Source organism: Mesorhizobium sp. WSM4841, from assembly GCF_055811515.1.
The window spans coordinates 115343-172205 of record NZ_JBVVQC010000006.1; the positions used below are offsets into that span (position 1 = coordinate 115343).

General features: G+C 61.1%; 51 protein-coding genes and 2 pseudogenes (2 of these 53 cut by a window edge). 29 read left to right on the forward strand and 24 right to left on the reverse strand.

Translation table 11 applies throughout. The features are described 5' to 3' along the window. Together AC0L14_RS09510 and AC0L14_RS09515 are read left to right on the forward strand one after the other, a co-directional pair. On the forward strand, positions 1-440 hold the 3' portion of the coding sequence (locus AC0L14_RS09510; RefSeq protein WP_473749278.1) for a PIG-L deacetylase family protein. 385 nt of this gene lie to the left of the window's left edge; 440 of the gene's 825 nt are visible here — the last part of the coding sequence; its start codon lies off the left edge, out of view; it ends in the stop codon at positions 438-440. Between the two features lies 1 nt (position 441). Further along, positions 442-2724: an FG-GAP repeat domain-containing protein gene (locus AC0L14_RS09515; protein ID WP_473749279.1), complete on the forward strand. Its 2283-nt coding sequence runs from the start codon at positions 442-444 to the stop codon at positions 2722-2724. A 207-nt stretch (positions 2725-2931) separates the two neighbouring features. Here the strand turns inward: AC0L14_RS09515 and AC0L14_RS09520 are convergent, their stop codons facing one another. Beyond that, entirely contained in the window at positions 2932-4272 is a 1341-nt protein-coding gene (locus tag AC0L14_RS09520) for a nucleotide sugar dehydrogenase (RefSeq protein WP_473749281.1), read from the reverse strand. Positions 4273-4597: 325 nt separating this feature from the next. Between AC0L14_RS09520 and AC0L14_RS09525 the strand changes: the two genes are divergently transcribed. Beyond that, on the forward strand, positions 4598-5560 hold the full coding sequence (locus AC0L14_RS09525) for an NAD-dependent epimerase/dehydratase family protein (RefSeq protein WP_027153593.1): 963 nt from the start codon (positions 4598-4600) through the stop codon (positions 5558-5560). A gap of 23 nt (positions 5561-5583) precedes the next feature. Next, positions 5584-6873, forward strand: coding sequence for a glycosyltransferase family 4 protein (locus AC0L14_RS09530; protein WP_473749282.1), 1290 nt, complete (start codon positions 5584-5586; stop codon positions 6871-6873). Between the two features lie 799 nt (positions 6874-7672). Here AC0L14_RS09530 and AC0L14_RS09535 read toward each other — a convergent pair. Both AC0L14_RS09535 and AC0L14_RS09540 read right to left on the reverse strand, forming a co-directional pair. Then, positions 7673-8728: an acyltransferase family protein gene (locus tag AC0L14_RS09535; protein WP_123149520.1), complete on the reverse strand. Its 1056-nt coding sequence runs from the start codon at positions 8726-8728 to the stop codon at positions 7673-7675. A gap of 160 nt (positions 8729-8888) precedes the next feature. After that, positions 8889-9371 (reverse strand): annotated as a pseudogene (locus AC0L14_RS09540) (IS630 family transposase); the annotation flags it as partial. Positions 9372-9507: 136 nt separating this feature from the next. Between AC0L14_RS09540 and AC0L14_RS09545 the strand changes: the two are divergent. Beyond that, positions 9508-10137 (forward strand): GntR family transcriptional regulator, encoded by a 630-nt coding sequence (locus AC0L14_RS09545; protein ID WP_473637438.1) that lies wholly within the window; start codon positions 9508-9510, stop codon positions 10135-10137. Beyond that, on the forward strand, positions 10134-10583 hold the full coding sequence (locus tag AC0L14_RS09550; protein ID WP_473749283.1) for an OsmC family protein: 450 nt from the start codon (positions 10134-10136) through the stop codon (positions 10581-10583). Before AC0L14_RS09545 ends, AC0L14_RS09550 begins: the two co-directional genes overlap by 4 nt. Positions 10584-11078: 495 nt before the next feature. Here the strand turns inward: AC0L14_RS09550 and AC0L14_RS09555 are convergent, their stop codons facing one another. The 7 genes from AC0L14_RS09555 to AC0L14_RS09585 all read right to left on the reverse strand — a co-directional run bounded on the left by AC0L14_RS09555 (position 11079) and on the right by AC0L14_RS09585 (position 19971). Then, complete coding sequence (locus tag AC0L14_RS09555; RefSeq protein ID WP_473749285.1) at positions 11079-13031, reverse strand: adenylate/guanylate cyclase domain-containing protein; 1953 nt, start codon at positions 13029-13031, stop codon at positions 11079-11081. A gap of 10 nt (positions 13032-13041) precedes the next feature. Next, positions 13042-13485 carry a dienelactone hydrolase family protein gene (locus tag AC0L14_RS09560; protein ID WP_473749286.1) on the reverse strand — a complete coding sequence of 148 codons (444 nt, stop codon included), beginning with the start codon at positions 13483-13485 and terminating at the stop codon, positions 13042-13044. A gap of 539 nt (positions 13486-14024) precedes the next feature. Next, complete coding sequence (locus tag AC0L14_RS09565) at positions 14025-15524, reverse strand: ABC transporter substrate-binding protein (RefSeq protein WP_473749288.1); 1500 nt, start codon at positions 15522-15524, stop codon at positions 14025-14027. A gap of 48 nt (positions 15525-15572) precedes the next feature. Beyond that, the gene (locus AC0L14_RS09570; RefSeq protein WP_473749289.1) at positions 15573-17249 is read right to left on the reverse strand and encodes a dipeptide ABC transporter ATP-binding protein; all 1677 of its coding nucleotides are present in this window, start codon (positions 17247-17249) and stop codon (positions 15573-15575) included. Continuing rightward, positions 17246-18094, reverse strand: a complete 849-nt coding sequence (locus AC0L14_RS09575) for an ABC transporter permease (protein WP_473749291.1) — start codon at positions 18092-18094, stop codon at positions 17246-17248. The genes AC0L14_RS09570 and AC0L14_RS09575 overlap by 4 nt, the downstream gene beginning before the upstream one ends. After that, entirely contained in the window at positions 18091-19029 is a 939-nt protein-coding gene (locus tag AC0L14_RS09580) for an ABC transporter permease (RefSeq protein ID WP_473485099.1), read from the reverse strand. Before AC0L14_RS09580 ends, AC0L14_RS09575 begins: the two co-directional genes overlap by 4 nt. 51 nt (positions 19030-19080) lie before the next feature. Further along, positions 19081-19971 carry a proline iminopeptidase-family hydrolase gene (locus AC0L14_RS09585; RefSeq protein WP_473749292.1) on the reverse strand — a complete coding sequence of 297 codons (891 nt, stop codon included), beginning with the start codon at positions 19969-19971 and terminating at the stop codon, positions 19081-19083. Positions 19972-20083: 112 nt separating this feature from the next. On the opposite strand from AC0L14_RS09585, the gene AC0L14_RS09590 reads away from it, so the two are divergent. From AC0L14_RS09590 to AC0L14_RS09600, 3 genes are all read left to right on the forward strand, one after another. Beyond that, complete coding sequence (locus tag AC0L14_RS09590; protein ID WP_292213823.1) at positions 20084-20845, forward strand: LuxR family transcriptional regulator; 762 nt, start codon at positions 20084-20086, stop codon at positions 20843-20845. Between the two features lie 311 nt (positions 20846-21156). Next, complete coding sequence (locus AC0L14_RS09595; protein WP_473485102.1) at positions 21157-24309, forward strand: ATP-binding protein; 3153 nt, start codon at positions 21157-21159, stop codon at positions 24307-24309. 287 nt (positions 24310-24596) lie between these two features. Continuing rightward, on the forward strand, positions 24597-26441 hold the full coding sequence (locus AC0L14_RS09600) for a peroxidase family protein (RefSeq protein ID WP_473749293.1): 1845 nt from the start codon (positions 24597-24599) through the stop codon (positions 26439-26441). A 415-nt stretch (positions 26442-26856) separates the two neighbouring features. On the opposite strand, the gene AC0L14_RS09605 is transcribed toward AC0L14_RS09600, so the two are convergent. Beyond that, positions 26857-27024 (reverse strand): hypothetical protein, encoded by a 168-nt coding sequence (locus AC0L14_RS09605; protein WP_473485106.1) that lies wholly within the window; start codon positions 27022-27024, stop codon positions 26857-26859. A gap of 899 nt (positions 27025-27923) precedes the next feature. Here AC0L14_RS09605 and AC0L14_RS09610 point away from each other — a divergent pair. Both AC0L14_RS09610 and AC0L14_RS09615 read left to right on the forward strand, forming a co-directional pair. Continuing rightward, the gene (locus tag AC0L14_RS09610; protein ID WP_473485108.1) at positions 27924-28673 is read left to right on the forward strand and encodes a DUF4336 domain-containing protein; all 750 of its coding nucleotides are present in this window, start codon (positions 27924-27926) and stop codon (positions 28671-28673) included. 337 nt (positions 28674-29010) lie between these two features. Then, positions 29011-30729 (forward strand): adenylate/guanylate cyclase domain-containing protein, encoded by a 1719-nt coding sequence (locus tag AC0L14_RS09615; RefSeq protein ID WP_473749294.1) that lies wholly within the window; start codon positions 29011-29013, stop codon positions 30727-30729. A 176-nt stretch (positions 30730-30905) separates the two neighbouring features. Here AC0L14_RS09615 and AC0L14_RS09620 read toward each other — a convergent pair whose 3' ends face one another. Then, positions 30906-31103: a hypothetical protein gene (locus AC0L14_RS09620; protein WP_123149525.1), complete on the reverse strand. Its 198-nt coding sequence runs from the start codon at positions 31101-31103 to the stop codon at positions 30906-30908. Positions 31104-31153: 50 nt separating this feature from the next. Next, positions 31154-31363 (reverse strand): DUF2934 domain-containing protein, encoded by a 210-nt coding sequence (locus AC0L14_RS09625; RefSeq protein WP_473529992.1) that lies wholly within the window; start codon positions 31361-31363, stop codon positions 31154-31156. Between the two features lie 147 nt (positions 31364-31510). Between AC0L14_RS09625 and AC0L14_RS09630 the strand changes: the two genes are divergently transcribed. The 3 genes from AC0L14_RS09630 (at position 31511) to AC0L14_RS09640 (ending at position 34281) form a co-directional block, all read left to right on the forward strand. Then, entirely contained in the window at positions 31511-32797 is a 1287-nt protein-coding gene (locus AC0L14_RS09630) for an SDR family oxidoreductase (RefSeq protein WP_473749295.1), read from the forward strand. Next, entirely contained in the window at positions 32797-33270 is a 474-nt protein-coding gene (locus tag AC0L14_RS09635) for a DUF2269 family protein (protein WP_473529990.1), read from the forward strand. Before AC0L14_RS09630 ends, AC0L14_RS09635 begins: the two co-directional genes overlap by 1 nt. 75 nt (positions 33271-33345) lie before the next feature. Next, entirely contained in the window at positions 33346-34281 is a 936-nt protein-coding gene (locus tag AC0L14_RS09640; RefSeq protein ID WP_473749296.1) for an NAD(P)/FAD-dependent oxidoreductase, read from the forward strand. A 73-nt stretch (positions 34282-34354) separates the two neighbouring features. On the opposite strand, the gene AC0L14_RS09645 is transcribed toward AC0L14_RS09640, so the two are convergent. Beyond that, positions 34355-34966, reverse strand: a complete 612-nt coding sequence (locus tag AC0L14_RS09645; RefSeq protein ID WP_473490066.1) for a TetR/AcrR family transcriptional regulator — start codon at positions 34964-34966, stop codon at positions 34355-34357. Between the two features lie 97 nt (positions 34967-35063). Here AC0L14_RS09645 and AC0L14_RS09650 point away from each other — a divergent pair, with 97 nt between their 5' ends. From AC0L14_RS09650 to AC0L14_RS09660, 3 genes are all read left to right on the forward strand, one after another. Then, positions 35064-36491, forward strand: coding sequence for a coniferyl aldehyde dehydrogenase (locus AC0L14_RS09650; RefSeq protein WP_473749297.1), 1428 nt, complete (start codon positions 35064-35066; stop codon positions 36489-36491). Between the two features lie 41 nt (positions 36492-36532). Then, complete coding sequence (locus AC0L14_RS09655) at positions 36533-36994, forward strand: GFA family protein (protein ID WP_473749298.1); 462 nt, start codon at positions 36533-36535, stop codon at positions 36992-36994. Between the two features lie 606 nt (positions 36995-37600). After that, complete coding sequence (locus AC0L14_RS09660) at positions 37601-38242, forward strand: peroxiredoxin-like family protein (protein ID WP_473489123.1); 642 nt, start codon at positions 37601-37603, stop codon at positions 38240-38242. A gap of 296 nt (positions 38243-38538) precedes the next feature. Here the strand turns inward: AC0L14_RS09660 and AC0L14_RS09665 are convergent, their stop codons facing one another. Beyond that, a complete protein-coding gene (locus AC0L14_RS09665; RefSeq protein ID WP_473749374.1) occupies positions 38539-38862 on the reverse strand; it encodes a hypothetical protein in 324 nt (107 codons plus the stop codon). Between the two features lie 168 nt (positions 38863-39030). Here AC0L14_RS09665 and AC0L14_RS09670 point away from each other — a divergent pair, with 168 nt between their 5' ends. The 3 genes from AC0L14_RS09670 to AC0L14_RS09680 all read left to right on the forward strand — a co-directional run bounded on the left by AC0L14_RS09670 (position 39031) and on the right by AC0L14_RS09680 (position 40751). After that, positions 39031-39864 carry an SIR2 family NAD-dependent protein deacylase gene (locus AC0L14_RS09670; RefSeq protein WP_473489126.1) on the forward strand — a complete coding sequence of 278 codons (834 nt, stop codon included), beginning with the start codon at positions 39031-39033 and terminating at the stop codon, positions 39862-39864. A 142-nt stretch (positions 39865-40006) separates the two neighbouring features. After that, the gene (locus AC0L14_RS09675; protein ID WP_473489125.1) at positions 40007-40255 is read left to right on the forward strand and encodes a hypothetical protein; all 249 of its coding nucleotides are present in this window, start codon (positions 40007-40009) and stop codon (positions 40253-40255) included. Between the two features lie 181 nt (positions 40256-40436). Beyond that, positions 40437-40751, forward strand: a complete 315-nt coding sequence (locus AC0L14_RS09680; RefSeq protein WP_473637418.1) for a hypothetical protein — start codon at positions 40437-40439, stop codon at positions 40749-40751. Positions 40752-40771: 20 nt separating this feature from the next. Here AC0L14_RS09680 and AC0L14_RS09685 read toward each other — a convergent pair. Further along, positions 40772-41865, reverse strand: a pseudogene (locus AC0L14_RS09685) (thiamine pyrophosphate-dependent enzyme); the annotation flags it as partial. A gap of 759 nt (positions 41866-42624) precedes the next feature. Between AC0L14_RS09685 and AC0L14_RS09690 the strand changes: the two are divergent. Together AC0L14_RS09690 and AC0L14_RS09695 are read left to right on the forward strand one after the other, a co-directional pair. Beyond that, positions 42625-42870 carry a hypothetical protein gene (locus AC0L14_RS09690; RefSeq protein ID WP_123149534.1) on the forward strand — a complete coding sequence of 82 codons (246 nt, stop codon included), beginning with the start codon at positions 42625-42627 and terminating at the stop codon, positions 42868-42870. A gap of 16 nt (positions 42871-42886) precedes the next feature. Then, positions 42887-43102 (forward strand): hypothetical protein, encoded by a 216-nt coding sequence (locus AC0L14_RS09695; protein WP_123149535.1) that lies wholly within the window; start codon positions 42887-42889, stop codon positions 43100-43102. A gap of 4 nt (positions 43103-43106) precedes the next feature. On the opposite strand, the gene AC0L14_RS09700 is transcribed toward AC0L14_RS09695, so the two are convergent. From AC0L14_RS09700 to AC0L14_RS09710, 3 genes are all read right to left on the reverse strand, one after another. Beyond that, a complete protein-coding gene (locus AC0L14_RS09700) occupies positions 43107-43946 on the reverse strand; it encodes a hypothetical protein (protein ID WP_473749299.1) in 840 nt (279 codons plus the stop codon). Between the two features lie 29 nt (positions 43947-43975). Continuing rightward, on the reverse strand, positions 43976-44698 hold the full coding sequence (locus tag AC0L14_RS09705) for a phosphoribosyltransferase (protein WP_473749301.1): 723 nt from the start codon (positions 44696-44698) through the stop codon (positions 43976-43978). 176 nt (positions 44699-44874) lie between these two features. Continuing rightward, entirely contained in the window at positions 44875-45975 is a 1101-nt protein-coding gene (locus AC0L14_RS09710) for a branched-chain amino acid ABC transporter substrate-binding protein (RefSeq protein ID WP_473749302.1), read from the reverse strand. Positions 45976-46165: 190 nt separating this feature from the next. Here AC0L14_RS09710 and ku (AC0L14_RS09715) point away from each other — a divergent pair, with 190 nt between their 5' ends. Then, positions 46166-46969, forward strand: a complete 804-nt coding sequence (gene ku, locus AC0L14_RS09715) for a non-homologous end joining protein Ku (protein WP_473489117.1) — start codon at positions 46166-46168, stop codon at positions 46967-46969. Positions 46970-47034: 65 nt separating this feature from the next. Then, positions 47035-48033 carry an ATP-dependent DNA ligase gene (locus tag AC0L14_RS09720; protein WP_473529980.1) on the forward strand — a complete coding sequence of 333 codons (999 nt, stop codon included), beginning with the start codon at positions 47035-47037 and terminating at the stop codon, positions 48031-48033. Positions 48034-48066: 33 nt separating this feature from the next. On the opposite strand, the gene ligD is transcribed toward AC0L14_RS09720, so the two are convergent. From ligD to AC0L14_RS09735, 3 genes are all read right to left on the reverse strand, one after another. Further along, positions 48067-50613, reverse strand: coding sequence for a DNA ligase D (gene ligD, locus AC0L14_RS09725; protein ID WP_473749305.1), 2547 nt, complete (start codon positions 50611-50613; stop codon positions 48067-48069). 3 nt (positions 50614-50616) lie between these two features. After that, positions 50617-51486, reverse strand: a complete 870-nt coding sequence (ku, locus tag AC0L14_RS09730) for a non-homologous end joining protein Ku (RefSeq protein ID WP_473529978.1) — start codon at positions 51484-51486, stop codon at positions 50617-50619. 96 nt (positions 51487-51582) lie between these two features. Further along, entirely contained in the window at positions 51583-51798 is a 216-nt protein-coding gene (locus AC0L14_RS09735) for a KTSC domain-containing protein (protein ID WP_473489113.1), read from the reverse strand. Positions 51799-51940: 142 nt separating this feature from the next. On the opposite strand from AC0L14_RS09735, the gene AC0L14_RS09740 reads away from it, so the two are divergent. The 4 genes from AC0L14_RS09740 (at position 51941) to AC0L14_RS09755 (ending at position 55233) form a co-directional block, all read left to right on the forward strand. After that, positions 51941-52573, forward strand: coding sequence for an alpha-ketoglutarate-dependent dioxygenase AlkB (locus AC0L14_RS09740; protein ID WP_473749306.1), 633 nt, complete (start codon positions 51941-51943; stop codon positions 52571-52573). Then, on the forward strand, positions 52570-53007 hold the full coding sequence (locus AC0L14_RS09745) for a GFA family protein (protein ID WP_473637414.1): 438 nt from the start codon (positions 52570-52572) through the stop codon (positions 53005-53007). Before AC0L14_RS09740 ends, AC0L14_RS09745 begins: the two co-directional genes overlap by 4 nt. Positions 53008-53102: 95 nt before the next feature. Continuing rightward, the gene (locus AC0L14_RS09750) at positions 53103-53801 is read left to right on the forward strand and encodes an MgtC/SapB family protein (RefSeq protein ID WP_123149545.1); all 699 of its coding nucleotides are present in this window, start codon (positions 53103-53105) and stop codon (positions 53799-53801) included. Positions 53802-53958: 157 nt separating this feature from the next. Next, the gene (locus AC0L14_RS09755) at positions 53959-55233 is read left to right on the forward strand and encodes a DUF763 domain-containing protein (protein WP_473637412.1); all 1275 of its coding nucleotides are present in this window, start codon (positions 53959-53961) and stop codon (positions 55231-55233) included. 48 nt (positions 55234-55281) lie between these two features. Here AC0L14_RS09755 and AC0L14_RS09760 read toward each other — a convergent pair whose 3' ends face one another. Together AC0L14_RS09760 and AC0L14_RS09765 are read right to left on the reverse strand one after the other, a co-directional pair. Beyond that, positions 55282-55725 (reverse strand): PPC domain-containing DNA-binding protein, encoded by a 444-nt coding sequence (locus AC0L14_RS09760; RefSeq protein WP_123149561.1) that lies wholly within the window; start codon positions 55723-55725, stop codon positions 55282-55284. A gap of 101 nt (positions 55726-55826) precedes the next feature. After that, positions 55827-56798, reverse strand: coding sequence for an SDR family oxidoreductase (locus AC0L14_RS09765; RefSeq protein WP_123149547.1), 972 nt, complete (start codon positions 56796-56798; stop codon positions 55827-55829). 33 nt (positions 56799-56831) lie between these two features. Here AC0L14_RS09765 and AC0L14_RS09770 point away from each other — a divergent pair, with 33 nt between their 5' ends. Next, on the forward strand, positions 56832-56863 hold the start of the coding sequence (locus tag AC0L14_RS09770; protein WP_473749308.1) for a hypothetical protein. 265 nt of this gene lie beyond the right edge of the window; the window shows 32 of its 297 coding nt (coding positions 1-32); it begins with the start codon at positions 56832-56834; its stop codon lies beyond the right edge, outside the window.

The window sequence follows — 56863 nt, forward strand, 5'->3', positions numbered from 1 at the left end:
ACTCATGGCGGCCGCAGAGCGTTTTCGTGAACCATGCAAAGGATCCGACTTCCGATCATGTCGCCGTCAATGCAGCAGTTCGCGCGGCGCTTCGTGCCTATGGTCGCCCTGTCACGGTATTCGAGTATCCAGTCTGGTATTGGTACCATTGGCCATGGACAAGTCTGTGGGGCGATTTGCCGAATATGTGGCGTGTTACTTTGCGGCAAACGATCAAGACGGCGGCAGGGCTGCGGGCGCCGTCCACGCTCAATAGCCTCGCCTATGTTGGCGATGTTATCGGCGTAAAGCGTGAAGCGCTGGCGGCGCATGCGTCGCAGATGCAGCGCCTGGAGAACCAAGATGAATGGCGGACGCTGTCGGACTTGTCGGGGGGAGATTTCGTCGAGCGGTTGCTGGCCGACTACGAAATGTTCACACGCTACGAAATCAACATTTAGCATGTTTGGCCGCCTGATCGCGGTCCTTATGATCGGGTACACCCTCGCAAGTTGCGACGCCGCTCAGGGACAGGGACCTCCCGAAGAAATTCTAGAGTCGGGTCTTGTTTTTGAACGCAAAGAGATCGCCCCCTATTCAGGAGATGTAAAGCTTGTTGGCGATATAGACGGCGATAATCGACTAGATTTCGTTCTTGGCGGCTTCCCCGAGGATGCGATGTCTTGGTGGCGGTGGCCCGATCTGGTCCACACCGTAATCGCGAGGCCCCGCGTCGAGTTCACCACCGACGGCGTGCTTGCCGACATTGATGGGGACGGTGATCCCGACATCGTCACGGCCGATGGGTCCGATGCTGTCAATCTCGTCTGGTTCGAGAACCCGCGGCCGAATGATAACCCGACCCACGGTCCCAGCTGGAAGCGTCGGGAAATCGGTGCAGTCGGCAGCTGGGGCAAAGACATCAAGGCGGCCGATTTCGACGGGGACGGCCTCGTTGATATCGTCGTTCGGGCGCCTGGCGAAGTGATGATTTTCTTCCAAGAAAGCCCCAGCTCCTGGACCCGCGTGGGCTTGTTCTTCTTCAACTTTGGCGAAGAGGGAATGGCAATCGGTGATATTGACGGCGATGCTGATGTCGATCTCGTCCTGCACGGAGTATGGGCGTCGAATCCAGGCGCAGCGGCAGCACGCGATCCAGCATTATGGCGCAGCTACGAGCTTGGTCCGTTCAATCCTGCATTCAAGGCACTCGTCACCGACCTTGACCAGGACGGCCGCGCCGACATTCTGACTTCGAGTTCCGAGCACACTGACGACGTCGCCTGGTTCCAGCCCCTCGCCGGACCGACGGGTCGCTGGATCCGCCATGTCATTCAGCCTTCTGTCGCGGGCGCCCATACGCTGCAGGCAGCCGACATGGACGGAGACGGGGACAACGATGTCGTGGTCGGGCAGATGCATACGACCGAGGAGCGCAAACTCGCGATCCATTACAATATCGACGGGCGAGGAACGCGCTGGGCCCGTCAAGTGATCGACGATGTGGGTCTCCACAACGGCGTCGTCGCCGATGTCGACAAGGACGGCGATTTTGACATCTATGGGGCGAACTGGGTGGGCAACCCGCCTGTCAGAGTGTGGATCAATCGGCTGGATCCGCCTGCATCAGTCCGCCTCGACCGCTGGACCTATCATCGCATCACGAACGGGCACGTCCGCTCCTTTGGGATCGCTTTTTCCGCCATGGATGGTGATGATCTCACAGACATCATCTCGGGTCCGTTCTGGTACCGTCAACCGTCCGAAGCCTGGAACACAGAATGGGAACGGACCCCGCTTGCCGAGGGTGTGGACGCGGTCGCAGCCCTGGATCTCGATGGTGACGGGCGCGGGGAGGTCATAGCACAGCGCGGCGGAGGCAGGGCGCTGCACCTGGTGTGGCTCCGTGCCGAGGACATTGAAGCGCGCCGCTTTGAAGAGCACGGGATCGGAGAGGTTCCCGCCGCCAGTCATGAGCTCGGCTCTCAGGGCCATGCGCTAGCCCAGGTCGTAAAAGGTGGGAAGCCGGAGCTGGCGGTCTCGAGTGGCGGTGGGGTTTTCTATTTTAAGATTCCTGACGATCCAACAGTCGAGCCATGGCCGCGCACCCGCATCTGCGTCGAAGCGTCTGATGAAGGGATCGCATTCGCCGATATCGATGGCGACGGTCTACTTGACCTTGTCGCCACGACCGGCGATGCAAAGACGGCCGCATGGTGGCGCAATCCAGGTGACGGCTCGCCAGACTGGGAGCTTCGGCATGTTGGAAAAGTTCCTGAAATGGTCTATCCCGACCGCGTCGCGGCCGCCGATCTTGATGGCGATGGACGTGCGGACATCGTCGTGACCGAGGAAAATGGCAAAGCCGACAGCGCTAAGGCGTATTGGTGGCACAACCCCGGCGACAGCTCCTCCGACTGGGAGCAACACGAAATCACCTCGCGCGGTTCCCTTAATAGCCTTTCCGTGTCCGATATGACCGGGGACGGCAGGCCGGATCTTATCATGGGCGAGCATCGCGGCGCACTTCGCCTCTCGAGCTGGCATAATCTGGGTGGGGGACGGTTCATCGAGCAGCTGGTCGGCGAAGGAATGGAAAGCCATCTGGGAGCAAGGACGGTCGACCTCGACGGTGACGGGGATCTCGACATCGTGTCGATCGCATGGGACGCATTCGAAGCGATCCATGTCTGGCGGAATGACGCGGTCGGCAAGGATGCTGATGGCGACCAAAAGGCCCGCTGACGGGGAGGGGTGAGCATCGGCCGGCGCCGCATGTACCGTAGCGACCTCGTCCGGCACCACCTGTTTACACGGCTGCGCGGGCGCTCATGCCTCGACGCTCAAGTCCGGGAAAATGCGATGCGCTGAATGAATTCAACCGCTCGACGTGTTAAACCATTCGACGTTGTCGATAGCAGGTTGACCAAACCAGTGCGCAAGTCGGGCCGCTCATGCCTTTACGACGTTGTCGGTGCGTGACTGACTACGCGCACAAGCATTTCTGGTATCGAGCACCAGCTTTGCGTGCTTGGTGATGTTCTGCCAATCAATCGCATCATGATCTGTCGAGATGACAACGGCATCATACGATGCCAAACTGCTAGCGCAGATATCCACAGAGGGGCGACCTGCCAGGGTGGCGTACTCTCTTGTTCCGGGTATCTCCGGTACGTAGGGATCGTGGTAATCAACGACTGCCCCGCGTCGCTCCATGATGTCGATCAGCTTCAACGATGGGCTTTCTCGTGTGTCACCCACGTTTTTCTTGTAGGACATCCCGATCACCAAGATCCGCGAACCGCTCAGGCCGCGGCTGGCTCGCCGGTCCAAGGCCTCCACAAGGCGGTCAACCACATAATGCGGCATGTTCGTGTTGATTTCACCGGCAAGCTCAATGAAGCGTGTTGTTATTTCGTACTCTCTTGCCTTCCAGGTCAGGTAGAATGGGTCGATCGGGATGCAGTGCCCGCCGAGGCCGGGGCCTGGATAAAACGCCATATATCCGAACGGCTTGGTCTTGGCGGCTTCGATCACCTCCCAGACGTCGATGCCCATCCTGTCAAAAATCACCTTTAGCTCATTGACCAACGCAATGTTCACAGAGCGAAATATGTTCTCGGTCAGCTTCACAGCCTCTGCCGTTGCGGTGGAGGCCACGGGAACGGTTTGCACGATGATCTGGTCGTACAGTTCCTTGGCAACCTGTAGGGACGATGGGTCGTCGGCGCCTATCACCTTTGCAACTGTGGCGGTGGTGTGTACGTCGTTGCCTGGGTCCACCCGTTCGGGCGAATAGGCGAGAAAAAAGTCCTTTCCTAGAGAAAGATTCGTCGCCTCGAGCAGCGGCTGCACGACCTCTCGCGTCGTTCCTGGCCAGGTCGTCGACTCCAGAACGACAAGTTGACCAGGGCGCAGCCGCTCCGCGATCGCACGTGCGCTGTTTTCGACGAACGACAGGTTCGGCTCCCGGTTTTTGGTGAGCGGCGTTGGCACCGCTATCAAGATCGCGTCGGGTTCGCTTAGGTCGGCGAAATCGCTGGTGGCGCGAAACCGCTTGCTGTCGACAGCCACTTTGATGACAGCACCAGGCAAATGATCTATGCCTGTTTCTCCGCGGTTAAGAAGTGCAACCCGAGACGCGTCGATGTCGAAACCGATGACTTTGAACCCCGCGTCCAGCGAGATCATGGCGAGCGGTAAACCAACGTAGCCGAGGCCCATGATGCCAACGGTGTAGTCCCGCGTTCGGATGCGGTTAACCAGTTCCTGAAGGTCTGGAGCAGTCTGCATGAGATGCTGGCAACTTTCGCTTCAATGTCGACAATAAAGGATCGCCTCAATTACCGCGGGGAAGCAGTCCACAGCAATCAGCAAAATGTATGCGCTTAGCCAACCCCAGAGCTGAAAATAGCATGGATTGCACCATTGGGAGAACAGCCGAAATGCTTACCCCAAGCCACGTTGTCAAATAAACCTTGCGCTGCCACATTTAACTTTCAAGCGACATCCTAAAGGATCTGGGAGCCACCTTCGCTCGCGAGATCGAAGATGCCGCGTTTGGCGAAGGGACGCACACTGCGTCAGTCGATTAAACTGTTCGGTCGAGGTGGGGAATATGACGCAATCGATCCTGGTAACTGGTGGAGCGGGCAATATCGGCAGTGCCCTCACTCGCGCGTTGGTCAAGCTACCTCAGACCCAGGTGGTCGTCGCTGACAACCTGTCGACCGGAAGTCGAGACAAGGTACAAATAGACGCGGGCAATCTGACCGTTGTAAAGGCGGATGCGAACGATTTCGACGACATCTCATCATTGTTCTACCGCTTCCATTTCACCCACGTCTTCCACTTCGCAGCCGTGGTCGGTGTGCAGCGGACTTTGGCAAATCCGTTGCTCGTGCTGCGCGACATCACCGGTATCGAGAACGTGCTGAGGCTATGCAAGAACACCGGCGCCGAGCGTGTCTACTTCGCTTCGTCATCGGAGGTATATGGCGAGCCTTTCGAGATTCCTCAAAACGAGAGCACCACGCCGCTTAACTCTCGTCTGCCGTATGCAGTGGTAAAGAATCTTGGAGAGGTCTATCTGCGCACTTTTCAGCGTGAGTTTGGACTGCCATTTACCATTTTTCGCTTCTTCAACACCTACGGACCACGTCAGAGCGAGGATTTCGTTCTGCCGCGATTTGTGCGTGCCGCCCAGCGCGGCGAGCCCCTGACGATTTACGGGGACGGTTCGCAGACCCGCACCTTCTGCTATGTCGACGACACGGTTGACGCTTGCATCGCGGTTCATCGAACGCGCGCGCACGAGAACGAAGTGATCAACGTGGGCAGCGACGTGGAAATGAGCATTCGACAGCTGGCCGAGTTTGTCATCGAAGTGCTGGGCTCGTCATCGAAGTTGGAATTCCGACCGCCCCTTGCGGAGGGCGACATGACGCGCCGCTGTCCTGACACGAACAAGATGAAGGCTATATTGAACCGTCCCCTGGTGCCGCTCGAAGAGGGCATTCGCCGCCTCGCCGACCACCTCTCCCGACCGGAAGACCGCCCTGCACTTAGAAGAGTCGCCTGAACGAGCTGACGGTGGGGAGTGACATGAAGCTCGTATACGTCGGTCAGCCGTACGATAGACTTTTTCCGCCTGTTCAAAACTCAATCGGTCTGATCGTCTACAATACGGCGCTGCGGCTCGGCGAAGGCCTGCAGATTACGCTCTATGGCAAGCATTATCGAGACGACACGGTGCCCCCGGACCTGCCGTTCGCGGTGCGGCGGGCTGCGGCGCGGCGTGACCGCGCACTGCAGCGGATCATCCACCAGTTTCCGCGCCTGGCGCGCTGGCTGCGGCTGGATGGGAAGGCCGATGACCACTCGCAATATCGTAACAAGGTTCGTCGCTACCTCGCCGTCGATCAACCAGATATCGTCCATTTGATGAATTATTGGGCATGGTGCCGGGAACTGAAGGCAGCCAGCTCATCTCATCGGCTCGTGCTTGAGATGCAGTGCGAGTGGCTGTCACAGCGTGACCGCGATCAGGTGGCCCGTCAGCTCAAGGTAGTGGATGCGGTGGTCGCCGTCAGCGACCACATCGCAAGGACCTTTCGTTCTGCATTCCCGGACTATCCTGGCGTCGTTGCCACTGTCGGTAATGGCGTGGACGTTTCTTACTTTCGGCCGAGCGAGCAGCGGGCTTCCGCATCCATCAGAACCCGACGTGTCATCCTGTTCGTTGGGCGGGTGTCGCCAGAGAAGGGGCTTCACACACTGATCGAGGCCTTCAGTGAGGTTGCGGCCAGGTTTGCGGACGTGGAACTTCGGATCGCAGGGCCGCATTCTCCGCTTCCGGTGGACTTCCTGACCAGCCTCTCGTCGGATCCGCGGGTAACCGCGTTGAGCCGTTTCTACGATCGCTGGGGCAATTGCAAATATCGGGAACATTTAGAGGAACTCATCGAGCGCCACGAGTTACGTGATCGAGTTCACTTCGTGGGCAACGTGCCCCACAAGGACCTCGTAGCGACGTACCATCAGGCCGACATTGTTGTGAATCCGTCCCTCAGCGAGAGCTTCGGAATATCGGTCGTGGAGGGCATGGCCTGCGGGATACCGGTGGTGGGAACGCGCGTGGGCGGGATGTGTGAATCCATTCTAGCTGGCAGCACCGGGATGCTGGTCGAAGTCGATGCTCCTGGCGAGCTCACCCAGGCATTGATCACGATGCTGGAGGATACGGTCCGGGCAAGCGAAATGGGAAGCGAAGGGCGCAAGCGTGCCGTCGAGCTGTATTCGTGGGAGGCGCGCGCAGAACGGCTCAAGTCCGTCTATCAGAAACTGCGCCCAGGCACGCGGGTCCATGTTTCCACAAAGATCGTGAGCCATTGAGCTTTAGCGGTGGGCGGCGATCGCCAAGTGCCTCGCAGCTTGTAGGCCGATGTGATGCGCATGCGGCGACCCTCAGTGTAGCGCTCAACCCGGTGAGCGTATCGGTCTACGGCCAACCCATGTCGGATTGGAATGGGCCCGTCAGGCCCGCCGTTCTCTTCCCGAACGGCCGTCAGGTGCACCCAGCCCAAAGGGCGGAGTGAAGGAGGCCGAGTGAACCTGGCTGTAACGCTCCGCAATCTGTTCTCCAAATCGCAACGCATTGCTGGTGGCGAGGCGGGTGGCCTCAGGATCGTAACGCGAGCGGCGACCCAGATTTTGCGCGGGGCGCCTACGAGCCGCCGGTCCAGCAGCCACTTGCATCGAACCTGAACGCAGGTGAGTTATGTCTACGACATCGATTGCGCCGCGCCGCGTGGGGGCGGCAGGACGCGTCTACGCATTTGAACCGGTGCCGCAAAGCGCTGCCGCGATTGAGCAGAGCGCTCGGCCCAACAGTTCGACACCATCTGTGTGTTCGCCGAAGCGGTCGGTCCTAAGTGCGCACCGCCCACAGGTGATCTATGAACTCGACGACGCCAGGCGCGAGGGCTTCAGCGCAAGGCCCGGGCGATCGCGTCGTTTATGGCATCGATGGACTATGGTAACCATTCTGCCCGCCTCCTACGCCAATGGGAACTGGCACGTCGAGCATGTGCTGGCGGTCCGGCGAGCGAAACCGCGTCTATCCGACGGGCGGAGCCGTCGGCTTCGACCGAGGTCGTCTTCAAACATGGGCACCGGCCCAACGACAGCCGAACTATGCAGTGCGGAGGATCGCCAGCCGCATATGGATCGCGCGTTTCTCAACAAGATGCCAGCTGAGAAAGCCCGCGCAGACTGCTATAGGCAAGGTCAAGATCGTCAGCTGCGTAGGCGTGATTGCCGGAACATACATGATCAGTAGCTTCTGAATCGGCCATGCGTAGAGATACACGCCGTACGATATATCATTCCTTCGGTTAATCGAATTTAAGACGCTGTTCTCGTTTAGAAACGCCAAATACAGGACCAGATAACCTCCAAACACGCCCACTGCCAGGGGCGCTAGCCGTTCCGAGCACATCCCGCCTATGAGAAGGATACAGCACAAAAGCGCTACCCGATTGCTCCTCCTCACATTCTCCTTGAGCAGCTGAAACAACGCCCCAATGGAAAATATCATGGTAAAACGTACGGCATCGTCCACGTTACCGATGGGCTCAAAGTTTCCAAGGTCGTAGCGAAAGTAGACACCTTGCGAAATGGAACTAACGAGGATTATGGCCAGTGACACTGAAATGATCGAAAAGACAAGCGTGGCGCGACCGAGACAGAATACCACAATTGCCACAAGCACATAACAGCGAAACTCGTATGCAATAGTCCATAGTGATCCATTAACATCTGGTGCATGGGACCCGGCAAACGCCGATCCTACCTGCGCCGGGTTCAGCAAGAGCGCCATTTTGGAAAGCTTAGCCGCCCACTGGCTCGGAGATAGTTCATCAAAGTCACCACCTCCCAGCCAAAATACCAGACTAATGCTGATCAAGTATGCCACAACAAAACCCGGAACTATACGAAGTACACGTCTGGACATAAAGGCGTAGATGCTGCTTCGCATCGCGCTGTCGAGCACGAGGAAGCCACTAATGAAGAAGAAGCCGTAAACAGCTACCTGGCCGGAGGTCAACGTACCGAAGATGTTCTTCAGCACCTCACGATTCGAGTTCCCATCTATAAGTTCCGGCGAGTGGGATATAATAACAAGCGACGCAAAGAATAGCCGGAAGAAGCTTAGGGCGTTGGGCCTTCGTAAGTCGAAATCACTCATTTGATAGCCTTCAAGAAGTGACCTCTTGCGTCGGGCATTGCGATCTCAGCAAGGAGATCCGTTTTTGGGCAGAGCGCGTCAAAGTGAGCTTAGAGGCCGCAGATGGGCATTGTAAGTTCGTCCTTTGAGAGCCGAATTCATCCTTTCGAAGGTACGTGCCTCACGACCTAGTGGATTGATCCAACATTTGGAACCCGCGGTTTCGGGCGGCGATGATGTCATCGGGGTTGGCTTCCAGATGAATGGTCGCGGGTTCTCGGCATTGTATTCGCGGATGAAGCGGTTGATGGCGGCCTGAAGATCGACAACGGAATGGAAGACGCCGTGCTTGAGCCTGCGCCGGGTGAGTTTGGCGAAGAAGCCCTCGACCGCGTTGAACCAGGAGCAGGATGTTGGGGTGAAATGGAAGGTCCAGCGCCGGTGGCGGTCGAGCCAGGCGCTGACCTTGTCTTTTTTTGCGCGGCGAAATTGTCGAGGATTACATGGATTGCCTGTCTGCCGGCACCTCGCGCTCGATGCGGTTGAGGAAGCTGATGAACTCCTGATGGCAGTGGCACTGCATGTTCTGCGCGATGACCGTGCCGTCCAGCACGTTGAGGGCAGCGAAGAGCGTCGTTGTGCCGTGCCGCTTGTAGTCGTGTGATGGCCGAGATCGGCGCAAAGCAACTCATTACTTTGTTCCTGCGCTTGAGCGGAAAAGCGGGAATGCCACTTTGCAGGAAAACGGTTGAAGCTGATTAGAGCTTGACCAACTCCGAAATATCATACTGTTTGGATCCATGGATCCAAAATCGATTTTTAGCGAGCTGCAAGACGAGATTGAGTCAGGTGAATTGGCACCAGGTTCGGTTCTCAAGCAGGAATCGATCGCCGAGCGTTTCGGAGTGAGCCGCCAGCCAGTCAGACAGGCCCTGGACCGTTTGCTCGGAAGTGGCTTGGTCGTGCGGCGACCCGATCGAAGCCTGGCAGTCGCGATCCTCTCAGAACGGGAGGCGACCGAACTTTGCGAACTTCGGGCCATTTTGGAGGTCGCTGCCTTGGAGCAGTCGCTGCCGGAGCTTCAGCCTTCCGCCTTGCGTAAGGCTGAGAGGCTCAACGACGAGCTGTTCGCGGAGTACGATCCGTCGCGGATTCTGGAGCTCGACCAACAATTTCACCTCGCCCTGTACAGCGGTTGCACGAATACTCGATTACTTGAGACCGTCGGAGACCTTCGACGAGAATCCCGGCGGTCAACCCTTCACCAAGGGCGTGGCGCCCAGGAGCGAATTGATTTCTTCGAGGAACACGCGGCGATCGTTGCCGCTTGTGCGAGGCGCGATTTCGACGCTGCGGCGCAGCATCTTCGCTGCCATCTGATCCAGACGACTGCAAGACTTCTTTCCGTTCCGACAAAGGATCAATCATGAAAATGACCGTCGAAGTGCACAGGGAGCGAGAAGGAGCGGTATTCACCGACAAGCGCTACAGCCGCGCGCACATCTGGCGCTTCGACGGAGGCCAAGTGGTGCCGGCATCCGCTTCGCCACATATCGTTCCGCTTCCTTATTCAGTGGAAGCCAACGTCGACCCGGAGGAGGCTTACATCGCGGCGATTTCCAGCTGCCACATGTTGACCTTTCTCTCGATCGCGGCGCCCCAGGGGATCGTCGTGGAGAGCTATACCGACAAGGCGGTCGGGATGATGGAGAAGGTGGACGGACGATTGGTAGTCAGCCGCATTGACCTCAATCCGACCATTGTCTACGCCGGTGAAACGCCAACCGCCGCAACAGAAGCGGAACTTCACCACTCGGCGCATGAACAGTGCTTCATTGCCAATTCCGTGAAGACGGAAATCCAGGTCGTCACTTGACAGGCATTCGACGGCATGGCGACCTGCTCAAAAGCCACTAGTTGGGCGTTCGCTGCTTAAGCACATTGGCTATCCTTAGTTTCGCTTCCCCGGTGTCTGCGAGTTGTGTCCGCATTGGGTCAGCATTGCTGCCGTTCACAATGCGGACAATGAAGGTCACCGATGGGTCATGGGCGTGAGTTCGACTGGGCGGAAGCGAACTTCCGCTTTGGGTCGGCGGACTATCGTCGTGAGTTGACCCGAAGCGGCCCTTCCTGACCGAATTTCCTTCCCGGAAGCCGACGTTCACCAGAACCACCAGTCTTGACCCCAAACCGGCCCTTGCTAGGCCGATTTGGCGGCTCGTAAGCGGACGTTGCCCGGAACAGCGACTTTGCACCGTTCCTGCCGTTCCAATTGAAATCAGCTACGGCGCTAGGTGACCCGGCTCCAGTCATTCCCAAAGCCGTCGGCTTCTTCAAGCCGCCGATCAGCGGCATGGAAGTGGCATGTTACTCAGCCCGCTTGGGCGCGGTGAACGTCCATAGGGGGCGATGCTGACGTCGCGACTTTGCCAAGCTGGAAGACCTCCGTCGCCTCGCCGCGGCCGCGCAGCCGGTGCTTGCCCGCCGGGATCCTTTCGAACCTTTCGTCGAGCCGCGACGCGGTCTCGCCGGAAATGGCGATTGCGGCGGTGGCGCCCGGTTCGAGCTGCTTGCCGAGGTCCTGCAGCCGCTGGCTGACGTTCACGGTGTCGCCGACGATCGTATAGTTGACACGATCGGATGCGCCGATATTGCCGACGATGACGGAGCCCGTGTGGATGCCGATACGGACATGAAGCGGAGGCCGGCCTTCGCCAGCCGCTTCCAGATTGTCCTTGTCCAGCTTCTCGCGGATGGCCGCGGCTGCGCGGACGGCCGCGGCGGCATGGCCCTTCAGACGATCCGGCGCGCCGAAGAACGCCAGCATGCCGTCGCCCAGGAACTTGTCGACCGTGCCGCCATGTGCATCGACCGCGCCGCACAGGATCGCGAAGTGGTGGTTCAGCAGCCTGGCCGCGGCGGCGGCGTCCATCTGCTCCGACAGCGTGGTGAAGCCGGCGATGTCGGTGAACATAACGGTGACGACCGCTTCACGCGGTTCGGCGATGCCGCTCTCTCCGGTGCGCACCAGCTTGGCCACCAGCGAGCGCGGAACATAGGTCGAGAATGCACGCAGACCGATCAGCATGGCATTGAACGCCGAAGCCTGGTTGTCCAACTCCAGCACCCTGCTGCGCGGCAGGGGGGTCACGCCGTCGAGATCGAAATCGGCGACGCGCGTGGCCTGGCCGGCAATCGCCTGGATCGGGCGCGACAGGCGCTTGCCGAGAAGAATCGCGACGATGACCGCCACCGCCATCGCGCCAAGTCCAAGCATGGCCGATCCCATGACGCGCTCGATTTCGTCACCGATCTGACTGGTCTTGAAATACGCGCCGAGCGTCCAGGGCCGGTCGCCATAGCCGGTGATCTCACGGGTAATAGCGACGTAAGTGTTCTCTCCGTCCCATGACGTCGAGCCGTCCTTGTCGTCAACCTGGATTTCGTCAACCCGGATTTCGGCAACCTCGATATCGCGGGTACGCTGCGTGCTGAACTCCGGTTCCGGTTTGCGCGCCTCATATCCGGCGAGAACCGGATCGCCGAAATTGGCGAGCGGCGTCAGCGGCAGGATGCCGTCCTTCAGCGCATCCGGGGAAGCCAGCCGCTGGTCCGCCAGGATGGATCCGTCGCCATCCAGAATGAAGGCATGCGTGCCGAAGCGCGACGACAGTTCCTGCGTGATTTTGGACAAGTTCTGCAGTTCCACCGCGGCGATCACCCAGGCCTTCGTGGCGCCATCGCGTGACAGCGGCGCCGAGACGTTGGCGAACAAGCCATGTTCGTTGGCCACGAAGGCGCCCCACCGGCGTCCGTCGACCTGCTGGCGCTCTTCAAGAACGGCGCGCACTTGCGGCGATTTCTCGGTCTCGGCGGGGAGTTTCCGGATCGTTCCGGCAGGATATTTGGCGTCGTTGTCCCCGGTCACCGCCGCCCCCCTGCAAATCAGGTCGGGTGTGCAGATCAACATTGCGTTCACCCCCGGCGCTGCCGCCAGCGCACTGGCAACTGCCGCCGACATCGCCTCGTCGTTGATCTGGAACTCGCCCTGCTTGTAGAGCTGCGCGACGCCGTCCACGGCGCTCTCGGCGCGCCCCATCTCGGCGCGCAGCGAATCCTCCATCGCATCGATCAGGAGCGTCGACTGGGCGCCGAGCAGGTCGAAAGTGTTGCGAAGGTTGGCGCCGACCGACAATGCGAGCACGCCGCCAACCGACAGGAACACGAGGCTGCCGAAACTCATCGCCATGATGACTGCAATGGGGATGCGACGCCGCTTCTTTTCGGGGCGGACCAGACGCACTGGTTGTGCGGACGTGCTCATGCAGCCAATGTCATAATGCGCCACCGCATTGCAAGCCCGGTGACGGCTTTAAGGAGAGGACGCGCCGAAGCATTCGCACCAATGTGGCGCCGATGTTTCCAGCGCCGATGATTCCGATCCTCATAGGGGTGTTCCTTTCGTAAATATGGAAGAGCGCCCGCCTCAGTCGCGGACGCGGGCGCCTCGAAGATGCGCCCCTTTCTCGCGCAGTGTCGAGAGTGTCAACGCTTACGGATCGGTCGGCTGCAACCGCTTTGTACTCCACCCAGTGACCGTAGGCCTCGATGCCAGTCTTGAATTCCGGGGCATCAAACGCGTGATGAGCGCCCTTGTAGACCTGAAGCTGCACGGAGCTTCCCCTGCCGCTGCGCTGCTTCATCATCTCTCGGCATTTTTTGGCGGGGCTCCAATAGTCAAGCTCGCCGATCAGGATCAAGGTCGGGACTGTCGCCACTCGCTACCGAACATATCGGATAGTAGGCAATCGCTGCCTTGAATTTGCGCCCCATAAGCCGCTCGACTGCACCAAGCCGCTCCACACCCAGTTAACCCCATCAAGTGCCCATGAGCACGTAGAGAACGCAGGCACCCGAAAGCGTCGATAACGCTCACAACCGAGCCGCCGCCCTTGACCCATTAGAGAACACTATCGGTCGACAGCGGCCGAAGGGCGAAGGTCGGGTTTGGAGAAGACCCGGGAATGGCTACGCATCCATGACCTCCAGCGTGGTCGCGGGCTATGTCTGCTTTCAGGAAGCGGCAAAGGTGATCTCTCCGGCAGAGATAGAGGCATTGCCGCCCGGCAGTCTTGGTTCACGGGTGCGGACCGTCCGCAATCAGCGCGGAACTGTCAGAAAGCGGAAGTAGCGACAGCAGCAGATCGCTCACCTGTCCCAGCAAACGACGCGCGGTAAGACGGGCAGCACGCCAAACGTGCTGTCAGGGCTTGGGCGGAACGCCGCAGAGCGGCGTCCCGTGGCTTCGTTCACAAGTCTAGTTCTTGACCACGTCTTCCAGAAAGAACCGGCCCAGCGGATTCTGGTAGAAGTTCTCGATGTTATTACGCGAGACGTTGATGAACGGGCTGTAGTACAGATCGATCCAGTTGACGTCCTCTTTGGCCATCTTCTGCAGATCGGTGTACATTTGCTCGCGCTTGGCCGGATCCATCTCGATGCGCGCCGCCGCGACCAGCTCCTTGACCTTCTCGTTGTTGTAGCGGGTCATGTAATTCATGTTCGCGTCGTGGCCGAGAACGAAGGTGGTCTTCTGGTCTGGGTCGAGGATGTCGTTGGTCCAGTAGTTGACACAGACGTCATAGTCGCCGGCCACCAGCATGTCCCATTCCTGGCTCGGATCGACCTTCTGGATGTTGACGGTGACTCCGGCTTTGGCGAGCTGCTGCTGCAGCAGCACGGCCGTCTGCTCGACGATCTCGTCGCCGGCCCGCACGACGTAGTTGAGCGTCAGGTCCGAGGCCCCGGCGTCGGCCAGCATCTGCTTGGCCTTTTCCGGATCGTAGGGCCGCTTCAGATTGTCGGCGTAGTAATAGAGCGCGCCTTTCGGGACGTAGGAGTTTGCGACCTCGCCGTAGCCGAACGTCACCGTATCGACCACAGCCTGCTCGTCGATGGCCATGTCGAGGGCCTGCCGCACCTCCTTCTTCGCCAGCGCGCCATGCTCGTGGTTAATCAGCAGGTGATCCTCGCGGGTCGACGGGTCGAGATGAACGGTGAGGTTGGAATCCTTCTGCAGTTCGGCGACGCGTGAGAACGGCACAAAGATCGCGGTGTCGAGCTGGCCGGCCTGCACGTTCAGCATGCGGGTGTTATCGTCCGGCACGGAGATCCACTCGACGCCGTCGAGGCTGACACGATCGGCCTCCCAGAAATGCGGATTTTTCGCCAGGATGACACGGTCGCCGCGCCTCCATTCCGTGATAGTGAAGGCGCCAGAGCCGATGGGTGTTTCGGCATATTTCTCCGGACCGAGCGTCTCGAAGCCCTTCTTGGAAAGAACCGAGGCGATCGGGAAGCCCAGCGTCGCCAGGAACGGCGCGGTCGCCTGCTTGAGTTTGATCGTGACGGTCTTTGGATCGGTTGCCTCGACCGTATCCATCACCTTGAAAGGATCCGCCCACAGCGAACCCTCGTCATCCCTGATGCGGGTGAGGCTGAACACCACGTCGTCGGCCGTCAGGTCGGAGCCGTCCGAGAACTTCGCGTCGCGCAGCTTGAGCGTATAGGTGAGGCCGTCCGGGCTGACCTCCCAACTCTCGGCGAGACCGGGTTCCAGCTTGGTGCCCGTCTTGTCGACGCGGATCAGCACGTCATAGACGTTGGCGAACACCCACAGGTCGATGTTCTGGGCGGTCTTGATCGGATCGAAGGTGGTCGAGTCTTCGCGCCGGCCAATCGTGAGTACGCCGGCGGCTTCTGCGAGCGTCGCCCCCAGGGACAGGCTGGTCATAACGGTGACCAAGCCGATGCGCATCCATTTGCTTCTTAACATCGTTATTCCCCTTCTGGTTTGCCTTTGGTTTCAGTTTGCGACCCCGTCGGCCTGCGGGGTCGCCATCTTCGAGGGAGCAAGCAGCGGCTTGTCCGGATCGATATGCGGAACGGCGGCAATCAGCGCGGCGGTGTAGGCATGCTTCGGCCGGGAGAACACTTCCTCCGACCGACCTTCCTCGACGATCACGCCGCGGTGCATCACCACAACACGCTGGCAGAGATTGCGAACGATTGCGAGATCGTGGGCGATAAATATCAGCGTGAGCGACATACGTTCCACCAATTCGCGGAACAACTCCACGATCTGCGCCTGGATGGTGACGTCGAGGGCGGCCACGCACTCGTCCGCAATGATAAGTTTCGGGTCGACGGCGAGCGCGCGAGCTATGCCGGCCCGCTGGCATTGGCCGCCGCTCATCGAGCGCGGCTTGCGGTCGAGGAACGCGCGCCCCAAGCCGACCAAGTCGAGCAGTTCGCCGCAGCGTGCCGGAATTTGCGCGGTCTCGATTTTGCCCTGTACCCGCAGGACCTCCGCCAGCATCTTGCCAACGGTAAGACGAGGATTGAGGGCGTTGTAGGGGTCCTGGAAAACCATGGCGGTTTGACGTCGCAGCATGCCGAGGATTGCGCGACCCGATGCGATGTCCGTACCATCGAACCGTATCGTGCCTGACGAGACCGGCGTAAGTCCAAGGACGGCGCGCGCCAGAGTGCTCTTGCCGCTTCCGGATTCGCCGACAATGCCGACCGTTTCGCCCGGCATGACACGGAGTGTGACCCCATTGACGGCATCAACCGCGCCTCGCCGGAACAGGCCGCCCGTGGCGAAGCGCACGTGCAGCTTCTCGATGTCGACCACCGGCACCGCTCCGGGTGCCCGGAGCTTCTCAGCCTTTGCCGGCATGTCCTCCTCCGGCAGCGAGGGATGACTGGCGATCAGCGAACGGGTGTAGGCATGCCCCGGCGCCGCAAGCAGACCGCGCTTCTCTCCAATCTCCACCAGTCGACCTTGCCACATCACCGCGATGCGGTCGCAGACTTGGGCAACGATGCCGAGATCGTGGGTGACCAGGATCACCGAGAGTCCACGCCTGGCGCGGATGTCCATCAGAAGCCGCAGGATCTGCGCCTGTATCGTCACGTCGAGTGCCGTCGTCGGCTCGTCGGCGATCAGGATCCTGGGATTGCTTGATAGCGCCGCGCCGATCATGGCGCGCTGGCGCATGCCGCCGGAGAATTCGTGCGGGTAGCTATCGTATTGCCGAGCCGGATCCGGAAACCCGACCTGGGCGAGGATATCCACCGCCGCGGCGCGCGCCGCCTTGGCGTCCAGCTGCTGGTGAAAGCGGATGCCCTCGGTGATCTGGTCGCCGATCCTCATGACCGGGTCGAGATGGCTGCTCGGATTCTGAAAGATCATGCCGATTTCACCGCCGCGCACCGCGAGCATCTCGGCTTCCGGCGCGGTCGTCAGCTCACGCCCGGAAAGTGTGATCGAGCCACCGCTGATCCTGAGCCGGCTCGATGGCAGCAGCCTAACGAGTGAGCGGCAGAGCAGGCTCTTGCCCGACCCGCTCTCGCCGACCAGCCCGAGCACTTCTCCCGGGGCGAGATCGAGCGACACGGCATCAAGCAGGGTACGCTCCCCGCCGTCACCGTCATGGACGACCGTCAGGTCGGTGACCTTGAGCAGCGCCGCGATCACTCGTGAACCCCGAACAAATCGGCCAGCCCGTCGCCGATCATGCTGAAGGCGAAGGCGAGCGTCACGATCGCAAGCCCCGGGAACAATGTAATCCACCACGCGGTGGTGACGAAGGCTTGGCCTTCCGCCACCATCACGCCCCACTCCGCGACTGGCGGCTGCACGCCCAGCCCGAGATAGCTAATGGCCGCGCCATTCAGCAGGACGAGGACCGCGTCGGACATCGCGAAGACGACCGAGCCGGCAGCGGCATTGGGCAGGAGGTGACGGAACATGATGCGCATGCGGCTGAAGCCGAGGCTGACCGCCGCAACCGCGTAATCGTGGTTCTTGAGCACGAGCATCTGGGCGCGGATGAGCCGCGCGTAGGAAACCCAGCCGACGAGGGCCATGGCGATGTAAAAACTGGCCAGGCCAGGCCCCAGGATCGCAATGATCGACAGCATCAATACCAGGAACGGGAAGGCCAGGATGACGTCGACCAGCCGCATGAAGATGGCGTCGACTATCCCGCCGAAGAAGCCGGCTACCGTGCCCAGCGTGGTGCCGATGAGAAAGGGGAAGATAACGCCGATGACGGCGATCTTGAGGTCGATGCGCGTTCCCCAGATGACGCGCGAGAGGATGTCGCGGCCGAAATTGTCGGTCCCGAACGGGTGCAGCCAGGACGGCCCCTGGAGCCGTGCTGTCGCGTCCTGGGCGATCGCATCGTAGGGCGCGATCAGCGGCGCGCCGAGCGCGAGGACGACGAACGCCCCAAGCAGGAAGACGCCGGCCGCCAGCGTACCGCGGCGGCGAAAGCGGCCCTTCCTGCCGAGCGCGGGCGCGGCCAAGGGCTCGCTCACAGCTTCACCCTCGGATCGAGAGCCACCGTGACGATGTCAGCCAGGAAGTTGATCAGCACGGTGGCGCAGGCGAAGACCATCGCCACGCCCTGCACGACCATGTAGTCGCGCGAGAAGATGGCGCGCACCAGCAGCTGGCCCATGCCGGGCAGCGCGAAGACGGTCTCCACCACGACGGTGCCGCCTATCAGCCAACCTATGTTTACGGCGAGAAGGTTGACGGTCGGCACCAACGAATTTGGCAGCACGTGGCGCCAGAACACGATGCTCTCCGGCATGCCTCGCGCGCGCGCGGCAGTCGCCACGTCGGACTTCAAGCCTTCGACCATCGCCGCACGCAAGCTGCGCGCCAGAACGGTCGACAGCGACAGCGAGACAGTGAGGCTCGGCAGCACGAGATGTGCAAGCTTTTCAGAAAGCGTGTTGCCGTAACCGGACACCGGGAGAATGGCGAGTTCGACGCTGAACAGGATGATCAGCATCAGGCCGAGCCAGAAGGGCGGGAAGCCGATGCCGAAGGTGGAAACGATGCGGATAACTTGGTCGGCCAGCCTGCCCTGATTGCGCGCCGCGATCGCCGCCACCGGCACGGCGATCAATACCGACAGCACAACGCTGCAAAGCACCAGCGTCAGAGTGGGCTCGATGCGCGTGGCGATCAGCTTCAGCACATCGATCTTGTAGAGGATCGAGCGCCCCATCTCGCCCTCCGCGAGGTTGCGCAGGAAGTAGAAATACTGGGCGAGCATGGACTCATCGAGGCCGTACTGCGCGCGGATGCGGGCGATCGCTTCGGGGGTGGCGCGGGTGCCGAGCAGAACGCGAGCGGGGTCGCCGGGGATCAGCCGGACAAGGATGAACGTGATCACGCTGATGCCGAACAGCACCGGCAGGAACTGAAGCGGACGGTATAGAACGAACTTATAGCGGTGCATGGCCCTGAGGTGTTTCCCCGTCCGCTCCCTTTCCCCTGCATTCCGCCTGCATCAGCCTGCCTTGTTGCGCGAGAGGAACCCTAAAAGGATCGGATAGTATGCAGCTGGGTTCTCGTAGAAGGGCATGTGACTCGCATTCGGGATGATGTGCAACTCCGACTGCGGCAGGCCAAGCTTCATGCGCAGACCACAGGCTGGTGTCAGTTCGTCGTGCTCACCATGCGTGATCAGCACCGGCACCTTGATCCTGGGCAGGTCGGGCACCCGGTTCCAGTCCTTGAGATTGCCGATGTAGAGAAACTCGTTCGGACCTTGCATGGTCGCGTAGGGTCCCATGCTCCAGTCGTCGAGCGAGCGGCGCACCGGCGCCGGCCATTCGGGCAGGCGGCAGACATGGCGGTAGTTGAGGATCGTCACCGCCGCCATGTATTCCGGATGACCGTAGGTTCCCTGCGCCTCGTGCTTCTGCATCATCGATACGGTCTCGGGTCCCAGCGACGCGCGCAGGCGTTCCAGTTCCAGAACAAGATGCGGCATGTCGGCGACCGTATCCTCGAGGATCAACGTCTGCAGGTTCTCCTGGTAGGCAAGCGCATATTCGATCGCCAGCCAGCCGCCCCAGGAATGACCCAGCATGTGTACATTGCCGAGTCCCAGCGTCCTGCGAACCGTCTCGGTCTCCTCGACGTAGCGCGCGATAGTCCACAACGAGGTGTCCGTGGGCCGGTCGGAGGCGCCGGTGCCAAGCTGGTCGAACGCCACGACCCTGTATCCCTTGTCCATCAGGCAGGAGTGCGATTCGCGAAGGTAGTCGCAGGCCAGGCCAGGCCCGCCGTTGAGGCAGAACACCGTCTCGGTGCTGGAGCCGAAGCTGTAGGCGACGACTTTAAAGCCGTCGACATTTACCTCGATGCGATCGTCGGCCGCCATCTCTCGCCACATGATACGCTCCGAATGCACAGATTTTAGGCATGCTCATATATTAAGCGAAACGTTGGGAGTGCGTCAGCTATAAGAAGTGATAGGGTGGTCCGGGATGTAGGCGGAAGAGCTCATGCTGGACGAAATCACAACGATCAGGCGGCGTTTCACTCGCCATGGCACCTTGGACGAATGCATCGACGAGGCGTTCGCCGCCCTGTCCGGCCTAGGCTACGACGCGCTGGTCTACGACTACACGCCCATCCCGTACGATCTCGACGGCGCTATCATGATCCCGTCGATGCTCAAGCTGCGTAACATCGATGACGACATGCGCGACTATTGGTGCGATCGAGGTTACTTCCGCATCGATCCGGTGCAGATCGTGGCGGCGCGCAGCTCCACCCCCTTCGCCTGGAGCTACAACAAGGAGATCGACACCGAGATAGGCGCGCTCCTCGACGAGACTACGGAACCCGTTGCGCGCTATCTGCGCGAGCGCGACCTCACTAGCGGCGTCACGATCCCTATCCACATGCCGCGCGGCGGCTATGCCACGGTTACCGGCATCCGCCTCGGCGCGGACGAGATGGTAGATCGGGATGCGGGAACCATCGCGCGCTTTAGCTTGCTGGCGCATGTCTTCCACGACACGGCCTACGCCCTCTACGACCGATCGGCTCTCAGTCCGCTCCTGCCGTCCTTGACTGAGCGCGAGCGCGAGTGTCTCCGCCATTCGGCACATGGCCTCTCTGCCAAGGAGATCTCGCGCGTCATCGGGCGCTCGATTCCTACGGTCGTCATGCACCTCACCGCCGCCGCCAGGAAGCTGGGCGCCAGGAACCGCACGCAGGCCGTCGTTCGCGCCGCGCATTTCCGCCTGCTCGACAACTGACGAAAAGGCCCTATCACCCCAGCAGGCCCGGTGCGGGTATCGCTTTCTGCGGACGGACCGCTCGGTTTCTTCCACCTATGAGGGAGAAGCCAACTAAAGCCCCGCAGATAGCCCAAAAGGTATCTTTGGAAGAAGTGCGGGAGTTTTGAGCGGCGAGGAAACCGCTTTGTTCTTGTTGAGAAGCGGCTGTATCGTGAAAGCAGCACCCATGACAATCCGCAACTGGTCAGCGGCGTGGGGAGGCTAAGACACGGAGCCGTGCCATGTCATCGGATAACCATCTCCGGCCGAACCCGAAGCGGAGGCCTAAGGTGGCTTCCTCGGTTCCAGCTAAGCCGGCAGCGCCGGCCGCGCGGGAGCCCGGGCCGGACGCCCGCAAGACGGTCACCATCCTCTTCGCCGACATCGTCGATTCCTCGCGGCTTAGCCTCTCCCTCGATCCCGAAGCGCTCCGGAACCTGCTCTCCCGGTACTTCGGCGAGTTGAGCGCCGTCGTTCAACGGCACGGCGGAATCGTGAACAACTATATCGGGGACGCGATCATGGCTGTGTTCGGCATGCCGTTCGTCCACGAAGACGACGCGCTGCGCGCGGTGCGGGCAGCGGTGGAGATGCGCGAAACACTTGCCATCCTTAACCACGAGCTCGAAGCCGGTTGGGGCGTCCGCCTTATGAACCGAATCGGCATCAACACCGGCGAGGTGATCGCCGGCGACCAAACGCAGGGATACTTGTCAGTCGCCGGAGAGGCCGTCATTGTCGCGAAGCGCCTTGAGGAGGCAGCGACGGCGAATGAGATCCTGATAGGGGAGCCGACGCACAAGCTCGTGCGCGATGCGGTCGTCGTCGAGCCGAGCGGGCCGCGCGCACTCAAGCGCGGCGCGACCATCCGCGCCCTCGCCGTGTTAGAAGTCCTCGCCCACGCCCCCGGCGTTGCGCGCCGCTTCGACTCGCCTTTCGTCGGGCGCGAACGCCAACGAGCCTTGCTTGAGACCGTCTTCCGCAACGCGGTCGGCGATAGGACCTGCCACCTGGTCACCATTCTCGCCGACGCGGGTGTGGGAAAGTCGCGGCTCGTACGGGAGTTCACGAGCGGCCTTGCCGAGGATGTCACAGTCTTGCACGGCCGCTGTCTGCCCTATGGCGAGGGCATCACCTATTGGCCGCTGGCCGAGATCGTCCGGGAGCTTACCCGCGCGGAGGGACCGGACTCCGGCAAGCAACTCGCAGCGGTGGTCGAGGCGCGGCTCGCAGGCGACGAGAAGGCCCGGCTGATTGCCGAGCGTGTGACCGGGGCGCTCGGGCTTGGCGGCGCGGGACAAGGGACGACCGAGGAGACCGCCTGGGCCGTCCGGAGGCTGTTTGAGGCGCTCGCGCGAGCGGGGCCGCTCGTCGTTGTGGTGGACGACGTCCATTGGGCCGAGTCGACATTCCTCGACTTAGTCGAGCACGTCGCCGACTTCTCACGCGATTTCCCGATCCTGCTCATCTGCATCGCGCGGCCGGAGCTCTTCGACTCGCGTCCTGGCTGGGGGGCCGGCAAACGCAACGCGACGTCGATCGTCCTCGAGCGGCTCAGCGACGCGGAATGCCGCGAGCTGATCTCCAACCTGCTTGGCCCCGCGCCGCTGCCGCCCGCTGCCGAGTCGAGGATCGCGAGCGCGGCCGAGGGCAATGCGCTCTTCGCTGAGGAACTCGTGGCGATGCTCGTCGACGACGCGTTGCTCAGGCAGGCGCCCGACAGCTGGGTCGCCGCGTCGGACCTCGTTGAGCTGCCCGTCCCCTCGACTATCAACGCGCTTCTCGCTGCCCGTCTCGAGGGCCTCCCGTCCGTCGAGCGCGCCATCCTGACGGCCGCAGCGGTCGAGGGCTCAGTATTCCATCGGAGCGCCGTCAGCGAGCTCGCCTGCCCGGTGCTCGACACATTCGAGGACGGTTTGCTCGCGCTCGTCCGCCGGGACCTGATCCGCCCGGAGGCGCCGTTGTTCGCCGGCGAGAAGGCCTATCGCTTCCGTCACGTCCTGATCCGCGACGCCGCGTATCGCTCCCTGCCGAAGAATGCGCGCGCCGACCTGCACGAGCGCTTCGCCGCCTGGCTCGAGCTAGCGGCCGCGGACCGGCTACGCGAGTTTGAGGAGATTGTCGGCTATCATCTCGAACAGGCCTTTCAGTACCGTGTCGCGCTCGGTCCGCGCGACGTGCGCGCGGCCTCGCTTGCCGCCCGGGCGTGCGAACGGCTCGAGGCAGCCGGGCGGCGAGCGCTTGTCCGCAGCGACCTGCCGGCGGCGATCAGCCTGCTTGAGAGGGTTTCCCGGCTGCTTCCCACCGATGACACACGGCGGATCGTGCTGCTCGCCGACTTGAGCGGCGCGCTGATCGAAAGCGGCCGGCTGGACGACGCCGGGCGCGCGCTGGACGAGGCGGAGCGCTTGGCCGCTGCCGCTGACGACCAGCGCTTGGCAGCGCATGTGCTCGTTCAGCGGCAGTTCCTCCGGATCTTCCACGGCGAAGAGGGCGGGCTGGAGGAGTCGGCACGCGCGGTAGCTGCGGTGATCCCGGTCTTCGAGCGCCTCGGGGACGACCTCGGCCTCTGCCGCGCACGGCGGCTTGAGGCCTGGCTATCCTTCACCGCGGCTCGCGGCGAGGCCGCCATTGCAGCTTGGGAGCAAGCTGCTGCTCACGCGCGACGTGCGGGGGATTGGCATGAGTACTACGAAATCCTCACGTGGATCGCTTCCTCCTTGTGGTTCGGGCCCACCCCGGCAGCCGAGGGCATCCGCCGTTGCGAGGCGATGCGAGTGCAGGTGGGCGAAAGCCCCGAGTCCGAGGCAGCGATCCTCCGCCAGCTCGCGTGCCTCAACGCGATTGTCGGCCGCTTCGAGATTGCCCGCGATCTGATCGCGACGAGCAACGCCACCTACGCCGACCTCGGCCTTACGCTCTACGTGGCGTCCTCAGAGCATGAGGCCGTCGTCGAGCTGCTCGCCGGGAACCCCGCTGCGGCCGAGACGAGCGCGCGCGCAGCGTATCGTGCGCTTGAGGAGATGGGCGAGCGCGCGTTCCGTTCGACGATGGCCGCGTCCCTCGCCGTGGTGATCCTCGAACAGGGACGCGACGAAGAGGCCGAGGACTTTGCTAAACTCAGCGCCCAGCTGGCTGCGAGCGGAGACCTGGTGACGCAGGTCCGTTGGCGCCGCGTGCGCGCACGCGTGCATGCGCGGCGGGCAGAGCTCCGGGCGGCGGAGGCGCTCGCGCGCGAAGCAGTGACGATCGCCGAAGCGACCGACTTCGTCAACGACCGGGCGGATGCACTGGTCGACCTGTCGCACGTGCTCGAGGCCGCCCGCCGAGGCGACGAGGCGGTCGCCGCTGTGTCCGGAGCGCTGCATCTCTACGAGCTGAAGGGAAACGTGGTCGCCGCGGCCGCGACCCAGCTCCGCCTAGGCAAACTCGTCAAAATGTGACACCGTCGGGAGGCGGCAAGGGGCACCGCCCGCACCTCCTTGTGAACCGCTCTGGATCGGAGGTGATATGATGCCACCGAACTTCGTACGATCTACGAGCATAAATATGCCTCACCGCTGGCCCCCTAGAGCTAGACCGGGCGAGACAGTGCTGAGGCTCGATACTTGGGTCCTCCAGCCGGGTGGCGCCTGCATGGGCCTTTCTGCTTAATCCCAACTTGTTGAAGGCCCCCTTTCCCATTGGGTGAGGGTGCTACTTCCTGAAATCATTTTCGAAGAGGTCAAGCATGGTCACGAAAAAGAAAGCCTCAGCGAAACAGACACCCAAGCAACTCGGTGCGACGAAGCCTACGAAGCGAAAAGCTGAGACAGCGAACCCGGCCGCAACTTCCCAAATTGCCGAGCCAGTCAGCGAATTTCTCAAGAAGACATCGATTCCTAAAGGATTCGTTAACCCAAAGCCGATCGTGCTGTCGGAGTTGCGAAAGCGCGTGACCGAAACGAATCTGAGGCCCACCGTTTCGCTGGAGCAACTGTTGGCCAGCGCGAATCGCATCAAGCCGGCGGACCTTCCCGCGGAGAAGTTACCGGAAGACGTCAAAGAGTCTATCCTCGCACTAAAGCCGGGGATTCGACGTTTTCACGGCGTTAAAATTCCGCTCTACTGGTTCCCGTTTCCCTGGCTGAGTTCTGCCTGTGCAGATCGCTTCGGATACATGTCGTCCGCGGCCACCCGTGCGGCAACGAAGTTGCCATTCAATGTCGCGACGCAAGCACTCCTCGGCCAACTCGGTAACATGATGGGAGACCCCGGCCGCGATCCTAATCCTGCGTCTCACAATCCCGCTAATGCGGGCGTGTCTTCGATACCAGCAGGCTTCACTTATTTTGGTCAGTTTGTCGACCATGACATCACGTTCGACGTCTCGTCGACTCTCGACGCCGCTACCGATGCGAATACAATCAGTAACATGAGGAGCCCGGCGCTCGATCTGGATTCCGTTTACGGCCGCGGGCCTGGCTTAGATCCATTTCTCTACGTATTTCCTACATCTGGTCCAGCTACCGCAATCAAGCTGCATAGGGGCTCGAACACTCCTATTGGCCCGGGCGGCCCCAGCAACAACGGTGACAAATCGGGCATGGTCCAGCAGACGAACTGGGATGTGCCCCGCATGCAGGGTACGAATACTGCTGCGATCGGCGATCCGCGCAACGACGAAAATCTGATCATCGTACAGTTCCAGCACGCTATGCTGCGTTTCCATAACGCCGTCGTTGATCTGCTGGTGGCAGTAGCGTTTGCGGGCGACATCTTCGCAGAGGCCAAACGGATCGTGACCCATCACTACCAATGGGCCGTGGTGCATGACTTTCTGGAAAGAATCTGCGGACTGGCTGCCGTGAACAACGCGATGGCGAGCGTATCTGCTCCCATCGGCAGCTCGTTCCGAATGCCCGTCGAGTTCGCCGTGGCAGCGTACCGGTTCGGCCACAGTATGATCCGTGATACGTACTGGGTGAATTTCAACTTCCCGAAAGCCACACTTGGACAGGTCTTTGAGTTCAATCGCGATCCACGGCTGCCGGTCTTTTCCACCTGGGTCGTTGACTTCAACGCGTTCTTTGACACCGGAGTGCCAGTACCGATTCACAACAAGGCCCGGAAAATCGATAGCTTCATGGCTAACGGATTGGAATCGTTGCCCGGATTCTCTGGAATGATGGCGATTCTGGCAACGCGAAACCTCCGGCGCGCTCTAGCTCTCGGTCTGCCGAGTGGACAGGGCATGGCCAACTCATTCGGCATTGCGCCGATGACCGCGGCGCAGTTGACATCTGGGCTGCCGGCGGCCGAAATGGCTGTGCTGAATTCCAGCGGCGGTTTACTGCTGAACAAGACGCCACTGTGGTATTACGTCCTTCGCGAGGCTGCCGTCCTCGCCGGCGGAAATCAGTTGGGCCCGGTCGGCGGCAGGATCGTGGCGGAGACGTTTGTCAGGATCTTGAAGCGAGATGCGTCATCCTATCTGAACGTCGCCGGTGGGTTCACACCTATCCTTCCTTCGTCCACGCCTGGAAACTTCACGGTGGCCGATCTGGTGGCGTTCGCCGGGGTAACGCAACCATAGAAATCGCGTTGCGAACGCCGATGACGGACCTTCAGCTGCGCTGACTTCAACTTCGATTCGGTCCAGAACCAGTTCACCTGTCCCGTTGGCAAGCCGCTCATGCAAGTATCGTCGCAACTTCACGTTCCCACTCTCCGACAATGTCAACGGCGGAAACCGGAAACAATCGGTCCAGCAAACGAGACTGCCAACATTGTGAACTCAAGTCCGCTGCTGTCCAAAAACGGCGGTGCGCGACGTTCTCCGCAGCGTCCATGAAGACGCGAGGCCGTGCGCATCGAATGGCGGATACGCCCGGTCGAGACGCTGTTCGCACGCCCGAAGACCACGCTCGGCTTTGAACACACGGGATTACGCGGCCCTGAGCGGAGCCAGTGGGGAGTTTCTCATTGCCGCCCGCCCTGAGCCGCCGGACTTATTTCTTTGGCGGGACACCAAAGACGTCGTCCATAGGTTCCCCGTTTTTGATTCGATCTAGCTTTTGCTTGGCGTCTCGGATCCCCTCTTGGACCGCCTTCTCTATGCTCTCAAGGACCAAGATCTGATCCTCGAAATTCTTGATGAAATCTTGGTCGATGGCCATTTCATCTCTCCATCTATGCCTCGCTCGACAGTTACCGAGAGCTGCTATTGCAGACAGATAGCTCCAAACCACCAATTGTATTCAGAAGCCCCGCCATTGCGCGAAGCCAAGAGCGCGATCCCGACTGCCGGCCCGGGCTGGAAGGTTCCGCTTATCCACCCCGGCCAGTCTGCAGTCCAGCGGTTCGGCGGGAAAGCTGACCAACCTGCACCGTGGGCGGTGCTTTGACTGGGGCCCGGAAAGTCCTGCCCTGCGCCCATGCCGCCGCCCTGCACAGCCCAGGCCTCTACCCACCTGGGGGTGTACCCTGGGCTGACTGTCTGATCACCCTTCGGCCACTCGATCCGGCCGGAGTTAAGAGTCTGATAAAAGTCCCAATTGGCTGCCATCTCATATCTCCAATCGCTGCCGGGCGACTCGCCCGGATTCATGAACAAGAGATCATATGCTCCTCAACTATGTCCCATTTCTTCGAAATCGGCTAGGTTATACATTAGGTGTAGATAATGTGCCGTAGGCACTCGCGCACGAACTTCTGGAAGGGGCCGACTGCTACCGTTCATCGGGGATCCCTCGAACTACCGCAGATGGCGCAACCGCGGCCTCCAGAATGGTCGCCAACCATGTCTGCTTTCAGGCAGTGGCAACGGTCACCTCAATGGCCGATATCAGGCGCAAAGCGGTCATTCGCACGTGGAAATCGTATTAACATGTAGTTTGGAATCCATTGGCCGCCGCAGTGTCAGCGCCGAAGGTCGGCTTTGAGCTCATTCACTTTTTTGCAGCGGACAGGTCTGACGGACTTTTCTGAATGGCAAGCGGCCTTTCAGGCCGGACGCATTGTATGACCAACCGGATTATGTTGTCCTTGCGCCGCAGCTGACAAGTTGGAGAGGACCATGGGTGCGTCCCTCTACGACCCCATCAACGTTTACAAATGTCAGGGACCTGATATTGGCGTCGTTGACGGCCCGTTTGAATATCTGACGATAGCCGGAGTAAAGCTTCCGCTGCCATTTACTACTCGGATGACGGTGGTGCGCCTGTCGAACGGTGATCTGTTCCTTCATTCGCCCATCAAGTTCTCTGTGACGCTGGCCGAAGAGTTGCGGAACTTGGGCAGGATCCGCCACCTCGTTTCACCCAACCAGTTTCACTACGCTCATATCGGTGAGTGGTCGAAGGTCTTTCCAGAGGCAATCACCTGGGCATCACCCAGAGTTCGCCAAAGAGCGCTGGCACGGCACGCCGATGTGACGTTCACGCGAGATTTGGAGACCAATCCGCCGGAGGCGTGGCGGCGGGACATGGACCAGACGCTGTTTCCCGGTGGCTACTTCAAAGAGTTCATATTTTTCCACTACGCTTCAAAGACGCTGATCCTCACAGACACGATCATCAATCTCGAACTGGACATGATCGATGAACCCTGGCGCACGGCGATCAAGCTGACTCGGATGGACCATCCCCACGGGCGGACCTTCTTCGGCATGCGGCTGTCAATTCTCCTGCAGCGGCAGAAAGCAAAGGCAGTAATAGGCAAGCTCCGATCGTGGCAACCGCGGCGGGTCATTCTCAGCCACGGCCGCTGCTTTGATGCCAACGAGGACGAGATTGTCCGCAGGATATTCGCAAAGTCGGCTCGGTGAGGCAGTGATTAGAAGGCCAATGCCCGCAATGGGTCAAAGTCGACGTTCGCGAATGCCCGCTTCTGACCTTTTCAGACCTTCAAACGAGCACGGCCCAAGGGAAACGTTTGAGCCAAAGGGGTTCACAGTCCGGTTGCGAGGCAACTGCCGCGAACAAGCGGAGGGATAGGTGGGACTCGCGCGTCAGTGGCGCTGCGGCTGGAGAGCTGGGGCGTCGCGCGAGCCATAGTCTCAAGAGGCGTGATCTGTGGTATCATAGGCCGGTAAGGCCGGAGGCGTCGGTCCTGCCTGCCTCTGACCTGCGGCTTGCGAGTCGTGAATCTTTCTGAGGCTCAACATGGAGCGGAAGCTCGCTGCAATCCTTGCCATCGATGTTGTCGGGTACTCGGCGCTCATGGAGGCGGATGAAGCGGGCACCTTCGACCGGCTGAAACGTGGCCGCAAAGAGCTGTTCGAGCCGGAAATCGCGACGCGACACGGGCGAATCTTCAAGCTGATGGGAGACGGTCTGCTGGCGGAGTTTGGCAGCGTGGTGGATGCGGTCGAATGCGCGGTCACGCTTCAGCGCGGCATGGCGGAGCGTAACGCGAGCGTCGCCGAAGACCAGCGCTTCGAAGTCCGGATCGGAATCAACCTTGGAGAAGTGATCGTCGAAGGGGACGATCGCTATGGCGAGGGCGTGAACGTGGCGTCGCGTCTCCAACAACTCGCCGAGCCCGGTGGCATCTGCGTTTCGGAGAAGGTGTCCAAGGAGGTCAGGCAGAAGCTGGCGTTTGCGTTCGAGCCCATGGGCGAGCAGCGTGTGAAGAATATAGCCGAGCCGATATACTGCTATCGCGTGAACCTGCACGTTCCGAGAGCCGCTCCGGTCGGCCGACTGGAATCGCTCGAATTGCCCGACAAGCCCTCGATCGCGGTCTTGCCCTTCACCAACATGAGCAACGATCCGGAGCAGGAAACCTTTGTCGACGGCTTGACCGAAGACCTGATCACCGACCTGTCTCGCTGCGCCGGCCTCTTCGTCATCGCGCGCAACTCAACCTTTGCTTACAAGGGACGGTCGGTCGATGTGCGTTTGACCGCGCGTGATCTTGGGGTGCGCTATGTGGTTGAAGGCAGCGCCCGGCGTGCCGCGGCGCGCGTGCGCATCAATGCGCAACTGATCGACGCGATCGGCGGCGATCATATCTGGGCCGAGCGCTACGACAGCAGCCTCGAGGACATCTTTGCAGTGCAGGACGAGGTCACGGCCAAGATCGTCGAAGCCCTTGTCGGCCGATTGGCCGGACAGCCGGCGCGCAAACGGCCGACGAGTCTCGAAGCCTATGACCTTTGCGTGCGAGCCCGCGGCGTCAGTTTTCAGACCGGGTTGGGCGCGCGGGAAGCGCGCATGCTCCTGGAAAAGGCGATTGGACTCGATCCCGACTATGCCGAGGCACATAGCTTGCTGGCCCTCAATCTTTGGCTTGGCTGGCTGTTCTGGAACGAGCCGAAGCAAACCAACCAGCCACGCGCGCTGGCGGAAGCGCAGCGGGCTGTGGCGCTCGACCCTAACGATGCGGGGAACCGCTGGGGGCTGGGCATCATACTTGGTCACGAACGGCGTTACGCGGAATCGGATGCCGAGTTCGAGGCAACCTTCAAGCTCGATCCCAATCATGCCGATGCCTGGGCGATACGCTCGGATCTCATCACCCTGAGGGGCGACGCGGTCAAGGGCGTCGAATTCGTGAAGCGGGCGTTGCGGCTCAATCCGCGCCCACCGGGATGGTACTATTGGATGGCAGGCCAAGCCTATTATGCGCTCGGCGACTATCAATCCGCGGTTGAGGCTTTGCGCAAGCCGGAAACCTACCGCACCACGTCGCGGCGCTTGCTTGCGGCAGCCCTCGCGCAGCTCGGGCGCCTGGATGAAGCCCGTCAGGAGGCGGAATTCTTCATGATGAACGATCCCCATTTCAGCATCCGGCACTGGGCAACATCGCAGCCATTCGACAACGAGGAAGTGCTCCAGCGCTTCGTCGAAGGCTACCGGAAGGCTGGCCTTCCCGACTAAAGAGCGCATGCGCACGGCAACGACCTCATCGATCCTGCTGCGGATCTTCCCGAGAAAGTCGAGGAGCGGGTCGAACTCTTGATGCCGTTCGTTCAGCCAGAGGCTCGCGGGTTGGTCCGATCGCAAATCCTTGGCCTCATTCACGAATACAGGAACGAGGATCCCGCGCCCTCGAGTTAGGCGAGGATCGCGTCCACTGCGAGAACTTGCAGGTCCTGCCCGGAATGGAGTTCAACTGCCGTCATCATCCATCCTGGTCTATTGCGCGGCGCAGGCTGAGTCCCGTCGCTCGTCTGGCCGGTCTGGTCGATCCAAAGCCAACCGATGAAGACCACCGACAATACAATCACGATCAAGGCGATCAGACGAGGCATGGCATTTTCCTTTCCGTGCCGAAACCGCCGATCAAGACGTCGGCTACCCGTTATCTCGGTGGTTTGGTGCCGCCCGTATTGGGTTCGGAGCCCGCACCAACGGTCGGGTCAGGCATGACCGGGCCACGTTCTGCTTCGGAATCCTCTGCCTCGATCTCTTGCACGGCCTGATCCCAGTGCTCGCGCTCCCGCCCTTCCGGACGGCCTTCACGCTCCCAGATTTCATGGGCTCGCCGCCTGATACGCTCTTCCCTGTCCATGATAGACCTCCTGGTGCTTTCCTAATCCCGCGATCGATGGTTTGTTCCGCGCTGCCCGACGGTTCTCGCGCGAGCGGGCACGTCGAACATTCGCAAGTCAGAGCGTAGAATGAACAATATCCCTCCGGCACCGGAGATCTGGGTCCGATGAGAATTCTCGTTGCTGGCGCCACCGGCCTGATCGGCGCATCGGTCTGTTCCCGCCTCGTTTCCGAAGGACATGAGGTGGTCGGCATCGTCCGTAGCCCTCAGGCAAATGCAGCCCGCGACTACCACTTGCTGGTGCTGGACATGGCGATCGCGCTACGCCCTGAAGATTGGCTGCCGCATCTGGCCGGCATCGATGTCGTCGTGAACTGTGCCGGGGTTCTGCAGGACAGCCCTCGCGAAAAGACCGGACAAGTTCATCGCGATGCGGCGTCGGCTCTTTTTCGCGCCTGCGCGCGCGCCGGCGTTGCCAAGGTGATCCACTTCTCGGCAATGGGTGTCGATCGGGCACAGCCTTCGTCGTTCTCGGCGACGAAATATGCTGGCGATCAGGCCCTCATGGCGCTTGATCTGGACTGGATAATCCTTCGCCCTTCCGTAGTGCTCGGCCGGCCTGTGTTTGGGGCCAGTGCATTGTTTCGCGGTCTGGCCTCGCTGCCGGTCCTGCCGTCAATGCCAGATACCGGCCGGCTCCAGGTCGTGCAGCTCGAGGATGTGGTCTCGACGGTGCTCTTCTTTCTCAATCCCGGCAGTCCGTCTCGTCTGGCGCTGGAACTTGCAGGCCCCGAACAGCTGACCATGGACGAGATTGTCGGCACTTTCCGCCGCTGGCTCGGCTGGGCTCCCGTACCCAGGCTTGCCTTGCCGGGATGGGTTGCGCGGCTTCTCTACCGCCTCGGCGATCTTGCCGCGTTGCTCGGCTGGCGGCCTCCGATGCGCACCAACGCCGCCAGGGAGATCACGCGAGGGGCGCTCGGAGATCCATCGGACTGGATTTCCTTGACCGGCATACAGCCACAAAACTTGGCGCAGTTCCTCGCGCCCAATCCGGCAACGGTGCAGGAGAAATGGTTTGCCGGGCTTTATTTCGCCAAGCCTGCAATCTTCGTCGTCCTGCCGTTGTTCTGGATCATGACGGGGGTTGTGTCGCTGACCACTGGCTACGGCAACGGCATCGGCCTTATGCAAAGCACGGGGGCTGGCATGTTGTCGGCGCCTGCCGTGGTCGCCGGCGCTCTTGCCGACGTCGTCGTCGGTGCACTCATAGCCTGGCGGCCAACGGCGCGAAAAGGCCTCTACGCTGGCATCGCGCTCTCGCTGTTCTACCTGGTCGTGGGCACTTTCCTGCGCCCGGACCTGTGGAACGAACCGCTTGGGCCGTTCCTGAAGGTCTTGCCGATCATCGTCCTTCACTTCGTTGCCCTGGCGATCCTGGAGGAGCGCTGATGCTCTATTTCGTGCTGAAGTACCTGCATGTCATCGGTGCCAGCGTGCTGCTTGGCACCGGCGCCGGCATTGCCTTCTTCATGCTTCTCGCCCACAGGACTGGCGACACAGCAACAATTGCGGCAGTGGCGCGCATCGTGGTGATCGCCGATTTTCTCTTCACGGCAACTGCCGTCGTGGCGCAGCCGATAACCGGCGTCGCGCTCGCCTGGCAGGCGGGTTACGCGCTCTCCGAAGGCTGGATCGCGCTTTCCATCGCGCTTTACATCGTCACCGGCGCATTCTGGCTGCCGGTGGTATGGATGCAGATGGAGATGCGCAATCTGGCGTCCGAAGCCGCCAAAGCAGGGGCCCCGCTGCCGGCCCGATATATCAGGCTTTTCTGGCTGTGGTTCGCCTTTGGCTTTCCCGCCTTTGCTGCCGTCCTCGGGATTTTCTGGCTGATGATCGCGCGACCGGCGATCGAGTGGTGACGGCTTGCCGCGACGGATGTCGCGGCTTTCGATTTCAGCGCGGGAACATCTTTCCCACGAGTGCGTTCGGCGCGGATGGATCAACCCGTGCGCAAACGCCGACATTCAGCCTCATCCGCGACTGAAGCGGATGTTCTCATTGTTGGCGGCGGACCTGCGGGGCTGGCGGCCGCTCTCTATCTCGGCAGGTTCCGTCATCGGGTCGTCGTGGTCGACGCGGGTGAATCGCGCGCGATGCTGATTGCGCAAAGCCGTAACTGCCCGGGATTTCCCGAAGGGATCAGCGGCCCCGATCCTCTGCAGCGCCTTCGTGCGCAGGCCGCCGAATACGGAGCGACACTGGTGCAGGATCAGGCGTCATCGATCGAGCCGACCGTAGGCGGGTTTGGCGCCGAGACCAACGCGGGGCGGATCGTCGCCCGCAAGGTATTCCTGGCAACAGGTATCGTCGACGTCGTGCCGGCAATCCCGCGTCTGCGCGAGGCCATCGCCAGAGGCAGCGTACGCCTTTGCCCGGTTTGTGACGGCTACGAGGTCATAGATCGTCAGGTCGCGGTCATCGGCCATGAGGCGAAGGCACTGCGAGAGGCCTTGTTCCTCAAGCAGTATACGCAGCACGTCACGATCCTCGCACGCTATCTTCCCGATTTTTCCACCAGCACACGGCGCGTGGCCATGGAAGAGAACATTGCTGTTTGCGACGCGTTCAAAAAGTTTGTTCCCACCGACAGCGGCTACCAGGCCGTCCTCAAGGACGGCGCGAAGCGCCATTTCGACGTCATCTATCCGGCGATGGGGTGCCGGGTGCGTTCCGAACTCGCGCTGGCAATGGGCATCGAATGCTGCGACGAGGGCTATGTCGTCGTCGACAAGCATCAGCGGACCTCGGTCGATGGGGTGTATGCCATAGGCGACCTGGTCAGGACCCTGAACCAGATCGCAGTCGCTTTCGGCCAGGCTGCGATCGCCGCGACCGATGCGCACAATGATTTTGCCTTCGGGTACGAATAAGGCCCTAAACAACAAAGGGGCACAGATATACGGTAGGCGGATTATAGGGCGAACGGGATGGCGTCAGCTAGTGTCATGTTGCTGGGTTCCCCAGCCCTTCCACCAGCGTGCTCAAGGCCGCATCCAAGGGCGCCGATCCCACCTTCTCGGGCACCAAGAGCCCATCGATCGCAAGCATGGTCATGCCGTGGACGAGTCCCCAGGCGGCTGCCGCCTGACCTTCTATCGGCCGCTTGCGAATGCTCCCCGCGGCCTGGCCGCGCCGGAGGATTTCGAGGAGAACATCGAATACCGCCAGCGCCCGCTCATTGAGATGCATTCCCACCGCTTTTCCCTCCTCCGCGCTAAACATCAGGCGGTACAGAGCCGGGTTGTCCGTTCCGAACGCGACGTAGGCACGAGCTATCGGAGTAATTTCGTCGCGCAGAGATTTCGGCGCTTCAGACTTCGCTGCCGATAGGGACTCGCGCAGCCGGTCGAACCCAATCATAGCGATCTCCGCAAGCAGCGCGGCCTTATCGGGGAAGTGCTTGTAGGGTGCCGCGTGGCTTACGCCTGCCCGGCGGGCGACCTCCCGCAGCGTGAACTGCCAGCCCTTCTCCTCCCGAAGCATATCCAACGCCGTCTCGATAACCGCACGACGGAGATCACCGTGATGATAGGGGCGGTTGGGTGCGTCCTGCATGGTACCTCAAAGTTTCTTGTGAATACATTGTTGACAGTGGCTACTTAAGGGCCTATGTCAAGGGCGTAAGTTTCTCCTGTCTACATCGGAGTGGACCATGAACGCAATCGCAAAAATCACCGACGCTGATCGGCTGGGCAGTCTCCTCGCCGGCCAGCGTGCTGCCTTCCTGCATGACGGAGCGCCTTCGCTGGCGCAGCGACGCGCTGATCTCGCCAAGTTCAGGGCCACGATTATCGGGCACCGCAAAGCGATTGAAGATGCCATCAATGCCGATTTCGGGCATCGCTCGAGATATGAGACGGCGATCATGGAGGTCGGAGGGGTCGCCGAGGGCACGAAGTATCTGATCCGAAACCTTCGCAAATTCATGGCGCCGACCCGCCGCCACGTCGCCCTGCATATGCGAATGGGCAACGCTCGCATCGAATATCAGCCGCTTGGCGTCGTCGGCGTGATGTCGCCGTGGAACTATCCGGTGAACCTCGCGCTGATGCCGGTCGTCACGGCCATCGCCGCTGGAAACCGGGTGATGCTGAAACCCTCGGAGTTCACGCCCGTCACCAATGCGCTGCTCGCAAAAGTGTTCGGCGAGATTTTCGCCGAAGATCAGTTCGCGATCGTCACTGGCGATGCGGCCGTGGGGGCGGCCTTCACGGCCTTGCCGTTCGACCACCTGGTCTTCACCGGGAGCACCGCAGTAGGGCGATCGGTGATGAAGGCCGCAAGCGACAACCTCGTTCCGGTTACCCTCGAACTCGGGGGCAAGTCGCCCAGCATCGTCGCCAAGGGCAACGCCCTCGACCAGGCGGCCGCGTCAATTGCCTACGGAAAGCTGCTCAGCGCCGGACAAACCTGCATCGCCCCGGACTATGCACTCGTCCACGAAAGCGAGGTTGACGCATTCGTCAAGGCATATGACCGGAAGGTGACGTCCTTCTATCCTGACGGTCCGACGAGTGAGCATTACACCTCGATCATAAACGAGCGGCACCATGCCCGGCTTCAGAGTCTGATCGACGACGCCCGCTCCAAAGGAGCGCGGATCATCGAGGTCGGCAACCGGCCCAGCGATGCATCCCGTCGCCTCAACACGCTGGCGCCAACCGTCGTCCTCGGCGCCACCGACGACATGCGCATCGCTCATGAGGAAATCTTCGGCCCGGTCCTACCGATTTTTCCCTACCGCGACATCGAAGAAGCGATCGCCTACGTGAACGCCCGGCCTCGGCCACTCGCGCTCTACTACTTCGGCGCCGATGATGAAGACCGGCGCAAGGTGCTGAGCCGAACGACCTCCGGCAACGTCACCATCAACGGCACGATCATGCACATCGCCCAGGATGACTTGCCTTTCGGCGGTGTCGGTCCCAGCGGCATGGGGGCGTACCATGGCATCGACGGCTTCCGTACCCTCAGCCATGCCAAGGGGATCTATGAGCAGGACCGTTGGAACCTCTCCAACCTTCTGCGCGCGCCCTTCAGACAGCCGATCGATACCATCCTCAACATGATGCTCCGGTGACCAGCATGCCGACATCAAATCAAGCTCGGGAGCATCAGCACATGACCACCCACACATCGTTGCCGCTACGCGGTTCCTGCGAATGCGGCGCCTGCTCGTTCGAGGTGCATACCTCCCCGAAAGCCAGGTTCCGGTGCCACTGCCTGATCTGTCAGGCGTTCAATAGCAAACCGTTCGCGGATGTGGTCGCCGTTCGCGCCAAGGATGTCGTGCTGAAAAACGCCGGCAATATCTCATTCAGGAAATACCGTCCGCCGCCGAACTTCAATCGCGGGGTCTGCCGGACCTGCGGCAAGCCCGTTGTGGAGGTTGCGGGCGTCGGGCCATTCGAGGTGATGTTCATCCCGGCCAGCAATTTCGAGCCCGAGGCCCGTCTGCCGCAGGTTCGCATGGATATATTTTATCACCGTCGTGTGCGGGACATGCCCGATAGCTTGCCCAAATACAGCGGCTATTTGCCGAGCGAGTTGGCGGTCGGGAAACTGATCATGAGTGGTTTGTGAAATGGCGAGTCGATCCATTTGGGTGCCATCCACGTGATGGTCTCGGCGCTGTTCGGCATCTACCCTGCGGCATCATCGGCTGGTTCTTCGGCAAGATCGGCTAGGTTCATCACGGCGCTCACCGAACTGAGCTATGCTTTCGGGCGTGACATGGCAGCTCGGGGATCCGGCCAGATCCTTACGAAAGTTCACGGGGGATGGCTCACGTATATCTGTGCCCGTTTCATGTTCAATAAGCTCTGGAAACCTACTCGCTAGTGGTAGAAACCTGACGCTTGGTACCCGATGCGGATTACCGGTTCCGACCCGTTGACGACCTTGGGCGTTGCAGACTTGAACCTCCAAATCGAGGTCGGGAACCTGACCTTCAGCGCAAGAGCATTCGGGAGTGCGCTCGCGTAGGGTAATTCACCACATTCGGCGGCACCCGCAGATGCTTTTTCGTGTTATGATGGGCTTGCAACGTGCGTAATCTCGACCTCGGCAATATGGCAGAGGTCGAAAGCTATTGCCTTGGCACAGGAAGCTTTCGCCCCAGCACTTGATCGCCTCCGAAACGCTGGGTGTGCTGCTTTCCCTGACTGACCCGGGGCGAGGAGGTTGTCCATGTCCACGAGTAGTGTTGACCGCCCGCTGCAGCCGGGCGACCGGGCACCGAATGTTGTGCTCGATGCGATCTCACGCGAAGGCAAGATCGCGCTCGATGATTTTCGAGGCCGTAGCCCGTTGTTGATCGGTTTGTTCCGAGGCCTGCACTGTCCGTTCTGCCGGCGCCATGTCGCGGCGATGGCGCAACTCAAGCCGGCCCTGCGTGATAAAGGCGTCGAATGCCTGGCGGTGGTCAATACGCCGGTCGAGCGGGCGCGGCTCTATTTCCGTTACCACCCGTCACCCGATCTTCTCGCCGCATCCGACCCGGAGCGGGCCTCGCACCGTGCTTTCGGCTTGCGCGAGGTCGGGATGGACACGGTCATGGCGATACGGATCCATCTCCCGGGCGAGTTGCCCAAGCCTATGGACGTCATGGCAATGGACGAGTTTCTTAATAAGAAGGAAGGATATGAGATTACGGAAGCGGATCAACAGATGATGGCCACCGGCATGGGGCAGCCCGTCGGCCAGTTCCTGCTCGACCGCGACGGTGTCGTTCGCTGGACCTCCACTGAAGTTCTGGAGGATGGCCTCAACACCTTCAGAGCGCTGAATCCCGAGGAATTGATGTCGGCAGCTTCCCAAGTTGCACATTAATAGGCTGCGGAAATGGGCTGCTGAAAACTCGCTCGACGGCCACCGTCCTGTGGTGATTCTTTGGATTTAACAATCATCGAAATGCTCAGCGCAGGAGGCTAAGGTCTGCCCGTGGGCTTCGTAGCGATTTCGATTCAACGGTCTGCGGACCGCCCCGACGCTAGAGTGAGCAAGCCGCATAGGCGGGGCGACGTCCGCTCCTTGCCGCAATCACGTCGTTCCGACAGGCGCGCATACGGCAAGTTTCCACCCTGAGCGGTCCTACGGCTCCGGTACCAAGTGTCAGATTTTGACCACTAGCGCAGCATGGCCGCCATTACGAAGACCGCGGCCGCTATGAGAACGACTGCGGCAATCACCAGCACCGGCCAGTTTTTGCCAGGCTGAAGACCAGACTTGCTTTCCACCGGCCGCATCGCATTGGCGAAGCTTGCTTCATTGGTGAACTCTGGCTGTCGCCGTGGACGAGCCTCGGCGGCAGGGTTTGGCACATCTGCCGCTTCGGCGTCGGTCTCTCCGGGTGCAGCGGCAGGGTCGAACCCCGGGGTTTTATCCTGCGTCGCCCCGGCCTGAATATCGCCTCTCTTTTTGGCGGGCGTCTGATCTCGTTGTGTGGCCATCATAGTCTCCCTGACAGCCAAACTTCGATCTGCCTCAGCGGTTCCAGCCTGCGCCGCATTTACTGAACACCCCCCGATTTTATGGCCAGACTTGGCGGTGTTCCGGGTCGCTCCGGAACAGAGGACGCCTCTCGCAGTTGTGTTGGATCATTGCCTGGTGAGTTGGCTATGCCGTCTGCACTCGAGCGACTGGCTCAATCGGTGAAAGAGCGACGAGCGATCTTGTTCGTTGGAGCGGGGGTGTCGATGAGCGTCGGCCTGCCGTCCTGGGAGAAGCTCATCGAGCATATGGAGGATGAACTCGGCCTCGACCGCGACATGGTGGATATGCCTGAACCCAGCTACCAGGCTCTTGCCGAATATTACCGGCTGAAGCATGGGAGTATCGGCCCCCTGCGCAGCTGGATGGATCGCGAATGGAGCGTCTCGCGGGAAAAAGTGAAGGGATCGGCGATCCACGAGCTGATCGTGTCACTCGATTTCCCGATCATCTACACCACCAACTACGATCGGAACCTTGAGGTTGCGTTCGAAATCCACGACCGTCCGTTCGTAAAAGTGGCCAATGCGAAAGACATAGCCAAGGCGAGCGACGAGGTAACTCAGATCATCAAATACCACGGCGATTTCGACGACGACGCATCGCTGGTTCTGGCGGAGTCCGACTATTTCGAGCGGCTCTCGTTCGAGTCGCCATTGGACGTGAAGTTTCGTGCCGACGCACTGGGGCGCACCATCCTGTTTATCGGCTACAGCATGTCCGACATGAACATCCGTCTGTTGCTGTATCGGCTTTGGGAAACCTGGCGGCGGTCCGGTTATGAGAAGAATCGTCCGAAATCGTTCGTCTTCATGCCGCAACCGAGCGTCGTCCAGGAAGCGGTCCTCGGACGCTGGGGCATCGACATGCTGACCGAGGAGGCCGATCGGCCGGAGGATGCTCTGGTGGCATTCCTGAGCAAGCTCAAGGACGCGATAGACAACACCGGTGGGCAATCCTGAAAAGCGATGTGATGCGCCGTGCTTGAAACCGAATGGTTGGCCGGCAGGTTCGGAAAACTCGCTCTGTTCGGCCAGGCCGGGAACATTGTCGATAGCTGCGACGTTCATAGCCGGAAAGGGACGCTGTTTGCGGAGGCCTATGATGGGTCACTTCGAAATGATCGATCTCGTTTCCGTCATCGACGCCTGCACGACCGACCGCGCCGTAGGGCGATTGGTGTCGATGGCCAAAGCCGTGGAAGAGTTGCGGGTGCTGACCGGGGATTTCATCTCGCCGGACGAAATCGTGGCCAACGCACTGTCGCCGGTGGCGCTGGAGCGCGGCTGCGCGGTCCTGTTCGACGAGCAGCCGGGCGCCGATATCATTCGCACGCCATGGCAAGAGGCCTGACTGACGGAGGACGCCTGAGCGTCGCCGAATATCGGCAGCCGCGCCAGCGGCACCGTGCCCGTTTGACGGCACGGCGCTGCATGCGTGGCACATGGCGGCCGTCCGCCGCTCTAGCACAGTTGGAACCGGGACCGTCACAAGACTGTTTAACCGCAATGCAGGAGGCAATCGGAGAAACGCCGTGACTGAAAATGAGACCCGTTACGAACATGGCGCGACCAAGTACCCTGCCAAGAAAGATGCGGACGCGTCGGATCAATTTTCCCAAGAGGCGGCCGGCAACAAGAAGCCTGCCGGCGGGATGGGCCTGACACGGTCGAAGGACGAGGCGGAGGACAAGACCCGTCAGTCCGAAGGGCAGAACCCGCCCCGGCAGTCCACGCCTAGTGCCGCGACCGAAAAGACGTCCGGCGCCGGTCCGTCGATCGCCGAGCGTTCCAAGGATGCCAAAACTCCGAAGAGCGGTCGCCAGCCAGGCGCCTACGTCAAGGACTGACCGGCCAGGGGAACCTGCAGTCAGCCAATCATCGTCTTCAGCGGCTCCCGAGCGAGGTTTGCTTCGATCTCCTTACGGCCTGGCGTTTCCCGCAGCGCTGTTCGCATGTTCTTGCGATATTCGTCCGGCATGCGCGGCGGCAGCATAGGTTCATATGCGTCGACGACCGCCTCTATGATCACCGGACCTTCCGCGGCAAAAGCGGCATCAAGGACCCCGTCGACGTCCTCAGGCCGGGTGACGCTGTAGCCGATGCCTCCCATAGCTTCAGCGGCCAAAGCGAAATCGATCGGCTGGAGTTCGCAGGCAAATTGCGGGTTGCCGAGGAACATCATCTGCTCCCAGGCGATCTGGTTGAGCATGTTGTTCTTGATCACCAGAAGCTTGAGCGGAATCTTGTAACGCACGGCCGTCGAAAATTCGCCAAGCTGCATTGCCAGCCCGCCATCGCCCACAACCGCCAAAACCGGCCGCCCGGAAAGGCGATCCCGCCGGCAATCGCATAGGGCAGCCCGCAGGCCATCGATGCCAGCGAGCCGGAGACGGCGAAATCCTGCCCTGCCTTGATATCGATATGACGGGCGGCAAGTTCAGTGTTCTGACCGGAATCGCTAGCCAGGATCGCATTGGCCGGCATTCGGTCGCCGAACGCCTTGACGACGCGTTGCGGCTTGAGCGGCACGTCGTCCCGGCTTTCCGTCTCGGCCATCATCCTGCGCCAGCGCTGTAGGCTCTGTTGCGCATCTTCGAGAAAGGATCTGTCCTGCTTTGGCTTCAGCCTTTCATTGAGCAATTGCAGCGTGATGGCCGAATCGCCGACGAGGCCGGCCTCGACAGGACGGCGCAGGCCGATGCGCTGCGCATTGCGGTCGATCTGCACGCCGCGCGCCTTGCCCGGCTTGGGGTAGTATTCGATGTAGGGGAAGGTCGAGCCGACGATCAGCAGTGCCTCGCATTCCTCCATGATCTCCTGCGAGGTCAGCGAGCCCAATATTCCTATTCCGCCCATGACGTGCGGGTGATCGTCCGGCAGGACGGCTTTGCGGAGCAAAGCCTTGGCAACGGGTGCGGCGAGAAGGTCCGCCGTCCTCTCGAGTTCGGCCTGGGCATGCAGCTCTCGCTGCGGCGTGGGGCGTCAGACGTGGACATCGGCGATCAGTCGCCGAACGACGGAGATTCATCGGAACGGCAGCCGTTGCGACCCGGGCAGCGTCGCCTGAGAGGCGGGGCTCGGCCTCTGCTTGGCAAAACGCCGCAAGAGGCCGCGTTTGGAGGTTCAGGCCAGGGCTCGCGGGCTTGCAACTACACCCTCCCTTCGCCATCCCAGGGTCTGTGCTCCGCTTCGCATTCGCTCCGCCCTGGGAATGACGAAGGCTTGGTGGGTCGGCAGCCAGATCGCAGACATTGGCGATTGGCGGCAGAACCCAGGAACGGTTTTTGCGCCTTCTCGGTTGTGAGGGAAAGGAGATGGTCCATGTTTGAGAACAGCATGTGTTGCTCGCCGTTGCAGGCGGTCCCCTGATACTGGCAATCCTGATCGCCTACGCACTCCTCACGCGACGCCGTCGTGGTCCCGCAGAACGCAGGGAGAGCGAGCGGGCGACAGAGCGCTTGTATCGCGAGGAGGAGAAAGATGCGGATGAGCACGGCCAATTCGTCTCCCTAGATGAGCGATGGACAGTTTTATTGGACTGCCGCTTCGGAACGATCCCGCCGCCCTGCCATTAACGCCATAAGGACAGGCTCAGATCGTGGCGGCCCACGATTGGTCCGCTTCGGCAAAGGACCGTGGGCCCTGCAATCACTGGGAAGTCGACGATTGCCGCCAGCGATCTGGGCACCAAATCGAATGCAAGACACTTTGGAGGAAACAATGACTGGACGCAGGACCCATGAGCAGCAAATGCGCATCATTGAAAAGCGGGAGAACACCAAGAACGCCGGCAAGGATTTCGACGCAGAGGCGGACCTGAAGAGATCGGCTGCGGAACGTGAAGCGCTGCGCAAAGGATCGGAAATCAGGTCCAAGACTCCCGACCTTGTCGACCCTGACGACCGCAACATCCTTCGCGGAGAAAATCAGGAGAGCGTTCATCACAAGAAACGTCCCGACGATTAAGAATTGGAGCAAGCCTATGGCAAAAGGTAGCAAGAAGCACATCGGAGCGGGTTCACGGGGGAAGGGTTCCGGTACAGGCGCCATGAGCACGACCCCAAAGGACAAGCTCGAAGAAAACCAAGTCCTGTCCAACCGCGATAAGGCCCAGCATACGAAGGAACGCGGTCTGGATTCCAAGCAGGTCGCAACTGAGCAGCGCCAGGATCACGCTGCCAATCGTTTGCGGGACTGACGGCTCACCCGCCGCTGAGGGCGCGGTCGTGCGGCCCTCTTTTCAGGTTGGCTGCAAGCTCAAGGGGAGGGCGGTACGGCTCAGGCCATTCGCCACTGAAAAGCGGTTCTATCGGATGGCGCGACTTGGCCATTTTGAGTTCGCGCAGCATCTCTGAATGGCGCTCATCCTCCTTCTCGACATCGAGGTCGACATTATAGGCCTTTTCCGGATCGGTTCGCGCGCCGACAAGGATGAATTCAGCGCCCTGCACATCAAGCAGCTTTATGTCCTCGCGAGCGAATCTGCGGCCGCGGAATTCCTGCTGAAGCCTGTCTGGATAATCCGGCTCCTGGGCTTGTCCCAATCCAAGGCCGGGAGGGCTGGGCTTTTCGGGATTCTTCACCGAAAGCGCGAAGCTTGCCTGCGGTGCGATGTTGAAGGCGCGTTGTACCTCGGATGGCCGCTCTGGAAGCTCGAGCGCGTAGCTGAGATGCAATTGTCCATTGAGCAGCGCGACAAGATAACGGCCTTCGCCCGCCGGGCGTGCTGCAGGCAGACGCTGCCGGCCGCGCGTCTTGGTATCATAGATTTCTTCGCGAAGGTCCTTCTCCAGCGCGGCGGCAGAACTCGCGATCGCGCCGACGAAACCCCAGTGACGCTCGTGCTCATGCGCGTCGGGCAGCCGCTTGCGCCCGACGACGAGAAGCCGCACCTTCGTCGCGTGCTCCGGCCGCAGCACGACGAAGAAGCGCTGCACGTCGGAAAGACTTTCTGGATCGGTTTCGCCCACCCTGGGCCGGTAGAGAAAGAAAATATCGCCGCGCTCGACGATCTCAATCTGTTTTCGGTCCTTGCTAGCCATGGCGTACTCCTTCGGCTGTCGGCGACGAGCTAACCGGCGGATCGCATCGATGATTTGCTCTCAAACTGCTCTGCCTGCTGCAGCAACTGGACCACCTCCGCGTCCGTGGTCTGCGCGAAATTCTTATAATACCGGCCCACCGCAACAAACGGCTCGGGCGTGGCGAGACAGACCACTTCGTCCACATCGGCTCTGATCAGGTCCAGCGTGTCCTGGGGGGCTACCGGAACGGCCAAGACAACATGCGCGGCCCGATCCTTTCTTAGCGCCTTGAGCGCCACTCTGACCGTGCCTCCGGTCGCTATGCCGTCATCGACAACGATGACGGTCCGGCCCAGGACCGAAGCCGCAGGCCTGCTGCCGAAATAGAGGTTTCTGCGGCGCTCGATTTCGAGCAGTTGCCGCCGTTTTTCTGCTTCGACGTACTCGTCTGACGGCTGGACCAAAGCCATCGCCTCCTCGTTGAGGACGAGCTGCGGATTTTCCCCGTCGACGACAGCGCCGATGCCATATTCGGAATGGCCCGGCGCGCCGATCTTGCGCACAAGCAGAACGTCGAGCCGGGCACGGAGTGCCTTCGCCACTTCGAAGCCAACCGGCACTCCGCCACGCGGCAACGCCAGCACCAGCGGATCGCTTGCCGCGAACCCGGTCAAAGCGGCGGCAACCTGGCGTCCCGCATCCGTTCGATCCCTGAATCTCGGCGCGTCAAAAAACATTGTCTTCACCTTTGCAAGGGCGGGACCTGGCATCGGTGCGTAGCTCGTGCCTAGATGTTCGCGGTCTGCAGCGTCTTGTCGAAAACCTCCAGGCCGGCTGCACCCATCATCGCCTCCTCGCCAATTCGTCTTGCTGACGAAACGGCGATCGGAGGCAATTGTTTCATCTCACCCTGGTAAAAATTGCCGCGGCCCTCGTGAGGCCACAGCTATCCGACCCTTTGCATCTGCGGGATTTCCGCAACCTGTCGAAATCGGCCATTTTCCACCACATGGAGCGCCGTGACGGCGGCCAGATTGTCGCCTTTTTCGTCCCACTGCACGGGATCGCTATAGGCAATGCCTTTGAAGCGGAGCTTCCGCATCGCAGTCAGAACGTCGCGCCGGCTCGGAATTCCCTTGGATTCAGCGATCGCGCTTTTGATTGCGGCGATTAGCACACGGGCTGAATCGTAGGAGTTCACGGCATAGTTGCCGATCGGTCCAAATAGCGCCGCATAGCGCGCGGCGAAATCGCTTGAACCAGCGACCCTACCCACTTCGGGCGTGGCGGACAGCACAAGAACGCCTTCGCCCAATGTTGCGGTTTCTCCTGCAGGCTCAAGGAAATTCACCGCGTCCCAACAGCCGTCGCCGCCGGCGAAAAGCTGGCCGAGACCTGCACGGCGCATCGCGCGCAGGATGAAAGCACCCTCGAAGCTGCCGCCGTAGAACATCAGATCGAAATCTGCCCGCAGAGACGCGACCAGGGGGTCAAAATCGCGGCTCCCTTCGCGAACTGTGCGCCGCTCCGCGATACGTCCCCCAAGCGACAGAAATGCCCGCGAGAATGCGATGCCCATGCTGTGGCCGTACATGGTTTCGGTTTCGACCAGGACGGCGCGGCGCTTGCCCATGGCGTCGTGGAGATGACGGGCAATGGCTGCCCCGGTCTGGTCGTCGCGGTTGGTGAAGCGAAAGACATTCCGCAGAGAGCGCTCGGTGAGCGCCGTGTCGGAAGCGATCGGCGTGATCATCGGGACGTCGTGGGCGGCATAGATCTCCGCCGCGGCGATGGTGACATTACTATTGTAGTGGCCAACGACGCCAAGCAGATCCGGCCGGCTGCAAAAATCGTCGGCGACCTGACGTCCGGTCTCGACCTTTCCCCGATCGTCCGCACCCTCAACCATGACGGGAAAGCCTGCAATGCCACCGTCGGCGTTCTGCTCCTCGACCGCGAGTTCGATCGCCTGCTTCATCTCGGCGCCAAGCGCTGCCGCATTTCCCGACAATGGAGCGCCGACTGCGATCCGGATCGCTTCCAACATTGAAATGGTCCTTGCTACCGCCGGGCTGTTTGTTTGTCTCGAACTGCGCTTGCGCTGATCGGTTCCGTCTCGAACCGGAAAAATGATGGATTCTTGGCTGCGGGCCTTGGGCGGCGCGCGAGAAAAATGCTGCTGGAACAATCGATCACCTTGGTGCGTTCGATTGTTTTACTCCTGTCGGGGATCCTCGATGGCGCCACGTCCTTTCTGGAAAGGCTATCTGAAGCTTTCGCTGGTGACCTGTCCGGTCGCAATGACACCCGCTACCACCGAGAGCGAAAAGGTCCGGTTCCACACGCTCAATCGCAAGAGCGGGCATCGGGTCGTCAGCCAATATGTCGATGCCGTCAGCGGCAAGCCCGTTGCTGAAGACGACGAGGTGAAGGGGTATCAGCGCGGCGAGGACGAATACGTCTTGCTCGAGGACGATGAGATCGACGCAGTTGCGCTGGAGAGCACGCGTACCATCGACATCGACATGTTTGTCGATGCCGACAGCATCGGCTGGATCTGGTACGACAAGCCCCATTACCTCACCCCTGACGATCCGGTCGGGGAGGAGGCATTCTCGGTCATTCGCGACGCCATGCAGTCGACGGGGACAGTCGGAATGTCGCGCCTGGTCATGTATCGCCGCGAGCGCGCCGTCATGCTTGAACCACGAGGCAAGGGCATCGTGCTGTGGACACTGCGCTATGGCGACGAGGTTCGCGATCCCGAGGATTATTTCGGCAACATCGAAGACGTCAAACCCGACCCGAAACTGATGGATATGGTCTCGACCCTGATCGATGAGCGAACCAGGCAGTGGGATCCCGCCATGACCGGAGATCCCGTCCAGGCGCGGCTGCTGGAGATCATTGCCTCGAAGAAGAAGGGCAAGAAGGGTCCGACCAAGGCAAAGGCCAAGGCCGAGCAACCGCCCAGCAACGTGATCAACATCATGGATGCGCTGCGCAAGAGTATCGGCTCGGAGGCCGGAAAGCGGAAATAGGTGGGGGACTAAGGCAGTACAATGAAGGTCATTCCCCGCGATCCTGCTTTCGGCAGCACCCGCCGATGACCCGCGATTTCCCCCTGCCACTCGATACGCCGCCGATGGAAGCCAAGGCGGCTGATGCGATTCCCGAAGGAGATGGATGGCAATACGAGCGCAAATGGGATGGTTTTCGCTGCCTGGCATTCCGGCAGGATGACGCGGTGGAGTTGCGCGCAAAGTCGGGCAAGCCGCTCGGACGGTATTTTCCCGAACTCGTCGCGACATTGAAGGAACTGCCGTCGGCCCGTTTTGTCGTCGACGGTGAAATCGTCATCTCGGTCGACGGCAAGCCGTCGTTCGACGCGCTCCAGATGCGGCTTCATCCGGCCGAGAGCAGGATCCGCAAGCTGTCCGCGGAAACCCCGGCGCACATCGTCCTGTTCGACATGCTCTGCGACGAGCACGGAACCGTTCTGTCGGCCCGGACACTGGAAGAACGGCGAGCGATCCTTGAGACTTTCGTTGCTTCGGCAGAGCGCAAGAACATTGTTCTCTCGCACTGCACGCGCGATGTGAAGGAAGCACGCTCCTGGTTAGGGGATGCCGGACATGGCGAGACGGACGGCGTGGTCGCCAAGCGGCTGGACGATCCATACCAGCCGGGCGTGCGCGCTATGGTGAAGGTAAAGCGGCTGCGGTCGGCCGATTGTGTGGTCGGCGGCTTTCGCTATCTCAGCAGCAGCCCGCAGGTCGGTTCATTGCTGCTGGGATTGTACAACGAGGCCGGCAAGCTCGATCACGTCGGCTTCACCTCGACCATTGCCAAGGACGACAGGGCCGAACTTACCCGCAAACTCGAAGCCATGCGCGAACCGCCGGGCTTTACCGGGAAGGCACCGGGCGGGCCGAGCCGCTGGAGCACCGAGCGCAGCGGCGACTGGGAGCCGGTCCGGCCCGAATTGGTGGTAGAAGTACGCTTCGATCACGTCACCGGCGACCGTTTCCGGCATGGCACCAAGTTCATGCGCTGGCGGCCCGACAAGGCTCCGGAACAATGCACGTTTGAGCAGATCGCCTGATTATTCCGATGCATGCACTTCGTAATGCCGTCCTCAAGCCGCTTTCTCTCGCCGGTTTGCACGGTCCTCGATCGGCACTGCGGCGGCACGGAAATCCTGCCAGGGATCCGACGATAGCGAGGCAAGCCGGGTCGGCGTGTTCTCGACGGTAAAATAGGCCGGTCCGATGCCGGGGCCGAGCTCGTCCCAGGCAAGCGGCATCGACACCGCCGCACCGGGTCGTGCTCTCGTCGAATAGGGTGCGACTGCGGTCGCACCGCGCTGGTTGCGCAGATAGTCGACGAGGATTTTTCCGCGCCGTTTGGATTTGGTGATGGTCGAGACGTAGCGGCCGGGGCTGTCGGCGGCCATGGAGTCGGCTATCGCCTTGGTAAAGGCTTTCGCCGCCGGCCACTCGGCCTTCGGCTTCAATGGCGCCACGACGTGCAGACCCTTGCCGCCGGATGTCTTGATGAAGGGGACCAGTCCTGCATCCTTCAGCCGGTCGCGGGTCTCGACGGCGGCCGCGATCACCGCCTCCCAGCTCACGTCCTCGCCGGGATCGAGGTCCATGATGATCGTGTCCGGACGCTCCCAATCGCTCACCATCGAACCCCAGGGGTGGATCTCCAGCGCCGCCGACTGGACGAGACCGATCAGCCCATCGAGATCATTGATGCTGATCAGCCGCTCGTCGGGCGGATCCTTGGGGTCGTGGACCAGCACGATGTTGGGGTTGAGGCCCTTCCAGGCATGCTTCTGGAAGAACTGCTCGCCCGAAATACCGCTGGGGCATCGCAGCAACGCCAGCACGCGGCCAACGAGATAGGGCGACGCATAGCGCCAGACCTCGGTATAATAGTCGGCGAGACCTTCCTTGGTCACGCCCTGGTCCGGCCAGTAGAGGCGATCGGGATGGGTGAGCTTGACGGTCCGGCGCTGAGGTTTCGCTGCTGCCTTGGTCTTCGGTGTTTCGCGCACGATCTCTTCCGCCGGCTTGTCTTCGCGCAACCCGCGAAATGAGGCGTGGCGCAGATTGCCGTCGGCGGTCCAGGCGCGGAACTCGATTTCAGCGACGAGTTCCGGCCTGACATAACGGACTTGCCGAGTCTCCTCTGCGCTCAGCCGCTCGTCGAACGGGCTCGATGGAATGCGTATCCGCTCGAGCTTCTTGAAGAGGCCCTCGGCGACGGCTGCCGTGTAGCCGGTGCCGACGCGCCCGACATGATGAAGCTTGCCGTCGTCATAGACACCCAGGACAAGCGAACCGATCGCATTGCGCGAGGTTGTCGAAGGAACATAGCCGGCCACGACAAATTCCTGCCGCGCCGAGCATTTCGACTTCACCCAGTTCTTGCTGCGGCCGGCGCGGTAAGGCGCATCGCGAAGCTTGGAGACAACGCCTTCCAGGCTCAGCCGGCAGGCATGTCGCAGCACCAGGGGGCCATCCTCCTCAAAATGTCCGCTGTAGCTGATGATGCCGCTGCCACTGCCGATGATCTTTTCCAGCAATTCCTTGCGCTGGATCGACGCAACGTCGCGCAGATCGTATCCATCGAGATGGAGCAGATCGAAAACGTACAGGCGAAAGCGGTCACTGCGGCCCTCGCTGAGATCGGCTTGCAGCTCGGAGAAATCCGACGCGCCGGCGGATGTCTCGACCACGAGTTCACCATCAATCAGCGCCGTCCCGACAGGGAGATCGGCCAGCGCCGAAACGATCGCCTTTCCGAATTTCTTCGTCCAGTCGAGACCGCTCCGCGTCAACAGCTTGACGCGGCCGGCTTCAACCCTGGCCTGCAGCCGGTACCCGTCGAATTTGATCTCGTGCAGCCAGCGTTGGCCGGACGGCGCTGACGAGACCAGGGTCGCCAGCGTCGGCTCGACGAAATCGGGGAGCGCTGCCTTCTTGGCGCCCTTGATCTTTGACGGTTCGGGAACGCTTACGGTGACAGGCTGCTCTTCCGGTGGAGCGGGCCCCGTGCGGCCGCCGCGGCGCTTGCGAATGCGTCCCGTCTTGGACGACCAGCCGGGCTCTTCGCCGGCGACATCCTCGATCTTGCGGCCGGTCGCAATGGATTCCGGCCGCTCGTCCAGAATGTCGGGGTCGTCTTCCGTGCGCGCGGCGTCATCGTCACCCTTGATCAGCAGCCAGTTCTCGCGCTTCTCCCGCGGCTTTCCGGCCATCCTGACAAGGTGCCAGCGGCCACCCAGCTTCTCGCCGTGAAGTTCGAAGTCGAGATGGCCTTTCGCATAGCCGCGACGCGCGTCGCCGATCGGCGTCCAGGTGCCTCTGTCCCACAGGATGACGGTGCCGCCGCCATATTCGCCCTTTGGGATGGTGCCTTCGAAACCGCCATATTCCAAAGGATGGTCCTCGACATGGACGGCAAGGCGCTTCTCGCCGGGGATCAGGCTCGGCCCTTTTGTCACGGCCCAACTCTTCAGGACGCCGTCCATTTCCAAACGAAAATCATAATGAAGCCGCCTCGCATCATGCTTCTGTATGACGAAGCTGTTCCCCGTCTTGGGCGCCCTGCGGCCCTGCGGCTCCGGGGTGACGGAAAAATCGCGCTTCTTGCGGTAGGTCTCGAGCGCCATCGGTCAGCCGGCCTTCCGATGCGGCGCTTTCTCCTTCGGCTTCGCGTGGCGCGCCGGCTTTGATTTTGCCGCGGGCTTTCTTGTCGAGGGCTGCTTTCCGCCAACGCCGGCACTCTGGCGCAGCGCATCCATAAGATCGACGACCTTCTCCCGCTTGGCCGGTTTCGGAATTGCGATCTTCTTGCCTTCGAGCTTTGCCTTCACAAGCTCGGCCAGGGCCGCCTCATAACGGTCGTCGAATTTGGTCGGATCGAATTTGCCCTTCTTGGTCTTGATGATGTGTTCGGCCAGTTCGAGCATCTCGCCCTCGATCTTCACATCGGGGATGTTGTCGAAGGCCTCCTCCGCCGATCGCACCTCGTAATCGAAGTTCAGCGTCGTTGCGACCAGCCCTTCGTCATAAGCGCGGATGAGCAGGGTCCGGACGCGCCGGAACAGGACGGTCTGGGCGATCGCCGCGACTTTCTTCCTGCGCATGCCTTCGCGGATCAGCCCAAACGCTTCCTCCGCGTGTTTGTCCGGCGGGGCGAGGTAATATGGCTTGTCGAAATACACATCGTCGACATTGGAACAGCCGATGAAGGCCGAGACCGACAGCGTCTTGTCGCTCTCGGGGACAGCGGCTGCGACCTCATCGGGTTCGAGCACGACGTACTCACCCGAGCTGATCTCATAGCCTTTGACCTGATCGTCCTTCTCGACCGGCTTGCCGCTATCGCTGTCGACGAACGCGCGATGCACCCTATGGCCCGTGGCGCGGTTTACCGTGTGGAAGGCGATCCGCTCCGAGGTCGAGGCGGCCGTATAGAGCGCTACCGGGCAGCTGAGTTCTCCAATTTTCAGGAAGCCCTTCCAATTTGCTCTCGGCGCCAAGACAATAGCCTCACTGTCACAAGCATTTGCACTGGAAATGCAACGTGGCGGCGCGTGGATTTGTTCCTTTGGCGGACGACAGGAGTACCCCGGGTCTCACCCCGACCGGCTCTGCTCGACCAAATGGTACTTATACCGATCTCGAATGAACGCGTTGAAGAACCGGCCTTTTGACGAGGTTTTGCGGAATGCAGCGTAGGTCTGCGGCGGCACGTCGTCGTAATCGTAGCGATTTCCGCTTGGGACAAACCATACGGAGAGGGTCCTCGTCGCCGGATCGTAATTCATGCTTTGAATTGCAGTTGAAGGCATTTCCCAGCACTCGACGCGTCTGGGCAATAACCCACCCCGGCAAGCCAGGTTCCGTCTCGCCCGAGATATGGAGGCGGTGACCCGGCCGGCTCGGCGCCTCCAAGACCTTGCCTCCGCCGGCCGGCTTCACCAATTAGGGTTGATGCCATCGCTCAAAACCAAGCAGCCGGAATTCGCTGGGCAAGGCGACCTGTTTCGTGCGCCCAACGATCTGCCGGAAGGATTTCACTACCAGCCGGAGCTGATCACGGCGGAGGAAGAGGCCGAACTGGTGCGGCAGATCGAAAGTCTCGCCTTCCAGCCTTTCGACTTTCATGGCCATCTCGCAAACCGGCGCGTCGCCGGTTTTGGCGTGCGCTATGATTTTGACCAACGCAAAGTCGTCGAGGCGCCGGCGATCCCTGCTTTTCTGATGCCGCTCAGAGACAAGGTGGCGGCATTTGCGCGGCTGCCCGCCGATGCTTTCGTGCAGATTTTGATCAACGAGTACCGACCCGGCGCGGGTATCGGCTGGCATCGCGACAAGCCGCATTTCGATGCCGTGGCCGGCGTTTCTCTTCTTGCGCCATGCAGCTTTCGGCTCCGCCGGAAGAACGGCGCTGGATGGGATCGCGAGACCATCATCCTCGAGCCAAGGTCGGCTTACCTGATGACGGGACCGGCGCGCACCGAATGGGAGCACAGCATCCCGCCAGTTGTCGAGCACCGCTATTCGATTACCCTGCGGACCCTGCGGCCGAAACGGCCGCTTCGGTCAGAAGTGGTGGTTCGATGACCAGGATCGAGACCGGCTCCTGTTTTTGCGGTTCGATAACGGCTAAGATGGATGGTGACCCGTTCTGGATTTGCTCCGACCATGATGACGATTGCCGCAAGGCCATAGGGAGCCCGCTGGCCGTCTGGGTCGGCTATCGACCGGCCCAATTCAGACTGCTGACCGGCACGCCGAAAACGTTCTCAAGGACCCGAGGTGTGCTCCGCACCTTCTGCGCCGATTGCGGGACATCCATAGCCTATCTCGACCGAGGGCTTCCGGAAGAACTCTATGTGACGATCGGCTTCTTCGACCACCCCGAACGCTTTGCGCCGCAGGCCCATGCCTGTTGGGATGTGAAGCTGCCTTGGGTGGAATTTCGTGACGATCTGCCGCGTGTGGGAAGATATTCAAGACGGCGCGATCCGGCAGTCGGAAATCCAGCCGATCGGTAACCGGCAAAACGCCGCCGATGGAACCCGAATGGCCCTAGCCGAATTGAATTGCGATCAGTTCGTAATCCAAACACCAGCGGCGATCAGGGTTTACGATGTCTCTTATCCCGGCCTACGAAGACATCGCGGCACGCCTGCTTCTGACCGTGCTCGCCGGTTCATTGATTGGCCTCGACCGGGAGGCGCGCGGACAGGCGGCCGGCCTCAGGACAACCATCCTGGTCGGGCTGGCCGCCGCGATCGCAATGACACAGGCCACCATTCTGCTGGAGGTTGGCGGCAAAGCTCCGAATTCCTTCGTCCGTATGGACGTTCTTCGCTTTCCCCTGGGCGTGTTGACAGGCGTCGGCTTCATCGGTGGCGGCGCCATTCTTCGCCGGGGCAGTCTTGTCAGCGGTGTCACTACAGCAGCCACGTTGTGGATGATGACGATGATCGGATTGGCTTTCGGGGGCGGCCAATACGCCTTGGGCGCAGCCGGGACGGCGCTGACGCTAATCATTCTGCTCGTGTTGAAATGGGTCGATCTGGTGATACCGCGCGAACACCACGCCGTGTTGGCGCTCACCTGGAAGGCGGCGGATCATGACGACCTCGACGCGATCATCGGGCCCTCCGGTTATCGGGCGCGCCTGGTTGGAATGGAGCGGCGCCCAGATCGCGACAGCCCCGTGGTGTTGTTTGAGATCAGCTGGAGGCGGCCTGAAAGGGGACCGCCGCCGACGGATTTATTGACACTGGTGGGTGAGCATTGCGAAATCGAGAAGTTTAATCTCGTCAGCGAATCTGTGTGATAACCGCTACACTGATTGCCAAGCAGGTCGGGCACTAGGCCGGCAATCGATTCGGATCGCGCATCGACAGCCTAAAACGGGCATCATCGCTTCTTCACTCCGCTTTCGATACCTATCTGTTGAGCGCAAGGCATAGATCGGCAACAGGCGGCAAGATTTGGCACAACGATCGGGAAGCGCAGACCTTCCACTTCACGGCGGACGCGTGCCGAAATGGCTCGGCGACCGTATGACGCGTCTTGGCGCGGTCATGTGCGAGGCGATCATTCACCACTATGGTCGCGAGGAGCTGCTGCGCCGGTTGGCGCATCCCTTCTGGTTCCAGTCGTTTGGCGCCGTCATGGGAATGGACTGGCATTCATCCGGCATCACGACCAGCGTCATCGGCGCGTTGAAACGTGGTTTGGCTCCGCTCTCCGGCGAACTCGGTATTCACGTGTGCGGCGGCCGCGGCGCGCATTCGCGCAAGACCCCGCACGAGCTCGCCGCCATCGGCGAGCGCGTCGGCTTCGACGGAACAGGCCTGGCAACTGCCAGCCGGCTCGTCGCCAAGGTTGACAGCGCCGCCGTTCAGGACGGCTTCGATCTTTATCTGCATGGCTTCATCGTGACCGATGATGGCGACTGGGTCGTGGTGCAGCAGGGCATGAACGGCGACAGCAAGGTGGCGCGCCGTTATCATTGGCTGTCCGAAGGCCTGAAGAGTTTCGTCGACCAGCCGCATGCCGCCATCGAGGGCGCCAACCAGGGCGAGATCGTCAACCTGACCGACCGCCGCGCCGATGCCTCACGCAAGGGGCAGCTGGAGCTGCTGCAGGACCTCGGACCGGATCGCATCCTGAGGGAATTCGCCGCGCTCGAGCGCGACGTGACTACAGAACCGGAGCCCGAGCAGCCGGTGCTGCCGCACCTGGTCATGCCGGCGCACCACGACGTTCGCGAAAGCGATGTCGTCATGCGCCGTCTTCATGGCAACATGGCTGCGGCTGCCGAGCGTGGCCCCGCCGATTTCTCCGAGCTTCTCCTGGTCCCCGGCGTCGGTGCGCGCACGGTGCGGGCGCTGGCGCTGGTGGCCGAGGTTCTGCATGGCGCGCCATGCCGTTTTTCCGATCCCGGCCGCTTCTCGCTGGCGCATGGCGGCAAGGACAGGCATCCATTCCCGGTGCCGCTGAAGGTCTATGACGAGACGATCGGCGTGCTGAAGTCGGCCGTCCACAAAGCCAGGCTCGGGCGCGACGAAGAAATCGGCGCCTTGAAGCGGCTCGACGACCAGTCACGGCAGGTCGAACGCTATGTCACAGGTCCCAGCTTGAAAGAAATTGTCGCCGGAGAGTTCGATCAGTCGCATCTGCTCGGCGGTCGCAGCGTGTTCGGCTGGGAGGCCGCACCCGAGGCCCCCGCGGACGTCGAACAAATCAAGCAAAAGGGATAATCGGCCCGGAACGCAATTCAGCGGACCTGTCTCGATCCGCGTTCGGCTTCAGGCATCCAGATCGATCAAGGCGATGCCGAGTTCCGGCCGCTTCCTGCGGCGCAGGTGGCCAGGCGCTTCCACCAATGTGACTTCGAGTGTCGGCCGAACAATGCCTTCGAGCAGATGTCCGCCCCGCGTCGTGCCATCGCGCAACCCGAGCACCGCGTGGATATGAAGGCTGGGCTTGCCGTCGTCGCCGATCGCGACATCGCCGATAGCGCTGAGCACCTCACACTGTTCGCGGACTGGGATTTTGCGAAAGGTCTTTTGCCCAAAGTCGAACCAGCCGACGGTCGCCGTTTCGAAGGCGCCGAGCGCAGTCAGCGAGGCGCCGCCAATGTCCTGCTCGACCGCGAACGAGGTAAGCGCCGCGAACGCTTCCTCGCCAGGATCAAGCACCACCACAAACGTCCGTTGTCCGGCGCTTTCGGCGACGAGTTGCGATTTCATGATTTCACTCCAGACGCCATCTCGGCTTTTGCGTTGTCGTCTGTTCCGTCGATGGGGTTTGGCGGCGCTAATTGTGTCGCGCCACCAAATCGGAAATGTAACTAGTAGCCGCCGATGATCGGCAATATCTCGCCGGTGATGTAGCTCGAGCAGTGCGGCGAGGCGAGGAACACATAGGCCGGCGCGATCTCCTCCGGTTGTGCGGGCCGTTTCATTGGCGTGTCCGCCCCAAATTTCGAAACGTCACCGGCTTGCTTGTCCGACGGGTTGAGCGGCGTCCACACCGGGCCCGGCGCCACGCAGTTCACCCGAATTCCCTTTTCGATGAGGTTGCCGGAGAGCGCGCGCGTGAAGGCATGAATGCCGCCCTTGGTCATCGAATAATCGACCAGCTGCCTCGAGCCCTCGATGCCGGTTACGGAGCCGCTGTTGATGATCGCCGAACCGGGCTTCATATGCGGCACGGCCTCCTGCGTCATGTGGAAGTAGCCGTAAAGGTTGGTCTTCAGCGTCGTGTCGAAATGCTCTTCGGTCAGCTCGCTGAAGTCGCTGGAATGGACCTGGAAAGCGGCGTTGTTGACCAGCACGTCGATCCGGCCGAATGCCTTCACCACCTCAGCCACAGCCTTGTGGCAGTGGCGGCGTTCGCTGACGTCGGCCTTGACCAGCATGCAGCGCCGGCCCTCGGCTTCGACGGCCTTCTTCGTCTCTTCGGCATCCTTGTCCTCGCAAAGATAGACGATCGCCACATCCGCGCCTTCGCGCGCATAAAGCACGGCGACGGCTCGGCCGATGCCGGAATCGCCGCCGGTGATGACGGCCACTTTGCCATCGAGTTTTTTCGATCCGATATAGAAGGGCGCGTCATAAAGCGGCGCCGGCTCAATCGCCCATTCGTGCCCCGGCTTCGGCTGATGCTGTTCGGGAAAGGGCGGCTCGGGATATTTGCGTGCTCCGGCCTGCATGGCGCCTTGTTGCTTGCCCTTGCCCTTCGATTTGTCCTTGGCATCGATGCCGCGCTGGATATGGCGTTGCTTGGCGGCCTCGCCGGCGATTTCCGATTTCATCTGCATGGCTGCCTCCTTGGCTTGGAGGAAGGACAACGCATGTCCGGCGAAAAAGTTTACGCGACGGCGTC

Bases quoted from the DNA above. Each gene is read 5' to 3' on its own strand.
- AC0L14_RS09760 (WP_123149561.1), bottom strand. From the start codon at position 55,725: ATGAAATCGCAACTCGTCGCCGAAAGCGCCGGACAACGGACGTTTGTG.
- AC0L14_RS09675 (WP_473489125.1), top strand. From the start codon at position 40,007: ATGGGTCACTTCGAAATGATCGATCTCGTTTCCGTCATCGACGCCTGC.
- AC0L14_RS09555 (WP_473749285.1), bottom strand. From the start codon at position 13,031: ATGAGCACGTCCGCACAACCAGTGCGTCTGGTCCGCCCCGAAAAGAAG.
- AC0L14_RS09740 (WP_473749306.1), top strand. From the start codon at position 51,941: ATGCCATCGCTCAAAACCAAGCAGCCGGAATTCGCTGGGCAAGGCGAC.
- AC0L14_RS09625 (WP_473529992.1), bottom strand. From the start codon at position 31,363: ATGGACAGGGAAGAGCGTATCAGGCGGCGAGCCCATGAAATCTGGGAG.
- AC0L14_RS09520 (WP_473749281.1), bottom strand. From the start codon at position 4,272: ATGCAGACTGCTCCAGACCTTCAGGAACTGGTTAACCGCATCCGAACG.
- AC0L14_RS09545 (WP_473637438.1), top strand. From the start codon at position 9,508: ATGGATCCAAAATCGATTTTTAGCGAGCTGCAAGACGAGATTGAGTCA.
- AC0L14_RS09580 (WP_473485099.1), bottom strand. From the start codon at position 19,029: ATGCACCGCTATAAGTTCGTTCTATACCGTCCGCTTCAGTTCCTGCCG.
- AC0L14_RS09700 (WP_473749299.1), bottom strand. From the start codon at position 43,946: ATGGCTAGCAAGGACCGAAAACAGATTGAGATCGTCGAGCGCGGCGAT.
- ligD (WP_473749305.1), bottom strand. From the start codon at position 50,613: ATGGCGCTCGAGACCTACCGCAAGAAGCGCGATTTTTCCGTCACCCCG.
- AC0L14_RS09720 (WP_473529980.1), top strand. From the start codon at position 47,035: ATGACCCGCGATTTCCCCCTGCCACTCGATACGCCGCCGATGGAAGCC.
- ku (WP_473489117.1), top strand. From the start codon at position 46,166: ATGGCGCCACGTCCTTTCTGGAAAGGCTATCTGAAGCTTTCGCTGGTG.
- AC0L14_RS09535 (WP_123149520.1), bottom strand. From the start codon at position 8,728: ATGAGTGATTTCGACTTACGAAGGCCCAACGCCCTAAGCTTCTTCCGG.
- AC0L14_RS09665 (WP_473749374.1), bottom strand. From the start codon at position 38,862: ATGGCCACACAACGAGATCAGACGCCCGCCAAAAAGAGAGGCGATATT.
- AC0L14_RS09695 (WP_123149535.1), top strand. From the start codon at position 42,887: ATGGCAAAAGGTAGCAAGAAGCACATCGGAGCGGGTTCACGGGGGAAG.
- AC0L14_RS09705 (WP_473749301.1), bottom strand. From the start codon at position 44,698: ATGCCAGGTCCCGCCCTTGCAAAGGTGAAGACAATGTTTTTTGACGCG.
- AC0L14_RS09710 (WP_473749302.1), bottom strand. From the start codon at position 45,975: ATGTTGGAAGCGATCCGGATCGCAGTCGGCGCTCCATTGTCGGGAAAT.
- AC0L14_RS09640 (WP_473749296.1), top strand. From the start codon at position 33,346: ATGGATCAACCCGTGCGCAAACGCCGACATTCAGCCTCATCCGCGACT.
- AC0L14_RS09735 (WP_473489113.1), bottom strand. From the start codon at position 51,798: ATGCCTTCAACTGCAATTCAAAGCATGAATTACGATCCGGCGACGAGG.
- AC0L14_RS09615 (WP_473749294.1), top strand. From the start codon at position 29,011: ATGGAGCGGAAGCTCGCTGCAATCCTTGCCATCGATGTTGTCGGGTAC.
- AC0L14_RS09750 (WP_123149545.1), top strand. From the start codon at position 53,103: ATGTCTCTTATCCCGGCCTACGAAGACATCGCGGCACGCCTGCTTCTG.
- AC0L14_RS09745 (WP_473637414.1), top strand. From the start codon at position 52,570: ATGACCAGGATCGAGACCGGCTCCTGTTTTTGCGGTTCGATAACGGCT.
- AC0L14_RS09610 (WP_473485108.1), top strand. From the start codon at position 27,924: ATGGGTGCGTCCCTCTACGACCCCATCAACGTTTACAAATGTCAGGGA.
- AC0L14_RS09630 (WP_473749295.1), top strand. From the start codon at position 31,511: ATGAGAATTCTCGTTGCTGGCGCCACCGGCCTGATCGGCGCATCGGTC.
- AC0L14_RS09650 (WP_473749297.1), top strand. From the start codon at position 35,064: ATGAACGCAATCGCAAAAATCACCGACGCTGATCGGCTGGGCAGTCTC.
- AC0L14_RS09585 (WP_473749292.1), bottom strand. From the start codon at position 19,971: ATGTGGCGAGAGATGGCGGCCGACGATCGCATCGAGGTAAATGTCGAC.
- AC0L14_RS09670 (WP_473489126.1), top strand. From the start codon at position 39,031: ATGCCGTCTGCACTCGAGCGACTGGCTCAATCGGTGAAAGAGCGACGA.
- AC0L14_RS09530 (WP_473749282.1), top strand. From the start codon at position 5,584: ATGAAGCTCGTATACGTCGGTCAGCCGTACGATAGACTTTTTCCGCCT.
- AC0L14_RS09645 (WP_473490066.1), bottom strand. From the start codon at position 34,966: ATGCAGGACGCACCCAACCGCCCCTATCATCACGGTGATCTCCGTCGT.
- AC0L14_RS09550 (WP_473749283.1), top strand. From the start codon at position 10,134: ATGAAAATGACCGTCGAAGTGCACAGGGAGCGAGAAGGAGCGGTATTC.
- AC0L14_RS09635 (WP_473529990.1), top strand. From the start codon at position 32,797: ATGCTCTATTTCGTGCTGAAGTACCTGCATGTCATCGGTGCCAGCGTG.
- AC0L14_RS09605 (WP_473485106.1), bottom strand. From the start codon at position 27,024: ATGGCCATCGACCAAGATTTCATCAAGAATTTCGAGGATCAGATCTTG.
- AC0L14_RS09660 (WP_473489123.1), top strand. From the start codon at position 37,601: ATGTCCACGAGTAGTGTTGACCGCCCGCTGCAGCCGGGCGACCGGGCA.
- AC0L14_RS09655 (WP_473749298.1), top strand. From the start codon at position 36,533: ATGACCACCCACACATCGTTGCCGCTACGCGGTTCCTGCGAATGCGGC.
- AC0L14_RS09515 (WP_473749279.1), top strand. From the start codon at position 442: ATGTTTGGCCGCCTGATCGCGGTCCTTATGATCGGGTACACCCTCGCA.
- AC0L14_RS09525 (WP_027153593.1), top strand. From the start codon at position 4,598: ATGACGCAATCGATCCTGGTAACTGGTGGAGCGGGCAATATCGGCAGT.
- AC0L14_RS09600 (WP_473749293.1), top strand. From the start codon at position 24,597: ATGGTCACGAAAAAGAAAGCCTCAGCGAAACAGACACCCAAGCAACTC.
- AC0L14_RS09565 (WP_473749288.1), bottom strand. From the start codon at position 15,524: ATGCGCATCGGCTTGGTCACCGTTATGACCAGCCTGTCCCTGGGGGCG.
- AC0L14_RS09690 (WP_123149534.1), top strand. From the start codon at position 42,625: ATGACTGGACGCAGGACCCATGAGCAGCAAATGCGCATCATTGAAAAG.
- AC0L14_RS09620 (WP_123149525.1), bottom strand. From the start codon at position 31,103: ATGCCTCGTCTGATCGCCTTGATCGTGATTGTATTGTCGGTGGTCTTC.
- AC0L14_RS09765 (WP_123149547.1), bottom strand. From the start codon at position 56,798: ATGCAGATGAAATCGGAAATCGCCGGCGAGGCCGCCAAGCAACGCCAT.
- AC0L14_RS09590 (WP_292213823.1), top strand. From the start codon at position 20,084: ATGCTGGACGAAATCACAACGATCAGGCGGCGTTTCACTCGCCATGGC.